This is a genomic window from Actinoplanes sandaracinus, assembly GCF_030009775.1.
Taxonomy (GTDB): Bacteria; Actinomycetota; Actinomycetes; order Mycobacteriales; family Micromonosporaceae; genus Actinoplanes; species Actinoplanes sandaracinus.
Window position 1 is genome coordinate 181,562 of sequence record NZ_JASCTH010000006.1, and the last position, 54,499, is coordinate 236,060.

Consider the following 54,499-nt stretch of genomic DNA (forward strand, 5'->3'; position numbering starts at 1 on the left):
GCCCCCCGCCGGGCGCCGGGGGGGGGCGCGGGCCCGCCGGGCGGGCCCCCCCCGCTCGGGGAGCCACGTGAGGGCGTGGTCCGGCGGGCGGGCCTCGGCGGTGTACAGAAGCAGAGGCTGTGCACAGGATCAGAGGCTGTGTGCAAGATCAGAGGCTGAAGAGGGACTCCAGGTAGACCGCGACGCCGTCCTCGTCGTTGGTGCCGGTCACCTCGTCGGCGACCGCGCGCAGCGCGGGATGGGCGTTGCCGACGGCGACACCACGGCCTGCCCAGCTCAGCAGCGGGATGTCGTTGGGCATGTCGCCGAAGGCGACCACCTGGTCGGCGGTGATGCCCTGGCGTTCGCAGAGCCAGGCCAGGCCGGCCGCCTTGGTCACGCCGGCCGCCGAGATCTCCACGAGAGCGGACGAGGACGAGCGGGTGGCCTCGACCCGGTCGCCGAGTGTGCTGCTGACCAATGCCAGGAAGTCGTCGGGGTCGGCGGTGTCCGAGCGGGCCAGAAGCTTGACGGCCGGCAGCGAGGTCAGCTCTTCGGCCGAGGCGATCACCCGGACCCGGTGGTCGTGCTCCCAGCGGATCAACCAGGTGTCCTCGTGGAGGAAGGCACGGCCGTCCTCGATCTCGACGGCGAGGGAGATGTCGGGCACGGCGTCGCGCAGCCGTTTCGTCACGTCGAGCAGCATCTCGGCGGCGAGTGGCTGGGCGCGCAGCACCTGGTCGTTGTCGGGGTCGTAGATCACCGCGCCGTTCGCGCAGATCGCCGGCAGCGGGGCCGGCAACTGGTCGTAGAGCTGCTGCAGCCAGCGCAGCGGCCGGCCGGTGACGACGACCACCGGCACCGGAATGCGGGCCAGCACATCGAGGGTGCGTGGGCTCAGGGTGCGCTCGCTGGTGATCAGCGTGCCGTCGATGTCTGAGGCGACGAGCCGCCAGGGCCCCTCGGGATCGGCTTGCATCACCTCGACAATAGCCGGTCCAGATAGACGGCGACGCCGTCCTGATCATTGGTCAGCGTCACATCGTCGGCGACCGCCATAAGCGTGGGATGGGCGTTCGCGACGGCGACCCGGCCCCAGCCCGCCCAGGCGAACATCGGCAGGTCGTTGGGCATGTCACCGAAGACCAGGACGTCGGACGGGTCCACTCCGACGGCCTCGGCGACCACCGACAGGCCGGTGCCCTTGTCGACGCCGGCCGGGCAGATCTCCACGTAGTCGAGACCGGCCTGGGTGACCGTCGCCAGGTCGGTCGGCACCACCCGGTGGGCCGCGGCGAGCAACTCGTCGACGCCCAGCTCGAAGGACCGGGCGAATGCCTTGATCACCTCGCCGCCGAGGCACTCGGCGCGGGTGCGGGACTCGACGGTGACGGGGTAGCGCCAGGTCGGGTCGTAGTCACCCCAGAGCGGGGCGTCGTCGTGCTCCAGCGCCTCGAACATGACCGAGAGCGGGCCGGCCACCGACTCCAGGGCGCCGAGCGCCTCGCCCAGCGCAGTGCCGGGCATGCGGGCCTGCCGTAGGTAGCGGGAGTCCGCCAGATCGAGCACCCAGCCGCCCTGCGCCAGCACCAGGAAGTCGGCGACGCGGATGTCGTTGCGGGTCAGAGAGGTGAGACGCGGGCCGCGCCCGGTGGCGGCCACGATCCGGATGCCGGCGGCGCGGACCCGGTCGAGAACCTCATGGGTGTACGCCGAAACGGTGTCGTCAGTGCGAACCAGTGTGCCGTCGAGATCCGTGGCGATCAGCTTGGGAAGCCCGGGCTTCATCGAAACCTCCGTGGGTCGGCTGACCCCCGCGGAGGGCGGAAGGTGAACGCTACACCGCTCGGCTACCAGCTGCCATCACATCTGGTAGCCGAGCGGTTGCGCTTACTTGAAGGGTTCGAGCACGTCGCGCCCGCCGAGGAACGGCTGGAGCGCTTTCGGCACCCGCACCGAGCCGTCCGGCTGCTGGTGGTTCTCCAGGATCGGGATCAGCCACCGGGTCGTCGCGAGCGTCCCGTTCAGCGTCGCGACGGTCTGCGGCTTGCCGTTGTCGTCGCGGTAACGGATGTTGAGCCGGCGGGCCTGGAAGGTCGTCGTGTTCGACGTCGAGGTCACCTCGCGGTAGCGGTTCTGCGACGGCACCCACGCCTCGCAGTCGAACTTGCGGACCGCGCTCGATCCGAGGTCACCGGCGGCCACGTCGATCACCCGGTAAGGAATCTCGACCTTGGCCAGCATCTCCTCCTCCATGGCGAGTAGGCGCTGGTGTTCCTCGGCCGCGTCCTCGGGGCGGCAGAACGAGAACATCTCCACCTTGTCGAACTGGTGGACCCGGAGGATGCCGCGCACGTCCTTGCCGTGCGAGCCGGCTTCCCGGCGGTAACACGACGACCAGCCGGCATAGCGGCGCGGCCCGTCGAGGTCGAGGATCTCGTTCGAGTGGTACGCCGCGAGCGCCACCTCCGAGGTGCCGACCAGATAGAGATCGTCGGCCTCCAGCCGGTAGACCTCGCTGGCGTGGGCGCCCAGATAACCGGTGCCCTCCATCGACTCGGGCCGGACCAGGGTCGGCGTGATCGACGGGATGAAGCCGTGCTCGACCGCCTGCTGGATGGCGAGTTGCAGCATGCCGAGCTGTAGCAGCGCGCCCACGCCGGTGAGGAAGTAGAACCGCGACCCCGAGACCTTCGCGCCGCGTTCGGTGTCGATCGCGCGCAGAGCCTCGCCGATCTCCAGGTGGTCCTTCGGGTTCTCGATCTGCGGGAGGTCGCCGACCTCGCGCAGCACCACGAAGTCGTCCTCACCGCCGGGAGGGGCACCCTCGACCACGTTCGACACGGCCATGTGCGCCCGCTTCAGCGCCTGCTCGGCCTCACCGGCGGCGGCCTCGGCCGCCTTCACCTCAACGGCCAGATCCTTGGTACGCGTCAGCAGCGCCGCACGCTCGTCCCCGGAAGCCTTCGCGACCTCTTTGCCGATGGACCGCTGCTCCGCGCGGACCGCCTCGAACCGCTGGGTGGCGGCTCGGCGCTCGGCGTCGGCACGCAGCAGATCGTCGACGAGGTCGGTGGACTCACCGCGCAGCCGCTGGCTGGCGCGGATCAGGTCGGGGTCTTCACGAAGCAGACGCAGGTCAATCACGGTTGTCGAGCCTACCGGCGTCCGGGTCCGGTCAGCACCCGGATATCCCCCGGTGTCACGATCGGTGGGGCTGGTCCAGCTCGCCGGGCACTGAGGCGAACGGCGTGGTCGGGGTGATGCTCAGGTCGAGCGGGTCCTCGTCCGGCGTCTCGTCCGCCCGGGCGGGCTTGCGCGCCGTCGTGCCGGTGGGCCGCCACAGGGCGATCAGCGCGGCGCTCACCGCGGCCAGCGCGCACCACAGCCCTCGCCCGAGCGCGACCCGCAGGGGAGCCATGTCCAGGGGATAGTGCTGCGGGATCAGGACGCTCACCCGGCTGAGATGCTGAACCAGCGCCAGGACCAGCGCGAGGAGCACGCCGCCCACCGCGAAGCCGGCGAGTCTCGTGAACGGCCGGCCGGCGGGCGGGCCGAACAGGGTCAGCACGACCGCGACCGCCAGCAGCAGCAGCCCGGCCACGTAGCCGCCGCCCGCTCCGCCGAGGTCGATCAGGGTGCCGAGGACGATCCGTTCCTCGCTCAGGTTCTCCGATCCGAGCGTCAGCCCGTCCATCGTGGTGGTCTGCCACTCGGAGACCAGCGAACCGAAAGCCGCCACGGCGCCCAGAGCCGCCGTCAGCACCGGCAGGCGCTGGTCGTCGAGCAGGCCGCGGAGGAACGCCCGCCGGGCCGGCTGACGATCGGGCTCTCCTTCGGCGGCACCGAAGCTGATCACCGACGGGGACTGAGGATCCACGGCCATGGGATCCATGATGGCCCCTCGCCCGGTCGGCGGACCAACGGGCGAGATATCGGATAGCGTTCTGGTCATGCCTATTCGTTCTTCTTCTGCCCGCTGGGAAGGGAACCTCACCGAGGGTTCCGGCACCGTCAAGACCGGCAAGGGTGGCCTTCAGGGCGCCTACTCCTTCAAGTCGCGTTTCGAGGAGGGCGAGGGGACCAACCCCGAGGAACTGATCGCGGCCGCACACGCCGGCTGCTTCTCGATGGCCTTCTCGAAGGGCCTCGCCGACGCGGGCTTCACCCCCACGTCGGTGGAGACCGTGGCGAAGGTCCATCTCGACAAGACCGACGCCGGTTTCGGCGTCTCCCGCATCGACCTGGAGACCGTCGGCGACGTTCCCGGCATCGACGATGCCAAGTTCCAGGAGCTCGCCGAGGGCGCCAAGGAGAACTGCCCGATCTCTCGCCTGCTCAAGCCGGGCGCGGAGATCAGCCTCGTCGCGAAACTGGCCTGACACAGTCCGGTCCGGCGCGGTCCTTTGCCCGGCCGCGCCGGAAACGCGGGCACAATGGGCTCGTGCCGGTCGAGATGAGTCAGGAACGTTTCGAGGAACTGGTCGGCGAGGCCCTCGACGAGGTGCCGGTCGAGCTGATGTCGCTGCTGAACAACGTGGTCTTCCTGGTCGAGGACGCGCCGGCGGACGGCGGCGACGACCTGCTCGGCCTCTACGAGGGCACCGCGCTCACCGAGCGTGGGTGGGACTACGCCGGTGCGCTGCCCGACCGCATCACCATCTATCGGCTGCCCACGCTCAAGTTCTGCGAGAGCGAGGAGGACGTGGTCGACGAGGTCGCGATCACGGTGGTGCACGAGATCGCCCACCATTTCGGGATCGACGACCAGCGGCTGCACGAACTCGGTTGGGGCTGACGGGTTGTCTCCGCGACCTACGCTGGCCTCATGCGCAGCGATCTCTTCTCGGCCGAGAACCTTGAGAAAGAACACAGCCAGCCGGGCCTCCGGCTGCAAAACTCGAAACTCCTCAAAGCCGAGCTGAACGGCGAGTTCATGGCCCGGACCGGCTCGATGGTGGCCTATCAGGGGCAGGTGACCTTCGAGGCGCTCGGCTCCGGCGGCCTCGGCAAGTTCCTCAAGCAGAAGCTGACCGGCGAGGGTGTCCCGCTGATGCGGGTCCGCGGCAACGGCGACGTCTTCCTCGCCGAGAACGCCGCCGACATCCACCTGATCGACCTGGAGCCGGGCGACGCCCTCTCGATCAACGGGGCGAACGTGCTGGCCTTCGACTCCTCGCTGAAGTACGACATCAAGATGGTCGGCGGTGCCGGCATGATGTCCAACGCCGGCCTGTTCAACTGCGTCTTCTCCGGTCACGGGCGGATCGCGGTCACCACCAAGGGCACGCCCGTGGTGCTCAACGTCGACCAGCCCACCTTCGTCGACCCGCAGGCCGCGATCGCCTGGTCGGCCAGTCTGCAGACCGGTTTCCACAAGGCCGAGCAGTTCAACCTCGGCACCCTGCTGGGCCGCACCACGGGTGAGCGTTTCACGATGAGCTTCGCCGGCCAGGGCTTCGTCATCGTGCAGCCGTCCGAGGAGCCGCCGGCCGGCCTGGCCGGCGCCGGCGGCAAGAAGGAGTCCAGCAGCGGTGGCGGCGGCATCCTGAGCGACCTGTTCGACGACTAGGCGCGCCCGCCGGCGGTCACGACCCGGAGCGCAGCCGTGCCAGCCAGGCCGCCGAGTCGGCGAAATCGCCGTCGGACAGGCCCGGCGGCGCCGCCACCGGCGGCTCCGGCTGGAGGCGGTGCTTGGGGTAACTGCCCAGGAAGCGGACCTCGGCGCAGATCCGGCGGAGACCCTGGAGGGCTTCGCCGAGCCGCGGTTCGGCGACGTGGCCGGTGCAGTCCAGGAAGAAGAAGTACGTCCCCAACTGCTCCCCGGTCGGCCGGGACTCGATCCGGGACAGGTTGATGCCGCGCACGGCCAGTTCGGTCAGCACCGCGAGGAGCGCGCCGACCTGGTCGTGCCGGATGGACACGGCCAGCGAGGTGACGTCGTCGCCGGTCGGGGCGGCCGGCGGACCGGGGCGGGTGAGCAGCGCGAAGCGGGTGACGGCCTCAGCCCGGTCGGCCACCTTTTCGGCGAGCACGGCCAGTTTGTTACGGCTCACGCCGATCGGGGCGCACAGGGCCGCGTCATGCTCCCCTGCTGCCGCGCTGATCGCCGCCGCCGCGTTGGAGAGCACGTCGACCACCACCGCGTCCGGCGCGTTCGCCTGCAGCCAGCGGCGGCACTGGGCCGAGGCCTGCGGGTGCGCGGCGATCGAGCGGATGTCCGCGAGCGGGGTCAGGCGGCGAGCGGCGAGCACGAACTCGACCGGCAGCAGCACCTCGCGCGTGATCATCAGAGGGCTTCCGGTGATCAGTTCGTCGAGCGTGACCGAGACCGCGCCACCTACCGAGTTCTCCACCGGGACGAGAGCAGCGTCCGCCTCGCCGGCGCGCACCGCCTCAAGGGCCTCGGGCACACTGCGCGCCGGGGTGCGAACCCCGTGCTCAGCTGCGGGAATGGTGCGCAGGGCCGCTTCGGTGAACGTGCCCTCCGGACCGAGGTACGCGAAGCGGGTGGGCGGCGTTCCGGGCATTTTCCAGAGTCTAGGGGCTGCCGCACCCATCTCGCGAGAGCAAGGCCGGGTGGCACGGGTCTGGTCAGAAACCGCAGGCCAGCGCCCGGATGCCCGCCGGGGCCTCGGCTTTCACCTGGGGATTGCACACGTCGGTGCCGGCAGTGACGAGTGTGAGGGCCGCTCCGACGCCGGTGGCGACCACCGAGAGCGGCTCCGCCCCGGTCATCCCGATCATGGTGAAGCTCCAGGTCCCCGAGCAGTAGGGGCCGTCCACCACGGCCAGGTCGCCCTCCGGGACGGCGGGATCCTTCTTCGCCAGGTCGACGACCTGTGCGCCGGTGGGCTCGCCGGCGCACCGGGCGGCCCGTGAGGGGGTGGGGCTCGGTGACGTGGCGGCCGGCGTGGTCGGGGTGGCCGGTCTGGTGGTCGCGGCCGGCGGCGGGGTTCCGTTGCCCGGCAGGGTCGGCAGCGTCACGGCCGGTGGGGACCAGGCCGTCGTCGGGGCGGCCGAGGGCGCGAGCCCACCGGCGGGCAGGCCGCCGCTGACCCGTGGCAGAGGCGGCCGGGTCGGCAGGCTCTCGGGCGGTGAGCCGCAGGCGGCGCTCAGCAGCAGGGCGCCCACGACCAGTGGAAGGCGGAGCGTGCGGGGGGACACGGCCTCATGGTAGGAGCCGCGAGGTCAGCTGGCGATACGGTGGCCCGCGGCGGCGAGAGTATTGACCGCCTCGGTCAGCCGCACCGTGGGCACCAGCAGGTAATCCGTGTCGTACGTCGAGAAGGTCACGATGTTGACGCGGGCGTCGGCGAGCGGCCCCACCAGCGAGGCGAGCACCCCGGTCATGGCCAGAGTGAGGTCCGCGACGCGGAAGCACCGCCAGGCCGTGTCGACGATCGCGCCCTCGGGCACCCGGTCGTTGGGGCAGATCACCGAGAGCTCGTCGACGCCCCAGGTCACCGAGATGACCGTCTTGTCGTCCGGACCTGCGGTGAGCGAGGAGGGCAGGGATGAGCCGGCGGGAAGCCGACACACCGCGTATTCACCCGGTAACAGGTCTAGATCGAGCATCTTCGCAGACTACGTTGCGGATCTGTAACAACCAATGGTTGCTACCTGCGGTGAACGCCACATCGTAGTGAACAAAAGGGATGTCAGTACCGTACCGGGGACAGGAAGGTCAGGGTTCCGCCCACGCGGTCGCCGGCCATCAGGGGTGTCGAGATCGCGTCGACCGTGAGAGGGGTCTCACCCTCGCCCGGCACGACCCGCATCAGGCCGCGGGCCAGTCGCTCGCTGCGGAGTGCGAGCAGGGGCGGGATGTTGTCCGTCTCCTGCTCCTCCAGGCGGCCGCCACCCGCGGTGAAGTCGATGAGGTGCAGTGCCGTGTTGAGCCGCAGGCCGATGGCCTCGGACGGCTTGCCCAGGCCGAGCATCTCGCTGCACGACGCCGACAACGCGAGTATCAGGCCGTCGGCTCCGATGACCAGGCAGGGCTCGTCCGCCGTCGTGACCGTCATCGTCCAGCGCTCGACGCTGGTGACGAACTCGGCCTCCGAAGGTGTCCGGGCCTGAGGGACGAACGCTCCCGAGAGGGAGAGCTCAACATGCGCCACCGGCTCCTCCTCGCTCCTCGTTGACGTCGAGGCCGACGCGGAAACGTCGGCCTCGACGGCGTCGTCAGGAACGTTACCGGCGGGTCAGCCGCTTGTCAGCGGCCGTCCGTCCGTCGCCGTACGACGAGTAGGCGTGACCGGGCCGATAAGGCGCGTTCGACCAGGTGCCCGGATGGTGGGCGACGGCCGACAGCTTGTTCGCGGTGGCCGGGGAGATCTTCGCCCCGCCGGCGATCAGCAGGCGGTCGAGCTCCTTGTCGGTGGAGACCAGACAGTCCTTCGGCAGGCCGTGAACGCTGATCACGCCGGAACCGACGAAGGTGAGCACGGCGGTCACCGGGACGTTGAGCCCGACGACGGCGGAGATCGCCTTGGCGGCGCGACGGGCGTCACGGCGAGCCTCGGAGATGTACTCCGGGCGCTTCCCGTTGATCTGGACCACATCACCGGCGATGAGGACCCGGGATCGGCCGTGATCGGCGACCGTGATGGCGAAGACGCCACCGGGGCCGATCGCGAGGAATCCGGCGCGGTCGTCGGCCGGGTTGGGCTCGTAGTAGGCCTGCGAGATGTCGGTGCGCGGCCAGTCCACGATGTGCCAGTTGGGCCCGAGGCGGTCGAGGCGTGTGAGAGCGCGTGCTCCGGCGGCCTCGAGGCGGCGTGCGCCCCGCTCGGCGCGACGGCGGCGCGCCCACTCGGCCGGGGTGGGCATCCGCTGCGTGTCCTCCAGGAAGGACGGCGTCGGACGTGTCCGGTCGACGGGTGTGAGAGTTTGAGACGGCATGGGCAGCGCGGGGCGGGCGGGGAAGACAGTCACTGCGACCTCCGGCAAAAGGTCAGATGGGCTCTCTTTTCCAACTACCGTACGTGCTCGTGTCCCTACGGAACAGGCCGACGGGGTGGGAAAGAAAGGGAATGAGTATGGATGAATGCCGCATTCACGACAGCGAGTTCTTTCGGATGGTGCATCCGTACGTCTGAGTGCCGCATTCTCGATCGCACCTTCCCAAGCTATCCCCCGGTCCCGGCCGATGCATGACTGTCCCAAGATCTAGTCACAACGTCACGGCCCGATAGCGCTCGGTACCGGCTAACGTCGGCATGGTGTACGTCGACAGTGAAGTCAGCCGCCTCCGTACCGTACTGCTGCATCGCCCGTCAGGGGAACTCGCAAGACTGACCCCACGCAACAACGACTCGCTTCTCTTCGATGGCATCCCCTGGGTGAGCCGCGCCCAGGAGGAGCACGACGCCTTCGCCGAGGCGCTCCGCAGCCGTGGTGTCGAGGTGCTCTACCTGGGCGATCTGATCACCGAGACGCTGTCCGTGCCGGAGGCGCGGACCGAGCTCACCGCGGGGGTCCTCTCCGACCGCCGCCTCGGTGACTCGCTGCGCGCCACGGTCGCCGGCTACCTGGCCGACCAGGACCCGGCCCGCCTCGCCGAGGTGCTCGTCGCCGGCCTCGCGCATGAGGAGATCAAGTCGGGCGGCGGCGGGCTGGTCTACGAGATGATGGACCGGCACGAGTTCGTCATCGACCCGCTGCCGAACCTGCTGTTCACCCGCGACTCGTCGGTGTGGGTGCGCGACCGGGTCGCGGTCACCAGCCTGGCGATGCGGGCCCGGCGGCGGGAGACCACCCTCACCCACGCCGTCTACCGCCATCATCCGCGCTTCGCCGGCACCGAACTGCTCTTCGACCCGTCCCTGGAGCACGTCGAGGGTGGGGACGTGCTGGTCCTCGCTCCGGAGGTGCTGGCCATCGGCGTCGGCGAGCGGACCACCCCGGCCGGCGCCGAGCGGCTGGCCCAGCGGGTGATCGCGGCCGGCCTCGCACACACCGTGCTGGCCGTGCCGATCGCTCAGGAGCGGGCCACCATGCACCTCGACACCGTCTGCACGATGGTGGACGTCGACGCCGTGGTGATGTACCCGAACCTGGCACACACCCTGCGGGCGTGGACGGTCACCGGCGAGCCCGGGGGCGAGCTACGGGTCCGGGAGCCGCGCCCGTTCCTGGAGGCCGCCGCCGACGCGATGGGCATCGACCGGCTCCGCGTCATCGACACCGGACTGGACCCGGTCACCGCCGAGCGCGAACAGTGGGACGACGGCAACAACACCCTGGCCATCGCCCCGCGGCTCTGTGTCGCCTACGAGCGCAACGTCGAGACCAACGCCCAGCTGGAGAGCGCCGGGATCGAGGTGGTCCGGATCAGCGGCTCGGAACTCGGTTCCGGCCGGGGCGGGCCACGCTGCATGAGTTGCCCCATCCAGCGCGACCCGCTTCGCTGAAGATCAAACCCTTTGCCGGGGGTACGGTCAGCGCAGGGTCAGCTGGCGGCCGATCAGGCCCTGCTTGGCTCGGCGGGCGGCCGCGTCCAAGGGCTCGTCGACGGCCAGGGTGTCGGCGTACCGCTTGGCGAAGTCGGCGAGGGGAGCCTCGAACTCGGCGCCCTCCGGCTCACCCGGCACGTCCCAGACCGGGACCAGCAGGCCGTGCGCACGGAACATGCCGGCGAACTTGGTGCCCTCGCCGAGCAGCAGGTCCCCAGAGGCGGACAGCCGGGAGAGGGCGTTCAGCGCCTTGTCCTCCGGCTCGCCCAGCACCCAGCGGACGTGGCTCTTGTCCGGCGCCACCCGGCACCAGTAGGCGGCCTTGGCGGCGGCCAGCCGCACGGTCGGGTAGATCGAGGCGTTGGCCCGCTCCAGTGACGCCTTCACGGTGGCGTCCTGCATCTGGTCGGCGTCCAGCCAGTACTCGAAACCGTCGTGCATGGTGATCTCGAGTGGGTTGTCGACCAGCAGGTCCTGGAGGCGGAGGCCCTCACCCGGCAGGGACGGCACGGACACCGTGTTGCCCGGCTCGGTGGCCAGGGCGCCCAGGATCGCCACGGCCAGGTCACGGGAGACGTCACCGGACTGGAGGTGCCGCTGGAGGCCGATGAACACCGTGCCGTCCTGGCGGGCCATCGCCGGCCACGCCATCGGCAGCACCGTGGACAGGATCACCGAGCGGTCGCCGTACTCCTCGACGATCTCCGGCTTCAGGGTCAGCGGCGCCGAGGCGGCCGGGACCAGCTCACGGAGGGCGACCCACTCCGGTTCGTCCGCCAGGCCTTCGAACGGGCGGGCGACGAAGATGTCGCGCACCTTCGTCTTCGGTGCGGTTTCGCGGGACTTGCGACGCTTGCTCACGAGGAACCAGCCTAAGCGGTACCTACCGGGAACCGGTGACGTGGGCCACCGAATGTCGGACGGGTCGGTCTCAGGCCCGGGGAAGCCGCACCTCGGCGACCGTGCCGCCACCCTCGCGGGGACGCAGCGAGACCCACCCGTTCTGCCGCTCCACCAGCCGCCTGACCAGGTAGAGGCCGAGGCCGGCGCCGGCCCGGTGATGCCCCGAGTCGGCCTGCCAGTAACGGTCGAAGGCTTGTTCCACGTGCTGCGGGGCGATGCCCACCCCGCGATCGGCGACCCGGAACCGGAGCGTGTCGTCGTCCGTCCCGGCGCAGACCTCGACCGTCGTGTCCGGTTCCGAGTACTTTTCGGCGTTGGTGGCCAGTTCGGTGAGGATGGTGGCGATCGAGTCGCGGTTGCCGTACGCCTTCGGCAGGTCGCCGGGCATGTGCGTCAGCAGCAGCCGCTGACGCAGGTCGCCGGGCAGCGCCGCGACGGCTTCGCGCAGCGCTTCCACCAGATCGAACGGTCCGGCCGGGGAGGCGCCCACCGAGCCGTCCTCCTCGCTGGCTGCGGAGAGCAGCCGGTCCACCAGGCGGGCCAGCTCACCGGCCCGGGTGCCGATCACCCGGACCGCCTCGTGCCGGCCCGGCTCGCCCAGGGCGTCCCAGTGGTTGGTGAGGGTGTCGGCGTACCCCTTGATGACGGTGACCGGAGTGCGCAGCTCGTGGCTGGTCACCGCGACCCAGAGGTCGCGGTCGGCCTGGCGGCGGACCTCGTCGGGGGCCGGTTCGCCGTGCGCGGGCAACCCGGCGCCCAGCCCGTAGAGCTGGCCGGCGAGGGCGGCGAGTAGCTCGAGCACGGCGTGGTGCTCGGGGCCCGGCTCGCCCACGTGGGCGTCGAAGTAGACGTGCAGGGAACCGACGATGGCGCTGCCGTGCTCGCACCGGGCGCCGAGCATGTGCCGCAGGTCGCCGCCCTCGATCAGGCGGGCGAACTCGTCGTTGACCGAGTCGAGCGGCACCAGCAGGGTCCGCCGGTCGAGGAGCCGGTCGCCGGGATGGTCCATCCGCCGGCCGATGGCGGGAGCGCACGCTCCGGTGGCCGCGATGATGCGGCCGTGGTCCTTCGCGTACTCCGCGAAGCCGGCGCCGCGCGCACCGAGCGTCTCCTCGGCGAGCCGGACCACCTGCTGCAGCACGGACAGCCCCGCGTCACCGGAGTTGACGCGGTCGAGGACCGCGACCTGACCCCGGGTCAGGGCCGCATAGTCGGGATGGTCCGGCATGCCTGCGAGTTTGCCTCTCCTGCCGCGTTTTGGGCAGACGAACCTAAGCGGATCCTGAGGTTGACCGGCACCAAGTGGTACACGTCACACCCGCTGGAGCCGGTCGAGCACGAACCCGGGACGGTCGGTGATCACGCCGTCCACCCGGTGCTCCAGCACCAGGTCGAGATCCTCGGCCTCGTTGACCGTCCAGACATACGCCTGATGTCCGGCCGCCTTGATCGCCGGTAACAGCGCCGGCCGGGCCCGGACCAGCTCGATGCCCGGCCCGGCGGTCCGGGCGCCGAACGGCAGCCGGCCACGGCCGACGCCGGGCGGTGTCATCTCCATCAGGTAGACGGTCGGCACGCCGGGCGCCTGCGCCCGGACGCGGCGCAGCGCGAGCGCCGCGAAGGACATCACGGTGACCTGTACGGGGTCGTCCGGTTTCGGATCGGCCAGGCCGAAGTGCCGCAGCATCCGGATGAGCCGGCGCTCCACCTCGGCACCGTAGCGGGACGGGTGCTTCGTCTCGATCAGCAGCCGCACCGGGCGCCCGCGGGAGAGCACCGCGTCCAGCAGCCGCTCCAGGGTGAGCAACCGGGCGAGATCGGGCACCTCGGTGTCGGCCGGATAGCCGGGATGCCAGGACCCGAAGTTGAGGGCGTCCAGCTCGGCCAGGGTCTTGGAACTGACCCGGCCCCGCCCGTTGCTGGTGCGGTCCAGTCTGCTGTCGTGCACGCAGATCAGATGCCCGTCCCGGGTCAGCCGGATGTCGCACTCCAGGCCGTCCGCCCCCTCGTCGAGGGCGCGCAGATAAGCCCCGAGCGTGTGCTCGGGAAGTGCCTCAGCGCCTCCGCGATGGGCGAAGACGAGAGGGCGGTACTCCTCGCTCACGGCACGCTCTCACAACACGCGAGCCGGCTGCCCGTTCTCGGTCACCACGTCTCTGCCCGCGGCGGCCCACGACTGCATGCCGCCGTCGAGGTTGCGCACGTTGTCCCAGCCGTGGTTCATCAGATAGGCGACGACCTGGCCGGATCGTCCGCCGGCCCGGCACACGACCACCACCTCGCCGTCGGCCGGCACCTCGGCGATCCGGGCCGGCACCTCCATCATCGGCAGGTGGTGCGCGCCGGGGGCATGGCCGGCCTCCCACTCGTCGGGCTCGCGCACATCGAGCAGGTAGGCGCCGGGGGCGACTTGATCAGCGGTGACGCTGGGAACCTGGGGTCCGAACACGAGGACCAGTTTAGGGGTCGGGTCCCGGCTATTTTTCGTTGGCCACGACGCCCGGGTTGTCGAGGACGAACTGGTCGAGCCGGTCCTTCTTCACCGCGTCGAACATGGCCTGCGTGGTGTCGTTGAGCGTCTCGCGCCCGCTGGCGTTGCCGGCGAAGGTGCCCCCGTTGGTGCGCAGGAGCACCATGTCGTTGGCCGCGACGTCCTTGAGGCCCAGGACGAAGTCGGCGATCTCGATGTCGCCGACGTCCAGGACCAGGGACTTGCCGGCCGTCTGGACCAGCGAGCTGACCTTGAGCGGGTTGTCCAGGAGGCCGCCCGACGCCGCCTTCTTCGCCATCGCCTTGATCAGCTGCTGCTGGTGACGCTGACGGTCGTAGTCGCCGTTCTTCAGGCCGTAACGCTGCCTCGCGTAGTCGAGAGCCTCCCAGCCCTCCATGTCCTGGCAGCCGACCTTGTGCACCACCGGCTTCTGGGCCTTGCCGCTCTTGCGGGCCTCGGCCAGGTACGTCGGCTCGCCGTCGACGTAGACCATGTGCTTCGAGGTGACCTGCTGGTCGACGCACATCTTGACGCCGCCCAGCTCGTCGATCACGTTCTTGAAGCCGCCGAAGTTGATGATCGCGGCGCCGTCGAAGCTGATGCCGGTCGCGTTCTTCAAGGTCTTGGCGAGCAGTTGGGCGCCGCCGGCCCAGCCGGCGCCGTTCTGTGCGCCCCAGTAGAAGGCCTCGGTCGCCTTCACCGTGCCGCCCGGGTACTTGCTCGGCGCGAACGCCGGAACCTCGACCTCGGTGTCCCGCGGGACGGAGACCAGGTAGGCCTGATCGTGGCTGGCCGGGATGTGCAGGATGATGATGGTGTCGGCGCGCACCTCGTCCGCCGCCCACCGGGCCCGGGCGTCCACGCCCATCAGCAGCAGGTCGATCGGTCCCTGGAGGTCACTGCCGCCGCCCTCTTCGACGGTCTTCTTGGCGTCGCCGGTCAGGTTCGTCACCGCGATCGACTCGGTCGACCGGCTGATCAGCGTCTGCCCGGCGGCCAGGCCGCCCCCGCTGGCGACCAGGAGCACCACACCGAATGACAGGGACAGCTTGGCCCACAGAGGGGACCGGCGCTTGTCCTGCCCGCTTTCGCTGGGCGGGGCCGGCGGGACGGGTGCGGGATCGAACCCGGTCCGCGCCGGCGACTGCCGTTCGGTGGTAACGGTCATGCAGCACTCCATGGATGAGAGCGAGGGGCTGCATCACCTTACGGATACGTCCTGGACAACTGAAGGTCTGTCGCGTTTCGGAATGAAGTCACAGTTCCTTGACAGCCGGCGCTTACTTCTTCACGGGGTTCGCGGCGATCCACTCGGCCATCTTGTCGGCGGCCATGGCCTTGTAGAGGGCCAGCGCCTTCTCCCGGTCGGAGACCACGACCGACTGGCCCTCGATCGTCTCGCTGCCCTTGTTGGGGCTGGTGAGGAAGGTGAGGTTCTCACCGCGGAGGTTGCGGAACTGGACCGCCGCGTCCTTCAGGGAGAAGTTCTCGTCGACCGTGACGGCCTTGGTCACCGAGTCCAGGAAGTCGTTGAGCTTCGCCGGGTTGCTGAGGGTGCCGCTGCTGGCCGCCTTGTCCATCACGGCCTTGAGGAAGTCCTGCTGGTGCTGCATGCGGGCGAAGTCGCCGCGGGGGAACTGCTTGCGCTGCCGGATCCAGTCCAGGGCCTGCGCACCGTCCATGTGCATGGTGCCCTTCTTGAACTCCCGGAACGGCTTGTGGATCGAGGTGGTGTCCTGTTCCACCTTGAGGTCGACGCCGCCGAGCGCGTCGGTGACCTCCTTGAAGCCGCCGAAGTCGATCGCCATGACGTGGTCCAGGCGGACGTCGGTCATGCACTCCACGGTGCGGACCGCGCGCGGGATGCCACCGAAGGCGAACGCTGCGTTGATCTTGGCGCGGCTGCCGGAGCTGCACGGCGCGTTGTCACCGCTCGGGATGCTCACCCAGAGGTCGCGCGGGATCGAGACGAGCTGCGCCGACTGGTGGTCCGCCGGCACGTGCATCAGGATCAGCGTGTCGGCGCGCCACTGGTTCGCCTGGTCCTGCTTGGCGTCCGGGTCACGCGAGTCGGTGCCGATCAGCAGGATGTTGAAGGCGCCCTCGACGGCCTTGCCGGGCCGCTCCGCGGTGATCCCGGAGAAGGCGTTGGTGCGCTTGAGCTCCTTGTCGACCCCGGAGATGTACCCGTACGCCGCTATCCCGGCGACCACGGCGAGCACCAGGACGATCACGCCGATCACGAGGGCGATCCGGCCCCAGCGCGGCTTCGGGCGGCGGCCGCCGTAGGAGCGGCCGGGGCCACGGCCGCCGGGCCCGATCGGGCCACGCGGGCCGAAGTCATCACCACCGCGCGGGGGCCGGCCCGGCCCGGGCACGAATGCTCGTCCGGAGGAGTTACCGCTGGGAGAGGTGGTGGCAGACATGACACCAGATTACGTAATGCCCGCCGGTGAGCCCTGCTGTCGCCGCGCTTCGGCACGAAGGTGGGAGAGTGACCGCGCGGTCACGGGCCGGCGTCGGCGACTACGCCGGCCCGTGCACTGGGAAATGTCAGTGAGCCCCGTGCCCGGTCAGCGACCGGACCTCGAGTTCCGCGTACTTCTCCGGGTCGCTCTCCTTGGTGATGACGGTGCCGAGCCAGCCGAAGAAGAAGCCGAGCGGGATCGAGATGATGCCCGGGTTCGACAGCGGGAACCACTGCCAGTCCTGCGCCGGGAACATCGCGGTGGCCGAGCCGGACACCACCGGCGAGAAGAACACCAGCACCACCGCGCTGATCAGGCCGCCGTAGATGGACCAGAGCGCGCCCGCCGTGTTGAACCGGCGCCAGAACAGGCTGTAGAGGATCGCCGGCAGGTTCGCCGACGCCGCCACCGCGAACGCGAGCGCCACCAGGAAGGCGACGTTCAGGCTCTGCGCGAAGATCGACAGGGCGATCGCGACCGCGCCGATGATCAGGGCGGCGATCCGGGCCACCCGGACCTCGTCCCGCTCGGAGGCGTTGCCCCGCTTGATCACGCTGGCGTAGAAGTCGTGCGCCAGGCTGGACGACGACGCGAGCGTGAGACCGGCGACCACGGCCAGGATGGTGGCGAAGGCGACCGCCGCGATGACGGCCAGCATGATCGCGCCGCCGGTGTTGCCGCCCAGATACTCGATGCCCAGCTCCTGTGCGAGCTGTGGAGCCGCGGTGTTGCCCGCCTTGTCCTGGGCGGTGATGTCCGCACCACCCACCAGGGCCGCCGCGCCGAAGCCCAGGGCCAGGGTGAACAGGTAGAACGTGCCGATGATGCCGATCGCCCAGAGCACGCTCTTACGCGCGATCCGGCTGGTCGGGACGGTGTAGAAGCGGGTCAGGATGTGCGGCAGGCCGGCTGTGCCGAGGACCAGCGCGAGACCCAGCGACAGCAGGTCCATCTTGCTGTAGAACGTCTTCGCCGCGTCACCGGCCGTCTCCACGCCGTAACGCAGACCGGGTTCCAGGAAGGCGTCGCCCTTGCCGGACCGTGTGGCCGCGTCACCGAGCAGCGCCGACAGGTTGAACTTGTAGTGCGCGAGCACCATCAGCACCATGATCAGGGCGCCGCCCATCAGCATGAACGCCTTGACGATCTGGACGTAGGTGGTGCCCTTCATGCCGCCGACCGTCACGTAGACGATCATCAGAGCGCCGACCAGGATGATGGTGGCGACCTTGGCGGTGTCGCCGTCCATGCCCAGGAACTCGGTGCCCGGCTTGATCCCCAGCAGCAGCGAGACCAGCGCGCCGGCGCCGACCATCTGGGCGATCAGGTAGAAGATCGACACGACGATGGTGGAGACGCTCGCCGCGGTCCGGACCGGGCGCTGGCGCATCCGGAACGCCAGCACGTCGGCCATCGTGAAACGGCCCGAGTTGCGCAGGAACTCGGCGACCAGCAGCAGCGCGACCAGCCAGGCGACCAGGAAGCCGATCGAGTAGAGGAAGCCGTCGTAGCCGTACAGGGCGATGATGCCGGCGATGCCGAGGAAGGACGCCGCCGACATGTAGTCGCCGCCGATCGCCATGCCGTTCTGGAAGCCGGAGAACTGCCGGCCGCCGGCGTAGAAGTCGGTGGCGGTCTTGGTCTGCCGGCTGGCCCAGACGGTGATCGCCAAGGTGATCGCCACGAAGACCAGGAACAGCGTGATGGTCAGCGTACGAGAGGTGCTGGTGGACGCCTCGGCGGCGAGGAACTGTGGAGCCATCAGTTCTTGCCCCCGTCAACGGTGGTGGCGGGAACGTCGTCGACCTTGTGCAGGATCTGGTCGGCCAGCGGGTCCAGCTTCTGCGCCGCGTACCGGGAGTAGAACCAGGCGATCAGGAAGGTGGAGACGAACTGCAAAACGCCGAAGATCAGCGCGACGTTGATGTTGCCGATCAGCTTGATGGCCATGAAATCACGCGCGTACGCGGACAGCAGCACGTAGAGCGAGTACCAGACGATGAACGCGACCGTCGTCGGGAAGATGAATCTGCGCAGCCTGTGGCGCAGTTGAGCGAACTCCTCGGAGCGTTGCACTTCGAGGTATCTCTCGGCGGATGCCGGCACGGGGTTTCACCACCTTCGTGAGGGCGAACTTTCCGGCACCGTACGAAGGAGTGAGCCGTGTCACCGGCCGCCGGTCGGGGTCTGCGCTGAGTGGCGGTCTGACTGCGCTGAGCGGCAGTCAGGCCAGTTCGGTGTACCTGCCCCGGTAGTGGATCAGAGGTGTGCCGGCGGTTCCGGTGGTCATCGTCTCGATCACCCCGTCGAGCAGCAGCGCCCACCCGTACGGGCGGTTGCCGTCGAGCCGGCACCCGGCCCAGGTGCCGGCGTGCGCGGGAACCGGGCCGTAGTCGGTCTGCTCCCAGTCGCCGGTCGCGAACAGGCCGCCGGGAGCCGGGAACAGGCCGGCGAACCGGTCGGCGAGCTGCCGGTCGGCGGGCGTCAGCACGGTGACGGCGAACCGGCCGGCCCGGGAGGCCGCCTCCCAGAAGTCGCTCTCCTCATCGATCAGGCCGAGCACCCGGCCGGGATCCCCGTCGGCGATCACCGCGGACGAGACGGTCAGCCCGGCGGGGCCGGGTGCGGTCCACAGGGTCACGGTCGCGGCGAACCGGCCGCGCAGGCGCCGGACCTGGGATTTCTCCGCCTCCGGTGCGGCGAACGGATCGGTGGAGTGAATACGGCCGCCAGGCTCGTCGGAGTGCATGCGACCATTCTCCCGATTACAGATTGTGCACGCGGCTACCCGCTTTGATTGATCAAGAACTATTTTTAGGCGATGGATCAGGTGATGCTCCACCCGGGGGACGTCGTGCGGGTCGGCCCGGAGGCGAGCGTCCAGTTCTCCGGTGAGCGTGCGCTGACGTTCCGGGTGATCCGGGTCGACCCCCGCGTCACCTACGACGGCTGGATCTGGCTTGACGGCTACGTGCTCGGCCCGGCCGGCAACGCCCTGCAGCGCCGCCGCATCTTCGTCCGCCACGCCGGTCTGCACCCGGCCGCGGTCAGTCCCCCGCCGGTAACTCGTACCGAATCTCGAACTGCTGGCCGGCCTTGATCATGACGGTCACCTCGATCGGCCGTTCCCGGTCGGTGTAAGCGGTCCGGAACTGCCGTAACACCGGGATGTCCCCGGGCAGTTGCAGCGCGATGAACTCGGCGACCGTGGCCGGCCGCACCGACACCTGGTCGACCGCGTGCCGCAGCGGATGGCCCAGCGCGGCCAGGACGGTCGGCGATCCGCCGCGCAGCCGCCGGTCACCGGCCAGCGCGGTGCCCCGGGCGATCTCCGCCGGGTAATACGTCCAGACGAGTTCGGCCGGCTCCCCGTCGAGCACGAGCACCTGGTGCCGGAAGACGACCGGCTCGCCGGCCGGGAGTCCGAAGGTGCGGGCCACCTGGGCCGGGGCGGCCGTCTCGCCCACGCCGAGCAGCCGGACCACCGCGTCCCGCCCGGTGGCGCCGAGCCATGGCAGCGGATCGCCGGGTGCGACCGGCGTGGGGTAATGGCTGGCCCGGACCACGGCCGGGCGGCGCCGGGTGGAGACCACCGACTTTCCCTTGTGGCCGGTGACCAGGCCTTCGGCCTTGAGGAGCGCGAGCGCCCGGGTGACTGTCTGGTTGTTGACCGCGTAGCGGCGGGTCAGCTCGGCGGTGCTCGGCAGACGCTGGTCGGGGCCGATGTCGCCGGAGAGGATCAGCGCCCGCAGATCGCCGGCGAGTTGCCGCTGGCGCGAGCGGTGCCCGTCGTCGGGTATCTCGGGGTCGATGGCACTCATAGCCGATCATGCTGCCCCATCGGGACTCGAAAGTGGACGATCGCCGCCGCTGCCACCGGGTTACACATTTTGTGTAATGTCTGCGGGTGGCGACGATGGGAGGCGGACCATCAGCGAGGCGTTGCCCCGGGCCGGGGAGGTGCTCCATGTCGGTGTCGCGGCCAGTGTCCAGTTCGCGGGCGACCGGGCACTGACCTTCCGGGTGATCCGGGTCGACCCGCGCATGACCTATGACGGCTGGCTGTGGATCGACGGCTACGTGCTCGGGCCGACGGGCGAGGCCACCGAACGGCGGGTCATCTTCGTGAAGCGCGACGGCTTGCGCCGCATCCGCTGAGCTGAAGCGGGCCGTCGGGCGGTCCGGGAACTCGGACCGCCCGAACCGATCAGCCCACCCGCTCGATGACGGCCCGCCTGATCAGGAACTTCCCCGGCTCGCGGACCTCTTCGAAGGCCGCGTTGTTGAGCAGCACGCAGCTTCCCGACGTGCTCGCCACCTTGACGGTGATGCTCTTGTTGTTGTCCAGGTTGCGGACCCGCAGGGTGGTGCCGAGCGGGAAGGTGCCGCTGGAGGCGGCCGGGGCGCCGCCCTCGCCGGAGACCGTGACGGTCGAGCCCGCGCAGACGACGTCACCGGCCGCCGCGTTTCCGCCGCCCGCCGCGGGGGGTGCGGTGGTCGCCTGCTGGACCGGCTTGGCCGGGGCCGCCGCCGGGGGCGCGGCGACCGGCGGGGCCGCTGCCGGCGGGGCCGCGACCGCACCTCCGCAGCCCGCCTGCTTCCGCTGCACGTTGATCAGGTCGATCACGGCCTGCCGGTTCGCCACCACGGCCTCGGTCTGCGCGTTGGGGCTGGCCCGCTGGGCGGCGATGAACTCCTGGTTGCGGCCGATCGCGTCATCCATCCCGTCGCAGACGGTGGATGCGCTGCTCAAGCCGGTGCCGACGGCGATACCGCCACCAACCAGCGCGGCCACGGCGAGTCCGATCACGATCTTGCGGTTGCGTCCGGGCTGTACGGGACGTCGGTAGGTTCGTCTCATGCCCACGACTACGGGTGCGCTCCACGCCGTGGCCGGGCGGCTTACCTTAAAGATCCTTAAATCAACTCCGCAGTGATTCCGGGGCGTGCAACCGCAGCATGGTCGCGCCGACGTCCGGCGGCACCCGCTTCCCGGTGAGCAGCGAGACCCCGACCATGACCAGGAAGGACAGCGGCACGGTCCAGGCGGCGGGCTGCCCGACGAACTCGGCGAACGAACTCGGCAGCGGCGGCCCGAGCACGGTCAGCAGCACGGCCGCCATCGCCGCGCCGCCACCGGCGATCAGCCCGGCGATCGCGCCGGCGTCGGTCAGCCCCCGCCACCAGATGCCGAGCACCAGCAGCGGGCAGAAACTCGACGCCGCCACCGCGAAGGCCAGCCCCACCACCCGCGACACGTCCATGTCGGACACATACAGCGCCAGCCCGATCGGCACCAGCGCGGCCAGCACGGTCGCCACCCGGAAGTCGCGGACCGACCCGTTGCGGCCGGGCCGCAGCACATCCGTGAAGATCACCCCGGCCACGCTGGTCAGCAGGCCGGACGAGGTGGACAGGAACGCGGCGAGCGCGCCCGCGGTGACCAGGGCGCCGAGCAGCCGCCCCAGATGGCCGTCGCCGAGGGCGGCCTCCGGCAGCAGCAGCACCACGGCGTCGGTGTTGCCGGTCATCAGCAACTGGGGCGTGTAGATCCGGCCCAGCACCCCGTACAGCGTCGGGAGCAGGTAGAACAGGCCGACCATCGCGAGCACGACGAGTGTCGTCCGGCGGGCCGAGGCGCCGTCCGGGTTGGTATAGAACCGGACGAGGACATGGGGAAGCCCCATGGTTCCCAGGAACGTCGCCAAGATCAGCGAGTAGGTGGCGAACAGCCCTCGTTCGCCCGGCCGCAACCAGGCCGCGCCGAACTCGGCATCCACAGTGCTCACCCGGGGAACCCGATCGCCGGCGGCGAAATGCAGCGTCTCGCCGGCCTCGACCACTCTCGTGCCGTCCAGAACCGCGTCCCGCTCCACCACGACGGTGGTCGCGGCCGGGAAGACCGCACCCGCCGGCGGGGTCACCTCCGGGCGGCCGTCGGCCTGCCACTGCAGGATCAGGAAGATCATCGGTACGGCCAGAGCGGTCAACTTCAGCCAGTACTGGAACGCCTGCACGAAGGTGATCGCCCGCATCCCGCCGAACGCCACGTTCGCCGTGACCACGACACCGACGACCAGCGCGCCCCAGGCGTACGACCCCCCGGTCAGGGTGCTGAACGTGAGGCCCGCCCCCTGCAGCTGCGGCAGCAGGTAGAGACAGCCGATGAACAGCACGAACGCGGTCGCGAGCCGGCGCAGCACGGACGATCTGAGCCGCACCTGGCAGAAGTCCGGCAGAGTGAACGCGCCCGAGCGCCGCAGCGGAGCCGCCACGAACAGCAGCAGGGCCAGATAGCCGGCGGCGAACCCGACCGGGTACCAGAGGACGTCGACGCCGTAGCGGAGGACCAGTCCGGCGACACCGAGGAAGGACGCGGCCGACAGGTACTCGCCACTGATCGCGGCCGCGTTCCAGGACGGGCTCACCGAACGGGAGGCGACCAGGAAGTCCGATGTGGTCCGGGCGAAACGCAGGCCGTACGCCCCGATCGCCACGGTCAGCAGCAGGACCAGGACCAGGCCCGGCACCAGGTATGGGTTCACCGCTCCGGCCTGCGGATCAGGGCGGCGAAGTCCTGCTCGTTGCGCTCGGCCCAGCGCACGTAGGCGGCGCCCACCCCGACCAGGAACGGGAACGACAGCAGCCCGAGCAGCAGCCACGGCAGGTGGACACCGAAGACCTTGACCGCGCCGACGGCCGGGGCCGCGGCGAACAGCAGCGGCAGGGTCCCGAGGCCGGCGACCACCACCAGGGAGAGCCGCAGCGCGAGCGCCAACTGGGCCCGGACCAGGCCCTTGACCAGCGCCTCACCGACCGGGGTCTGCTCGGTGAGGTCGGCGCTGCCATGGTCGGAGGTGCCGCTGCGGGCGTCGGCCAGCACGACCCGGACGCGCGGGCGCGGAGGCGGATCGTCGACGGCCATGTCCGGCAGTCTGTCCGCCCCTGCCCGAATGTCAATACCGGTGGATCAGCTCCCCGCACCCGGCCGGATGATTCGCGGGATACTTCGCGATCAGGTCACGGGCCGTCTCGCGGGCCAGGTTCCAGCCCCGCCAGTCGTCGGCCGGCATCGACTCGCCGATCGCCGTCAGCAGGCAGTTGCGGCGTTCCGGGTCGTCCAGCCCGGCGATCGCCGGTGCGGCGTCCGGCGAGAGGTCCGCGAGGTAGCCCAGGTCGATCCGGTCGGTCCGCTGGACGTGGTTCTCCGCGATCAGGCCGTCCGGATTCGCCCCGGCCAGCCCGAGCAGGGTCAGCACACCGGCCGCGATCGCCACCCGGGGCAGCCAGGGTGCCCGGATCCGGATGCCGGCCACCAGCACCATCACCAGGACGATCCCGAACCAGGCCTCGCAGCAGGCCACCAGCAGCCGCAGACGGGTCAGGCCGTAGGCGTCGGTGTAGACGTCCATCCGGTGCAGCGCCGAGGCGACGATCACCAGGGTCAGGGTGGCCAGCGCACCGAGCACCACGCGCAGCAGGATCCGGTCGGTCTGTCCGGTCCGCGGCGCCCACCGGGCCGCGCCGGCCAGCACCACCAGGGTCAGGCCGGTGACCGCGCAGAGCTCGAAGAAGCCGCTGCGGGCGTACTGGGCGTAGGCGAGCCCATCGGTCTCCACCACGTGCTGATCGCCACCGAAGAGGACGGGCAGCTGGACCGTCACGAACGCGGCGAAGAGGAGCACCAGCAGGCCGAGCGGGACCGCCCACTCCACGCGGCCGACCTTACGGCCCTCGGTGCGGTCCAGTCTCCCGGTCGCAGGCGGGGCGGCACGCAGGAACGCGGCGGCGGTGAGCAGTGGGGCGGTGACCGCCGAGACGAACACCCAGCGGCCGATCGTGACGACGTCGAGGTCGGGAACGGCCGCCTCGAAGATCCGGGCGAAGGCGGCGTCGGCCGAGACGAACAGCGCGCCGAAGACGGTGAGCAGCAAGACCGACACCGCGATGGTGGCCAGCACCCGGACCGGGGCGCCGTTGTGGCCCCGGCCGCGCAGCCGGGCCGCCCCACGAGCCAGCCAGAGTGCGCCGCGCGTCGCGGCCGCCGGGGCCAGAACGTGCGTGACGGCGATCGAACGCAGCGAGCGGCCGGACGACAGCGCCAGCGCGGTGGTGAGCGTGGCGGTCAGCAGGCAGAGCGCGAAGAGCCAGCCCGCCGCCCGGAAGGTGCCGGTCGCGAGGAGCGCGACGGTGGCCGCGGCCCACAGGAACCTGTCCCGGGTGCCGACGTCCACGGGCCGCTCGACCAGCGCCGGAACCGCGTCGGGAGAGCGGACCGTCCGGGCCACGACCAGGGCCGCGGTGCCGGCCAGCGCGGTGACGAACCAGCCCAGACCGGCCCGGTCCAGGGGGATGCTGAGAGCGGCGATCAGGGTGGCGGCGAAGACGGCGATCACCGTTGCCGGCGACGCCGGCCGCCCCGGGCCGGGCCAGAGCCGGACCCAGGGACTGAGCGCGGGCCACGGGCCGTGCAGATTCGCCGGCTGCTTGGACGCCAAGGAGGTCGGTGCTGTCGACAAAGGAGTCACCTCAGACCGCTGAGAGGGGAAGTCTTACCTGGATGTGGCACCCGCGCCGGTCGTCCGGCTCGACCACCGCGATGGAGCCCCGGTGCAGCTGCACCACCCAGCGGGCGATCGCGAGGCCCAGCCCGGTGCCGCCGCCGGTGGCGCGCTCGCCCCGGGTGAAACGCTCGAAGACTCGCTCCCGCTCCGCGGCCGGGATGCCGTCGCCCTGATCCATGACGGTCACCACCACGTGGTCGTCGTGGCGTTCGGCGCGGACCGTGACGACGCCGCCGCGCGGGCTGTGCCGGGCCGCGTTGTCCAGCAGGTTCGCGAACACCTGATGCAGGCGTTCCCGGTCGCCGGGCACCACCAGGTGCGGCGCCGCCACCTCGAACCGCACGTCATGGCCGCTGCCGCCGGCGTTCACCGTCGCCTCCCGCACCACCCGGTCCAGGAAGACCGGCACGTCGATCGGGTCGCGGCGCATCGGCACCACCCCGGCGTCCAGCCGGGACAGGTCGAGCAGGTCGGTGACCAGGCGGCTGAGCCGTTCGGTCTGGGTCAGGGCGGTCCGCATCGTCTCCGGTTCGGCCGCGGCCACCCCGTCGACGATGTTCTCCAGCAGGCCACGCAGCGCGGTGATCGGCGTACGCAATTCGTGCGAGACGTTCGCGATCAGCTCCCGTCGCTGCCGGTCGGAAGCCGCCAGGTCGGCCGCCATCTGGTTGAACGCCGTCGCGAGCTCGCCCACCTCGTCCTGGGACCGGGTACGGATGCGACGGGTGTAGTCGCCGCGGGCCATCTCCCGGGCGGCGACCGTCATCTCCCGCAGCGGCACGGTCGCGCCGTGCGCCATCACCTGCAGGGTGACCAGGCCGAGCGCCGCGGCGATGGCGATCCACAGCACGTCGACCCGGTAGAAGTCGATCCTCCACAGGAACACCAGCAGACCGACGCCGCCGGCGAACCCGAGAGCCAGCGACAGCTTCGCCTTGATCGAGCGGACCGGGTCGAGCGGCCGGGGCAGCCACGCGAACAGCGGCGCCACCAGATTGTGGATCCGCGTCATCAGCCAGGCGCTCACCGGTCCACCTCGAGGGCGTACCCGACGCCGTGAACCGTGCGGATCAGGTCCGCACCCAGCTTGCGCCGCAGCCCTTTGATGTGGCTGTCCACCGTCCGGGTCCCCGAGGTGTCCGCCCAGCCCCACACGTCGGCCAGCAGCCGCTCCCGGGGAAGTACCGTCCGGGGCCGCCCGGCCAGGTGCACCAGCAGGTCGAACTCGGTCGGCGTCAGGTGCACCTCCACGCCGTCGCGCAGCACCCGCCGCTCCGCCTGGTTGATCTCCAGGGAGCCGAGCCGCAACGCGGGCGCTGGCGGCGGGGCGGCGGCCTTCTCCGCCCGTCGCAGCAGGGCGTGCACGCGGGCCGCCAGCACCCGCATCGAGAACGGTTTGACCATGTAGTCGTCCGCCCCGACCGCGAGCCCGACCAGCTGGTCCGTCTCGTCGTCGCGGGCGGTCAACATCAGCACCGGCACCGGTCGTTCCGCCTGGATCCGGCGGCACACCTCCAGGCCGTCGAAGCCGGGCAGCATCACGTCGAGGACCATCAGGTCCGGCGGGTTCTGCCGGACCGCCGCGACCGCGCCCGGCCCGTCCCCGACCACCTGCACGAGGAAACCCTCGGCACGCAGACGGGCTGCCACCGCGTCAGCGATGGCCCGCTCGTCCTCGACGACGAGAATCCGCCGTTCGATCGTCTCCACGCTCCTGGCACCTCTCCGTCGACCCCTGGTCGCCGGCCGGTGCGCCCCCGTGACTCACCGGCCGGTGGCCAGGAGCTTATTGACCGCCTGCGTAGAGGCGGCGGTGGAGTTGTGAACAACCTGTGGAGGTGATCCTCTGCCCATACGAGCACCCGTGACCGGGAGCGGTCCCGGGGTTGGCAGGAAATGGGGAGAGCCCTGTGGATAACTCTGTGGAGAAGCCGTCAGGGCTGTGGATAAACGTGTGGATTCAACGAATCCAGTCGTGCTTGACGGCCCGGATCAGGCGATCCTTCAGCTCACGGGTGTGCCGTCGGCTGACCGGCAACTCCACCCCGTCGACCGCCACCACATAGCCCGAGCCGGTCAGCCGAAGCTCGGTGACCAGGCGCAACTGCACCAGATAGGAGCGGTGGATCCGGACGAAACCGGCGTTGGCCCAGCGCTCGGCGAGGGTGGAGAGTGAAACCCGGACCAGATGGGAGGCGTCCCCGGTGTGCAGCCGGGCGTAATCACCCTGCGCCTCCACCCACCGCACCGAGGAACGCGGCAGCATCCTCGTCGTGCCGGCCAGCTCCACCGGAATGGCCGGCTCGTCCGCCGGAACCGCCGGCGCCGGCGCCGCGCGCAGACCCGCCACCCGGCGCAGCGACTCACCCAGCCGCTCGGCCCGCACCGGCTTGCGCACGTAGTCGGTCACACCCAGGTCGAACGCGTCCACCGCGCCGTCGTCGTAGGCCGTCACGAAGACGATCGCCGGCGGCTGCGCGAACCGCCGCAGGATCCGGGCCAGTTCCATCCCGTCCAGGCCGGGCATCCGGATGTCCAGGAAGACCGCGTCCACCTCGGTGTCCCGGAGCACCCGCAACGCCTCGGTCGCGTCGCCGGCCCGGTGCACATGCGCCACCCGGTCATCGGCGTTCAGCAGGTAGGCCAGCTCATCGAGGGCCGGAGGCTCGTCGTCGACGGCCAGAACGACGAGACTCATGCCCGTACCTGGGGATGGAACTTCGGCACCCGCATGCTCACTTTCGTCCCCGACCCGAGAGCGGTCTCCACCACCAGGCCGTTGTGGTCGCCGAAGACCGATCGCAGCCGCTCGTCCACATTCACCAGGCCGACGTGCTGCCCGTCGTCGGAGTCCGATCCGTCCCGCGCGAACACCGCCGGATCCATGCCCACCCCGTCGTCCTCGACCGTGATGTGACACTCGGCTCCGGCGTCACGGGCCTCGATGCTCACCCTACCGACGCCCGGCTTACGGGACAGGCCGTGCCGGACCGCGTTCTCCACCAGCGGCTGCAGGCACAGGAACGGCAGGCCGACCGGCAGCACCTCGGGCGCGATCTGCAGCCTGACCTGCAGCCGGTCGCCGAACCGGGCCCGCTCGATGGTCAGATAGCGGTCGATCGAGCGCAACTCCTCGGCAAGCGTCGTGAACTCGCCGTGTGCCCGGAACGAGTAGCGGGTGAACTCGGCGAACTCCAGAATCAGCTCGCGGGCCCGCTCCGGGTCGGTGCGCACGAACGAGGCGATCGCGGTCAGCGCGTTGTAGATGAAATGCGGGCTGATCTGGGCACGCAGCGCGCGCACCTCGGCCCGGGCCAGCCGCTCCCGCGACGAGTCCAGCTCGGCCAGCGCCAACTGCGATCCGGCCCAGCGCGCCGCCTCCAGCGTCGCCTGCACCAGACCCGGCGCCGGCTGGCCGTCGGCCACCGCGACCAGCGCGGCCTCAGCCGCACCCCCGGGCCCGGTCAGCGGCGCGACCACCGCGCCGCGCACCACACAGTCCACCCGGTCACAACCCAGATCAGAGGCGTTGAGTACGACCGAACGCTGCGTCTTCACGGTGCGCCTGGCCGCCGCGACGAGTTCGTCCTCGTGGTGGGCGCCCCGGCCGTCGTACGCCAGGCAGCGGTCCCCGTCGACGATCGCCAGCCCGACCGCCCCGACCAGCACCCGCAGATGCCGGACCGCCTTCCCGGCCGTCGCCGGGGTCAGGCCCGCCCGCAGCGGCTCGGCCGCGAGAGCGGCAGTGTGCAGCACGTCGTAGGTGGCTCGCTGCATCGCCGTGGCGATCCCGCGCCGGGCCCGCAGCCGCAGAACCGCCACCACAGCCGCCGCCAGCGCGGCGAGCACAGCGACCACCGCCACCGCACTGCCCACCTGACCGGCCACCCCGCGATCCTTACGGGTGCGCCACGTCGCGTCCAGCCCTAGTAGGCGCCCTTGCGTTTGAGGACCACCCAGATGGTGCGCCAGAGGATGCTCAGGTCATAGGTGAGCGACCAGTTGTCGACGTAGTAGAGGTCGAGCCGGACCGCCTCGTCCCAGGACAGTTCGGACCGTCCGCTCACCTGCCACAGACCCGTCATGCCGGGCCGCACCAGCAGGCGCCGGCGGACGTCACCGAGGTAGTCGCCGTCGTCCGCGGGCAGCGGGCGGGGACCGACCAGGGACATCTCGCCCTTGAGCACGTTGATCAGCTGGGGCAGTTCGTCCATCGAGGTGGCGCGCAGCTTCGCCCCGAACGAGAAGATCCGGGGGTCCTGCTTCATCTTGAAGAGCATGCCGTCGGTCTCGTTGAGCTCCGCCAGCGTGGCCTTGCGTTCCTCGGCGTCCACGTACATGGTCCGGAACTTCCAGACCTTGAAGGTGCGCCCGTCGTGGCCCACCCGGGTCTGCCGGAAGAACACCGGGCCGGGGTCGGACAGCCGGATACCGGCCGCGATGAACAGCAAGACCGGGCTGATCATCAGCAGGCCGAGGCCGGCGGCGACCCGGTCCATCAGGTTCTTGGCCAGCCAGCCGGGGCCGGAGAGGGTCGGTTCCTCGACGTGCAGCAGCGGCAGGCCCTCGATCGGGCGGATGTGCACGCGCGGCCCGGCGATGTCGGTCAGCTGCGGCGCGACCACCAGGTCCACGCCGGTGCCCTCCAACTGCCAGGCCAGGCGGCGCAGCTCACCGGGCTCGGCGCTGGCCGAGCCGCAGACCGCGATCGTGTCGGCGCCGACCTCGCGGACCAGGGAGAGCACGTCGCGGCCGGCGTACACCGGAACCGGGGTCTCGATGCCGCGGGCGGCGGCGTAGCCGTCGGTGAGGTGGATGGCGACCGGGATGAGGCCGGCGGCCGGGCTGCGGGTGACCGCGGTGTAGACCTCCAGCGCCTCCGGCAGCGTGCCCACCAGTACCATCCGGTGTGCGCCGTGGCCGGTGTGACGCCGGGTCAGGTGCAGGATCTGCCGGGCGGCGGCCCGGCCCATCAGCAGCAGGACGAGGGCGCTCAGCGACACCGTGGCGACCGTCCCGCGGGACAGATCCGCCTTGGTGGCGAACGCGAGCAGCGAGACGGCGGCGACTACGGTGACCGAGGTCCGCAGGACCCGCTTGAACTCTTCGCTGCCCAGGCCGAGGTAGCGGCGGTCGTAGGTGCCGTTGGCCCAGAGCAGGACCAGCCAGCCGAGCGGCAGCACGAAATAGGCGAAGAAATTGAACAGGTCCGTGCCGTCGAGGGAACCCCAGGTCCGGTTCTGGAAGCCGGCCTGCGACTTCTCCAACGAGCTCGCGATGTAGCTGGCGCCGAGCGTGGAGAGCATGTCGAGCACGATGAGCATGAGCGTGTACGGCCGGTGCCAGCGGGACACTCTGCGGTTCGGCCGGCCCCAAGCGTTTCGGGGCACCCCGTTGCTCGGTGGCTGCTCCTGCCACTCGAAGCTGTCGTACCGCACGGGTTCGCTCCGGCTGCTGTTGGTGGTTGGGCGATGCAGGCTAGTGGTCACTCCGCCTACGTCCTCCCGCATCCGGAAAAAGATTACGCACCGCCACGACCTTGGTGTCGTCGGAGGGTCCGCCGATACCCGTTCGCGTCATAACGGTTGCCAGGGACCGGGCCACTATACCGATGGATCGGCCGCAGAGAAGGTGACGTGACGGCGGCAATCGAGATGTATACGCACAGTCATCGCTCGGTGGCAGGTTATCGGACCAGCTTGGACAGCCGGCGGTCCGCGAGCGGTTTCCCTCCGGTTTGGCAGGTCGCGCAGTACTGCAGGCTCTTGTCCGCGAACGACACTTCGCGGACCGTGTCGCCGCAGACCGGGCAGGGCAGGCCGGTGCGGGCGTGCACCCGCATCCCGGCGCGTTTCTCACCCTTGAGCTCGGCCGCTCTCTGCCCGACCGAACGCTCGACCGCGTCCGTCTCGATCGTCCGCATCGCTTCGTACAGCGCGGTGATCTGCTCGTCGGTGAGTTTTCCGGTGAGAGCGAAAGGGGACAGTCGCGCCGCGTGCAGGATCTCGTCGGAGTAGGCGTTCCCGATTCCGGCGAGCACCTCCTGATCGACGAGGACCCCCTTGATCTGTCCTTTGCGCCCGCGGATCCGGGTGGCGAACTCCTCCGGGGACACGGCCAGCGCGTCCGGGCCGAGGCGCGCCACACCGGGCACCTCGGACGGGTCGCGCACCAGGTAGGCGGCGAGGGACTTCTGCGTGCCGGCCTCGGTCAGGTCAAACCCGGAGCCGTCGTCGAGCCGCACTCGCACCGCGATCGGGCCGCTGCCCGGCTTCAGCGGGGCCGGCGACTTGAACGCGTCCCGGTAGTGCAGCCACCCGGCCCGCGCCAGGTGCACGATCAGCCGCAGGTCGTCGCCGAGACCGACGTCGAGGAACTTGCCGTGCCGCCCGGCGCCCGTCACGGGCAGGCCGGCGACGGCGGCGGGCGCCGGATCATAGGTCTTCAGCGCGCTGAAGGAGGCGACTTCGAAGCGTTCCACGGTGCGGCCGACGGCGCGCTCACGCAGGTAGGCCGCGAGCGCCTCGACCTCGGGGAGTTCGGGCACCTTCCCACGGTAGCGTTTTCCACCGCCGGCGAGGAGAGAGCGCGGTTCGCGACCATTAGGCTCCGACCATGAAGGTGGTGGTGGCTCACAACCGGTACCGCGAGGCGATCCCCTCCGGCGAGAACGTGATCGTCGATACGGAGATCGGCCAGCTGCGGGCGGCGGGCGTCGAGGTCGAGGCTTTCCAGCGCAGTTCCGACTCGATCGCCTCCCTGTCGGCGGCGGGCAAGGCGCTGCTGCCGATCTCCCCGGTCTACGGCGCGCCGGCCCAGCGCGACCTGGCCCGGCTGCTCACCGGGTTCCGGCCGGACGCGCTGCACCTGCACAACCCGTACCCCCTGCTCTCGCCGTGGGTGATCCGGACCGCGCACGCGCACGGCGTTCCGGTGGTGCAGACCGTGCACAACTACCGGCAGGTCTGCTCGTCCGGGCTGTACTTCCGCGACGGCCACAACTGTCACGACTGCCGGGGCAAGCTGGTGGGCTGGCCGGCGGTGAAGAACCGCTGCTACCGGGGCTCCGCCGCGCAGAGCGCGATCATGGCGACCACGCTGGCCGTGCACCGGCCGACCTGGCGCTCGGTCGACCGGTACATCGCGCTCACCGACAAGATCGCCGCGCACCTCGCGGACTACGGCATCCCCGCCGACCGCATCGTCGTCAAGCCGAACGGGCTGCCCGACCCGGGCGCTCCCGCCCCGCTCGGTGACGGTTTCCTCTACGGCGCCCGGCTCTCCCCGGAGAAGGGCCTCGGCCTGCTGCTCGACGCGTGGCGACGGCATCCCGACGGCAGCCTCGGCCCGCTGCGCATCGCCGGCGACGGCGAGCTGCGACCGCTCGCCGAGCAGGCGGCCCTCGAACGTTCCGACATCACCTACCTCGGCCCGCTGGACCGGGCCGGCATGATCGCCGCCCGCCAGGTCTCAGCCGTGGTCGTCGCCGTCCCCACCTGGGAAGACGTCCTGCCTACGGTGATCCTCGAGGCGATGTCGTCCGGGCGTGCGGTTCTCGGCACCGCGGTCGGCGGCATCCCCTACATGGTCGGCACCGGCGCGGACGCGGCCGGCTGGCTCGCTGCGCCGGATCCGGCCGCCCTCGCCGCCGCGCTCCCGCTCGCCCGCGCGGGCGCGGCCGCCGCGGCCTCCGCCGCGCGATCCCGCTACCAGCGGCATTTCCATCCCGACGTGCTCACACCCCGGCTGATCTCCGTCTACGCCGACATGTCCCGCCACGCCCACCGATAACCCCAGCGGCGTACGCCGTGAGCCGCCCCCGCAGCCCCGACCACGCCCAACAAGCCCCCCGAGCCGTAGCCGGGGTGTGTTGCGGGGCCGCAGTGGTGCGGCTGGGCGACGGCTGGCCGGCGGGACGGGCTGGGCGGAACGGGGCTGGGCTGGGCTCGGCTGGGCGGGGTCACCGCCGAAACGGCTCGCCGTGACTCACATGCCGGTTGTGGGGGGCTTGAGCGCCGCCCGGCCGGCGAAGGCGATGCTCGCGGCGAGGAAACCCCCGTTGACCAGCGTGAACAGGGCGACGAACCACACCGCCCACTGCGGGGCGACGGTGAGGACGACACCCGCCAGGGCGACCACGGCGCCGTAGTCGCGGACCAGCTTGACCACTCGCACCGGCAGGGACGAACTGGTGACCATGCTCGCCGCCTGGCTGCCGGTCTGCATCACCGAGGTGACCAGGTTGACCATCCAGGTGGCGGCGAAGGCGGCCAGCAGCCACGCCGGGGTGGCCGGTTCCTGGGCCTTGGCGGTCGCGGCCAGTGCCGCGACCAGGGAGGACTGCACGGCGACGTCGCAGAGCACGTCGAGGCGGGCGCCGGCCGGACTGGCCTGGCCGGTGACCCGGGCGAGCTGGCCGTCGGAGCAGTCGAAGGCGTACGCCAGCTGCCAGCCGATCAAGGCGAGCAGCCCGACCGGCGCCGCCCACAGGCTGCCGTCGGCGACCGGGCCGGCGGCGGCGATCACGACGAACGAGACCAGGCAGCCGAGTCCCAGGTTGAAGATGGTGAGCACGGTCGGGGACAGGTGCCGTTTGTGGGCGCTGACCGCGATCCGGGCGCCGATCCGCTGGCTGATGCCCTCGCTGAACAGGCCACCGCCCCGGTTGACCGCGTAGTAGTCGGCGGCGGTGGGCGTACCGCGGAAGGGTGTGCCGGAATCGGAGGAGGGACCGCCGGCCGCCGGCGGCGGGGAACCGGCCGCGTGGCCGGGCGAGGCTTGGCCGGAGGCAGGGATGCCGGATGCCTGGCCGGATGCCGGGTGGTCGATGCGGGTGACGCTGACCGGAGGCGGAGCCGCCCCGGACCGCGCCGCCGGTGGCCGGCCGCCCTCGGTGGCGGAGCGGCCGGAGCCGGAGGCCGGGTCAGATTTTCGCGAGAACATCGTCGTATTCGGCCAGCTTCTGCCGGATCTGCTCCGGCGTCAGGGCAAGGTGTTCCAGGATGGTGTAGCGGTCCGGCCGGGTCCGCGGCGCGAACTCGACGACCTGCACGAACTGCTCGACCTTCAACCCGACATCGGACGGGGTACGGGGCAGCTGGTGCCGGGCCAGGCAGTCGGACATCTGCTTGAGCCGTCGCTCGTCACCGCGCAGGAACGTGCAGAAGAGCGCGCCCATGCCGGCCAGTTCGCCGTGTGATGCGGTGCCGGGGAACAGTGCGTCGGTGGCGTGCATGATCTCGTGGCAGCCGCCGCTGCACGGGATGCTGGTGCCCGCGACGGCCATCGCCAGCCCGCTGGAGATCAGGGCGTCGGCGAGGGTGGTGACGAACGCGTCGTCGGTCATGTCGCCCGGCATGGCCAGGACTGCCTCGGCGCCCATCCGGGACAGTGACGCCGCGAGGCCGTCCACCGTCTCGCCGCGGATCTGCCGGCCCAGTTCCCAGTCGGCGAGCGCGCTGATGTTGCTGACCACATCACCGATGCCGGCGCGGTTGACCCGCTCCGGGCCGCTTTCGACGAAGTCCAGGTCGACGATGACGCCGAACGGGATGTGCACTCCGTAGGAGCCTTTGATCCCGTCGTTGACCAGGCTTGCCACCGGGGAGGCGATGCCGTCGTTGGCCAGGCTGGTCGCCACCGACACCATCGGCAGGCCCCAGCGGCTGGCCGCGTACTTCGCCGTGTCGACGGTCTTGCCGCCGCCGATGCCGACGACCGCGTCGTAGTGACCGCTGCGGAGTTTCGCCGCCAGGTCGAGGGCGGCGTCCAGGGTGCCACCGCTGGTGACGAAGACCTCGGCGGAGTTGAGAGAGGGGCGGATCAGATCGACGATCTGTTCGCCCAGCCCGGGTCCGACCACGACGGCGACGTCGCCGCCGGCCGAGATGCGGCCGTCCGCGAGGATCTTGCCGAGGTCGGCGACCGCGCCCCGCCGCACCTCGATGTGCAGCGGGGTCTGGACGCTACGGGCTAGTAGCGGCATGCGATCTCCCGGGCCTTCGCCAGGTCCTCGTGGTTGTCGACCTCGACCCAGGACACGTCGCCGATCGGCGCGCCGCGGACCTCGCCGCCGCGGTTCGCGAACTCCTGGAAGCCGTCCTCGTAGAACTGGTTGGGGTCCCGCTCGAACGTCGTCTTCAGCGCGTCGGCCAGCTTGCCGGCCGCGGACGCCTCGATGATGTTGGCGCCGATGTACTCGCCGTACGCCTCGGCCGGGTCCATCAGCTTCGTGATTTTGGTCAGCTGGCCATCTTCATTGAAGACGGTCTTCATCTCCTCGTCAGCCAGCTTCTTAACAGTGTCGAGAGCGAGGAGGATGCTCGGGCCGCGCTTGGCCAGCAGGGTGTGTTCCACGCTGACCGGGTGGACGGTGTCGCCGTTCACCATGAGGGCGCCCTGGGCGAAGTGGTCCCGGGCGAGCCACAGGGAGTAGGCGTTGTTCCACTCCTCGGCCTTGTCGTTGTGCACCAGGGAGATGTTCACGCCGTACTTCTGCTGGAAACCCTCGACGCGCTCCTCCACCTCGACGGCGCGGTAGCCGACGACGATGGTCACCTCGGTCAGGCCCGCGGCCGCGAGGTTGCGGAGCGAGATGTCCATGATCGTGGTCTCCCCGTCCACGGGGACAAGCGCCTTCGGGAGCGTGTCCGTGTACGGGCGCAGCCGGCGCCCGGCCCCGGCGGCGAGTACCAGTCCGATCATGGGGTGGTTCCTTCCAGCGATGTGAGGGGTGCCCAGCGAGGATAGCGGCATGTGTCCCACCCGTAGGACTCGCGAGGGGCACACGGAAAATGGTATAGACCCGGCTTCTAAGCTGTGGGGCATGACCGCTGAGCAGCTGATCTCCTTTGCCCGTGGCGCTCCGTCGCTGGACATCGTCGACGTCGAGGGGCTGAAGGCCGCCGCCGCGCGCGCCTTCGACGCCGACCCTGCCGGGGTGACCGCGTACGGCACCTCCGTCGGTTATCTCCCGCTGCGGAAGTGGATCGCCGACAAGCACGACGTCTCCGCCGACCAGGTCATCGTGACGAACGGCTCGCTCCAGGCCGACGCCTTCCTCTTCGGCCACCTGGTCAAGCCGGGCGACGACGTGGTGGTGGAGAAGCCGACGTACGACCGGACGCTGCTCAACCTGCAGAACCTGGGCGCCAAGGTGCACCAGGTCACGGTCCAGCCGGACGGCGTCGACGTCGACGAGCTGCGTGCGCTCCTCGAGTCGGGGGTGCGGCCGAAGCTGGCCCACATCATCCCCAACTACCAGAACCCGGCCGGTGTCACACTCTCGGAGGCCAAGCGCCGGGCTCTGCTCGCCCTGGCCGCCGAGTACGAGTTCCTCATCTTCGAGGACGACCCGTACGTGGACATCCGGTTCCGTGGCGAGCCGCTGCCGTCGATGCTCTCGCTGGACTCCGACAACCTGGTCGTGCACGCCTCCAGCTTCACCAAGACGGTGTGCCCCGGCGTCCGTGTCGGTTACCTGGTCGGCCCGGCCGCGCTGATCGACGCGATCGCGAAGAAGGCGACCAACCTGTACATCTCCCCCGGCATGGTGTCCGAGGCGATCGTCCACCAGTTCTGTGTCTCCGGCGACATCGAGAAGTCGGTGCGGACGGTCAGTGCCGCGCTGGGTGAGCGCGCCCGGGTTCTGGCCGAGTCGATCCGCAAGTACATCCCCGGCGCCACCTTCACCGAGCCGGACGGCGGCTACTTCCTCTGGGTGGATCTGCCGTCCGACGTCGATGTGGACAAGCTCTTCCCGGCCGCGATGAAGAAGGGTGTCGCGGTCGTCAAGGGCAGTGACTTCCTGCTGGAGGGCGGCAAGAGCTCGCTGCGCCTGGCGTTCTCCGCGGTCACCGTCGACCAGATCGACGAGGGCGTGCGACGGATCGCCGAGGCGATCGAAGAGGTACGCGGCTGACCCCATGCGCCGGGTGGGTGGTCACCCACCCGGCGCGGGTACCCTCGGTTGGTTTGTCGTCGGCGGGGGAGGTTGGCATGACGGAACGCTCGTGGACCAGAGGCCGGCCTCTGGGAAAGGTGTGGGCGGACCGGATGCGAGGTCTCCTCAACACCGGCGATCATCCGGGCCAGCAGGGCTTCGCTCGCACCGGCGCCAGTGCGGTGGTGGACTGCGGTGTCTACGCCGACGGCAAGCGCATGCCGGGTGACTTCACCCCGGATCAGGCGCTCGAGGAGGCGCGCGGCCGGGAGGGTGCCTTCGTCTGGCTGGGCCTGCACCAGCCGTCGGAGCCGGAGATGACGGCGATCGCCCGCACCTACGGCCTGCACGAGCTCGCGGTGGAGGACGCGGTCAAGGCCGAGCAGCGGCCCAAGCTGGAGCAGTTCAACGCGGTCCACTTCCTGGTGCTGCGCACCGCGCGATACGTGCCGCATCAGGAGCTGACCGAGAGTTCCCAGGTGGTCGAGACCGGCCAGATGATGATCTTCATCGGGGAACAGTTCGTCATCACGGTCCGGCACGGCGACGCCTCCGAGCTGGCGCCGGTCCGCGCCGACCTGGAGACGCAGCGGGGCGCGCTGCTGGAGCAGGGACCGTGGGCGGTGGCGTACGCGGTCACCGACCGGGTGGTCGACCACTATCTCGATGTGGCCGACGACTTCGAGGCCGACCTGGACACCATCGAGGAGGGTGTGTTCTCCCGCGAGCGCAGCGCCCCGATTCAGCAGGTCTACCAGCTCAAACGGGAGCTGGTGGAGTTCCGCCGGGCGGTGGTCCCGCTGCAGCGGCCGCTCGCGGCGATCACGTCGAGTCAGGGCGTGGTGCCCAAGGAGATCCGGCGCTACTTCCGCGACGTCCAGGACCATCTGACGCGTACGGTCGAGCAGGTCTCCTCCTACGACGACCTGCTCAACTCGATCCTGCAGGCACGGCTGGCGCAGGTGACCGTCGACCAGAACAACGACATGCGCAAGATCGCCTCATGGGCGGCCATCGCCACGGTCTGGACCGCGTTCGCCGGCGTCTACGGGATGAACTTCAAGTACATGCCGGAGACCCAGTGGAAGTACGGGTACCCGGCCCTGGTCGCCCTGTTGGTGCTGATCACCGTGTTGCTCTACCGGGCTCTGCGACGCAACGGGTGGCTCTGACCCCCACCACAGAGAAGCGGGGCTCTAGAGTGTCGGGGTGCCGTCGCGTCAGGATGAGCTGCACTCCTATCAATACTCGGTGCAGCGTGTGGTGGCGGCGCTGGTGTCACACGACCCGGACCCGCATCGTTCGCCGCTGCGCCGCGCCGGTGTCACAGCCCTGGTCGGCCTGCTGGTCGCCGCTCTCACGGTCGGCGGTTTCGCGGTGTACGGCGTCTTCACCGGCCACAGCATGGCCGAGGCGAACGACCCGAACTCGGTGCTGGTGGAGAAGAAGACCGGCGCGCGGTACGTCTATCTGGAGTCGGACGGCAAGCTGCATCCGGTTCTCAACTACACGTCCGGTCTGCTGCTGGCCGGTGGGACGGCGCCCGCGCTGAAGAACGTTCCGGCCGAGAAACTGGCCCGGATGCCGCTGGGGGAGCCGCTCGGCATCCCGGAGGCGCCGGACTCCCTGCCGGCGGCCAAGAGCCTGCTCGCCGGGGCCTGGTCGGTGTGCAGCGACACGGCGGGCGGCCGGCCGCGCAGCACGCTGCTGGTCGGGAGCACACCGTCCGGCGGGGCGGCGCTCTCCGGTGGCCTGCTGGTGCGGGATCCGTCCGGGCGTACCCATCTGGTCAACGGTTCGCAGCGGCATCTGTTGCCCGCCGCCGACGTCGACACGATCCAGCGTGCCCTCGGCTGGTACGGCACCCGTCCCTGGGTCGTCTCGACCGCCTGGATCGACGCGGTCCCGGCGGGCGCCGACCTGGCCCCGCCCACGATCCCGAACCTGCGGAAGACCTCGGTGATCGCCGGTCGCCGGGTCGGTCAGGTGCTCACCGGCGACGGCAAGAGTTTCGCGGTCGTCCTCAGCGACGGGATCGCCCCGCTCACCGAGTTGCAGGCCAAGCTTCTGGCCGGCGCGACCGCGACGCCGATCAGCGCCGGCATCGACCTCATCGGGCTTCCGGGGTCGAAGAGCGGGCTCAGCGGCTCGGCCGAGGGCCTGCCCGCGAGTGTCCCCGCGCTGGCGGAGGCGCCGGCGAGCGCCTGCGTGACGCTGCCGGGCGACGGCATCAAGATCAACCCCACCATCCCCGCCGGTGTGGCTCCGCCCGGCGCGGCCCACGTCGACCTGGTGCACGTGGCACGGGGTAAGGGCGCCGTGGTGGAGGCCACCGCGTCACCGGACGCGCCGGCGGACAGCGGCACGGTGAGTCTCGTCACCGACTCCGGCCGACAGCACGCCTTGGCGAGCCGCGACCTGCTGGGCCGGCTGGGGTACGCGAGCGTGCGCCCCACGCGCATTCCGGCACAGCTGGTCGCGTACTTGCCTGCCGGGCCGGCCCTGGATCCTGTCCGGGCCGGCCGGCGTTGACGGATTACCGGGGTTCCTGCTTGCTCTGCTCGCTCATGGTGCCGTTGGACGTGGTGTAGACGGTCGGCTCGATCGGCTCGAAGGCCGCGTCGTCGGCTCCGGTGCGGGCAGTGGGCTCGTACTCGTCCCACTGCGCGTCACGGCGACGGCGAGCGATGTAGGCGGCGCCCACCCCGACCGCGGTGCCGATCAGCGCGTAACCGGCGAGCTTGCTCGCCCGGCCCTTCTTGCGCCCGGCCGACTTCTCGGCCTTCTTCTGCAGCTTGCCGGCCATCTTCTTCTCGGCCTTGGCCTGCTGCTTGATCTCCTTGCGGGTGGCCTTCTTGGCCGTCTTGCCGGCCTGCCGGACGTTCTCCGACGCGGTCACCAGCGCGGCGAGCGCGCTGTCCCAGCTCTGTGAGGCGGCGTCCCGGGCCGCGGTCGCGGCCGGCTGGACCCGGTCCTTGGCGGCGTTGATCCTGGGTGTGACGGTCGCGCTGGTCTCGGTTGCGGCGATCGAGGCCGCGCGCTTGAGATGATCAACGCTCTGGCCGAGCTCGTTGCGCATGCGCGCTTTCCGGCTCCGACGACGAATCGTTGCGAACACCAGTGCCCACCTCCTGTGGTCTTCTTCAGGCCATGTTGCCTTCTCGGGTACCCCCGCGCGGCCGGATCCATCACATGGGGGAGGATCCGAATTGCACGAGAACAGCCCATCACGCAGACGGGAGTACCCGTGGCAGAGAACCTTTACGCCACCCTGCACACCAATCACGGCACGATCCGGGTGCAGCTCTTCCCGGATCACGCTCCGGCGACGGTCCGGAACTTCGTGGAGCTGGCCGAGGGCACGAAGCCGTACACCGACCCGCGCACCGGTCAGCCGGGCAGCGGGCCGTACTACGACGGCACCATCTCGCACCGGGTCATCCCCGGTTTCATGGTCCAGATGGGTGACCCGACCGGCACCGGCCGTGGTGGCCCGGGCTTCCAGTTCGCCGACGAGTTTCACCCGGAGCTCTTCTTCGACCGCCCGTACCTGCTCGCCATGGCGAACGCCGGGCCGGGCACCAACGGCTCGCAGTTCTTCATCACGGTCGGCCCGACGCCGCACCTGAACCGCCGTCACACGATCTTCGGCCAGGTCGCGGACGAGCAGTCGGCGAAGGTCGTCGACTCGATCGCGAACACCCCGACCGGTCCGGGCGACCGTCCCCGCGAGGACGTCGTCATTCAGCGCGTGGAGATCGAACGCGCCTGACCTCTCAAGGTACCTTTGGTGCCATGAGTGAGGCTCCGTCGACGGCTCCGGTGTGCTATCGGCACCCGTCGAGGGAGACGCTGCTCTCCTGCAGCCGGTGTGATCGTCCGATCTGCACCAGCTGCATGAACGACGCAGTCGTCGGCCACCACTGTCCGGACTGTGTCAAAGAGGGCCGCCGCAGTCAGCGGCCGGCGCGCACCGCCTTCGGCGGGAGCCGCGCCGGCCGGCTCGGCTACGTCTGTCAGGCGATCATCGCGGTCAACGTGCTGTTCCTGATCGCCTCGGCGATCCTCGGCGGCCCACAGGCGATCGCCGGCGGTGGCGGCTGGTTCGGCCTGCTCGGCATCGGCACCCCGGTCACCCAGTGGGGTGCGGTGCTGGGCTATGCGGGCTACGGCGGCGAAATCCACGGCGTGGCCTCCGGCGAGTGGTACCGACTGGTCACCGCGATGTTCATCAACTACGGCGCGGTGCACCTGCTGCTCAACATGTCGCTGGTGGCCACGATGGGCCGCTATCTGGAGCGGCAGCTCGGGCCGGCCCGTTTCCTCGCGCTCTATCTGCTTGCCGGCTTCGGCGGAAACGTCGCGGCCTACGTCTTCCAGCCACCGTTCGGGCAGTCGGCGGGCGCCTCGACGGCTACCTTCGGCCTGATCATCGCGGTCATCGTGATCAACAGGCGGATGGCGCTCGACGTCGGCCCGGTGATGCCGCTGCTGATCACCAACCTGCTTTTCACCTTCACCGTGCCGGGCATTTCGGTGGCCGGTCACCTCGGCGGCTTGGCGGTGGGCGCGGCGGCCGCCGCCGTGCTGGCCTACGCCAAGATGCCACGGCGCGCACTCAAACAGGTGATCGGCCTGGTGGCGGTGCTGCTGCTGATCCTCGCCGCGGTGGTGCTGCGGACGATGGCGTTGCTCAACATCTACGGCTGACTGTGACTTCAGCTGACCGTGCGCAGGTCGGCCAGGGCGAGCGCCACGTCCTCCGGTATCGCGCCGAGCTGGTTCGCGCTCAGCAGATAGACGGCGTCGCCCGCGTCGATCTCCAGCAGTTCGCTGCGCAGGCCGCGGCGGGTGCCGGTCTCCACCCGTACCGTCTCGATCTGGGACCAGGGCAGACGGCGGCGGCGAGCGAAACCGGCGAGCACGGTGACGCCATCGGCGTCCGCCGCCAGGCGGACCGGGATGAGCAGGTCGCGCAACGCCCAGGCGACGATGCCGGCGGTGACGACGGCGGCGAGCGCCCAGCGGGACAGGTCGTCCGGGGCGAACCCGGCGACCAGCACCGGAAGGGCGGCCGCGCCGATCAGTTTCGCCACCGGGAGAACCGGCCTGACTCGCCACTGCATCTCATCACTATCGCAGAATGGCCGGCCCCACTATCACACCGCCGTTGTAATCCGATATTCAGTCGTCGACGCCCGCCTCTTCCTTCGTTTATCCCCCGTTAACACAGCATGGACGTGTTCTTGAGTACGTTCCACCCCGCGGCCGAGGCAGCCGCGGCCCTCCCGGTCGCGAACCGGCACCTCCCGATCTTTCGTAACTGCGTGGACCCCGACGATCCCGCGGTCCTGGTGGCCCGCTGCGTCCGGCCGGGGGCGCCACTCTCCGGGGACTGGATCCTGCTGCTGACCGGGCGCCGTCTGGTCGTCACCCAGGAGACCCGGCCACTGCACCGGCTGCGGCTTCACCTCAACGCCAACCTGCGCCTCCTGAGCAATGTGACCTGGCGTCTGGACCTGTCCAAACCGGGCATCGAGCTCGCTCTCAACGCGATGGACGGGGTGCGCGAGCGGTTCCGGATGCGCCTGGGCGACTCGGAGACGGTGTGGCGGGTCGAGTCGCTGCTGCGCGAGGGCTTCTTCGCCCCCCGAACGGTCTACGCCTGAGCCCCGCTCAACCCAGGAACTCACTGATCGAGCGGCGCAGGCCGGCCGGATCCAGGCCGTGGGCGCGGGCGTGGTCACGCCAGTGGCCGTACCGGCGGACCTCGGTGCGGCCGGCGCCCAGATGCAGGGACCGGTGCGGAAGCCCGTTCAACGCCTCGCTGACCAGCCGGGCCGAGGTTCCCGCGAGGTACGGCTCCACGACGATCACCTCGGCTTCCGCCAGAACCCGCAGCCCGTCGGTGTCCAGGGGCCGCGGGGTGTTCGTGTAGGCCACCGTCACGTCCATGCCCTCGGTGGCCTCCAGGACCGGGTCGAGCATCGGTCCCACCGCGACGACCAGCGGACCGCCCCGGCGCAACACCCGCAGGTTCGCGCCGTCGAGGTGGGCCCTGCGGTTCTCCTGCACGGAGAGACGCACGTAGACCCGGTCGTCGTGCCGGGCCGCGTCGCGCAGCAGGCCGGGCACCTCGTCACGGTGGCCGGGCACGTGCACGGTCCAGCCGTCGAGGGTGTCCAGCAGCGCCACGTCACCCGGTGACTGGTGGGTGTAGCCCTCGGCCGCTGCGTCGTAGGATCCGCCGATGCTGACCAGCACCGCGCCCACGTCCTGGTGCGCGAAGTCCAGCTTGATCTGCTCATAGGCCCGGTCGATCAGGAACGGCGCGTACGAGTGCAGGTAGGGACGCATCCCGGTGAGTGCCAACCCGCCGCCGACGCCGGCCATCAACTGTTCCCGGATCCCGACGTTGAGCACCCGGTCCGGGTGCCGACGGTGCGCCTCGGTGAACGAGCTGGCCGAGATGTCGGCGAGCACCAGCGCGGTACGCGGGTCCTCGTCCAGCAGCGCGGTGGTGGTCGCGACGAACGCCTCTCGCATGGTTCAGCTCTCCTTCGACTCGACGGTGGCGACGACCAGGTGCGGCCGTCCGGTGACGCGCAGGGCCCGCTCGATCTCGTCGTGGTCGTGCCCGTTCACCACGGACACGCTCCAGTTCGGGAACCGTGCCGGGATGTCGCCGGGCCACCCGTGGGTGGCCGACCGGTTGTCGATGACGATCGCGGTGAGCGGCAGGCGGATCGCGGCCGCGTAGGCGATCGCCTCGTGGTTCGAGCCCTCGTCCAGTTCCGCGTCGCCGAGCAGCACGAACGTCCGTGCCGTGGTGAGGCCCTGGGCGCGCAGGCCGAGCGCGGTGCCGACGGCCAGGCCCAGCCCGTGCCCCAGCGATCCGGTGCCGACCTCGACGCCGGGGATCAGCACCCGGTCCGGGTGGTGCCCGAGCGGGCTGTCCCATCCGCCGAGGTCGTCGAGCCACTCGACGGGGATGAAACCCTTGGCGGCGAGGACCGCGTAGTAGGCGGCCGGCCCGTGGCCCTTGGAGAGCAGGAACCGGTCGCGGTCGGGCTCCTCGGCGGTCTCCGGCGTGATCCGTAGCACACGGTCGTAGAGGACCCAAAGAACGTCCAGTGTGGAGTGGGCGCTCGGCGCGTGTTTCTCGTCACCGGTGATTCGCCTGAGCAGGTCATGTACGGGATGTCTGGGTGTCGCGATCACGGTCATGTGCCTAGGCTGCAACTTGAAGTGCACTTCAACTCAAGGAGCATGATGGAGACGCTCACCATCGGCGAACTCTCCGCACGGAGCGGGGTCGCGCCGTCGGCGCTGCGCTTCTACGAGCGGGAGGGCTTGATCCACGCCTCGCGCACCAGCGGCAACCAGCGGAGATACGACCGGGCCGAGCTCCGCCGGGTGGCCTTTATCAAGATCGCGCAGCAGGTCGGGGTGTCCCTCGACGAGATTCGTGAGGCCCTCGCCTCCCTCCCGGAGAACCGCACGCCCACCAAAGCCGACTGGTCCCGGCTCTCCGCCCGCTGGCGTTACCGCCTGCAGGAGCGGATCGGCGTCCTGGAGCGGCTGCGCGATCAGCTGTCCGGCTGCATCGGCTGCGGCTGCCTTTCCCTGCAGCGGTGCAAACTGGTCAACCCGAGCGACCGGCTCGCCGCCGTCGGCGCCGGCCCGCAACGCATCCTCAACCCACCGATGGACTGACCGAGCCCGCGGGCAGGAAGCCAGGGGCACGCGACCGCGTGCCCCGGCTGCGGATCCGAGGGCTCACCAGGGCGGTGAGTACCAAGGGTTGACCATTCCGCCGTTCATCGTCCCGACCTGGGTGGTGCCGCCGCCTCCGCTGGAGCCGCCGCCGTTCGACGACGATCCGCCGTTCGACGGTGCGTTACCGCGGTTCTTGGCCTTCAGATCGTGGATGTACTGGACGAGGATCGGATCCCTCGTGCGTTCCTTGCAGTTGCTGGTCTGTCCCCGCTCCACCATGTACGCGTTGTGCACCCGCTGTTCCTCGGTGAGCTCATCGCAATAGGGCCGGGTGTCGTACTCATAGATCTGGTCGAGGATCTTGCCCTTGACGTAATCCGGGACCTTGTTCTTGGCCATCTTCACGCCGCCGTCCCAGACCTCCTTCGAGGTGGGAAGGACGTAGTCGGTCCAGGGGATCTGGACCCCTCCCGCAGTCGGCAGACTCGGCTGTCGGATCTGAGGCGTGGGCGTCTGAGGCAGGCTGATCTCGGGCGCCTCCGGAATCACCTGGCCGACATCGGAGATGCTGGTCGGCCCGGGGACGCCGCCACCGCCTCCGGTATTCCCCTTGAAGGGATCCAACTGGGATAGATCCGTGTCCAAGGGGTCGGAAACATTGACGTCGGGCGTGTTGTCCTCGATGAACTGCTGACCCTGGTCGACGACCTTTTTGCAGAATGGGCAGGGGTCGCCGCTGTCCGCTGCCGCAGCCGGTCCCGGCCCTGATGTCACGCCGGCTGCGAGGCCTATGCCGAGTATTGTCAGCCTGGCCATCCTGTTCATGTTCGTTCCTCCCATCCAGTAGTGAATTTCTCCCACGAGAGCGAACCACGCCGGCATTCAGCGCGAACCGTGTTTCGACGGAAGTCGGCCGTTCGGCCAGGTCGTTCGGCGTTCGCGACCGACTCCTCGACTTACTCAAGAGCCTGCGGCGCCGTTGGCCAGGCGAAACGCTGTATCTGATCCTGGACAACTTCGCGGCGCACAAGCAGCCGAGCGTCTGGGCTTGGTGCGCCGCGAACGCCGTCGAGCTCGTCTTTCTGCCGACCTACAGTTCCGGGCTGAACTGGATCGAAGCGGAGTTCGCCGCCCTGCGCTACTTCGCGCTCAACGGCACCGATCACCAGTAACACGCCGAGCAGGACGCCGCGATCGGTGACTACATCCGCTGGCGCAACCAGCGAGCCCGACCGAAACCGGATACGCGACCAACTCCAAGATCCGCCACCCGGATTACCCCTTCAAGGCCGCATGACGAGGCACTAGTCGTGTCCTGCGGATTAATCTGATCAACCTGAGTTCAAATGCCTGGTCTGGGCCATGACGGGTCGATGTAGAAGGAGAGGATATGATCATCCGAATCTTGCCGAGGTCGTATCCCGACCCCAAGACTGGGAGTGGTGTCAGTTCCAGCCCAAATCGACGAACCGCCCTCATGCGCGAACGGTTACGGGTAACCTAACACTCGCGAATTCTTGATCTCTGTGTTGAATCGGGGAAAGGCTTTGAAAGTGAACCGTAAAGCTCTTGCGGCTGCCGCAGGACTCGTGTTTTCGACGATCCCCGGCATGCCTTCCCATGCTGGACCGCAGGTCATCTCTCAGCCCGGACCTATCGAAGAATATTCCGGGGTTACCCCCTTGCCGTGCGCAACAGGCACAGCATCCATTCTTCAGCCGGGCCCGAAGGTCAACTTAATCGTAACGAATGAGTCATCATCGGGTATCTTCCTGAGGTACCGCACCACAAGCGGTGAAATAAAAATCTCGAAAATGAGTTTGATCAGGTCCGGTGAAAGCGGCAGTGCCACGCCGGACAGGGGGCGGATCTATGAGATTCACACAGTTAACGATCGCTGCCTTGCGTCGTTCATGATAAATTCCAAAGCGGAGATTGCAACCGTTGTCTATAGATGATTCACAGAATAAACGCCATTTTGGGTACGGCGCTAGATTGCCGCGGGGTCAAATGCGCCTCCCTCTATCGGTCAATGCTGTAGTCCATCGGTGCTTTGCTCTAGTGCCTCGTCTTCGAACGTTGGCCGTGTAATTTATCGGTTCTGATCGGGTGTCGGGCAGGCTCTTCCTCTCGCTGTCTGTGTCCGCCCAAGGCCAGCCCGCGGCGGACATCGCGTACCTGCTTCGCGGCGAACAGGCCCGCCGCACCGTCAGCCGCGTACCGGCGCAGCCACAGATCCACCGTCGGCCGCGACACCCCGGCCAGCACGGCGATGTCCTTCTTCATCCGGCCCTCGGCATGCCACAACACGATCCGCGCCCGCGTCCCGACCGCCGCCGACACCTCCGAACTCGTCGTCAGCGCCCGCAGCTCAGCATCCTGGTCAGCCGTCAACTCCACCCAGGCAGCCAACCGCACCAACATCCCGTGAAGGCAACAGAATCACGGTGCGCTAGCGGAGATCGATGAGCAGGGTGAACGCTGAGGGCTCGTGGTCGCACTATGGTCGCGACGAATGAGATCAAGCGATGTCCAGTGATCACGAGTGAGACCGAGCGGTGACCTGCGATGATCGCCGCTGACCTTCGTTTACCGAGGTCAGCGGCGGTTATCGCTGTTCATCCATGTGCGGAGGGCGTGGGATTCGAACCCACGATGAGTTTCCCCATACCGGTTTTCAAGACCGGCGCCATCGGCCACTAGGCGAGCCCTCCCGTAGTGCCGCTCCAGTCTGCCATCCGCCGCTGGTTCTTGTCGTACCGGTGGGGCAGAGTCGGCCGCATGCACGCGATCGTGATCGAGGACAAGCATCTGGTGTGGGCCGAGGTTCCGGACCCGGAGCCCGCCGAGGGCGAGGTGATCGTCGACGTCACGGCCTCGGCGGTCAACCGGGCCGATGTGTTGCAACGGCAGGGTCTCTATCCGCCGCCGTCGGGGGCCTCCGACTATCCGGGGCTGGAGTGCTCCGGAGTGATCAGCGCGGTCGGGCCGGGCGTCACCGGGCACCACGTGGGTGAGCGGGTGTGCGCGCTGCTCGCCGGCGGCGGCTACGCGGAGCGGGTGGCCGTGCCGGCGGGCCAACTGCTGCCGGTGCCCGCCGGGCTGTCGCTGGTCGAGGTGGCGTCGTTGCCCGAGGTGGCCTGCACGGTGTGGTCCAACGTGGTCGACCGGGACAGGCTGCGTCCCGGTGAGACGCTGCTGGTGCACGGCGGCGGCAGCGGGATCGGCACGTTCGCGATCCAGTTGGGTGCGGCGCTGGGTGCGCGGGTCCTGGTCACCGCCCGGGCGGAGAAGCACGAGCGGCTGCGCGCGCTCGGCGCCGATCTGGCGATCGACTATCAGACCCAGGATTTCGTACGGGTGGTGCGGGATCACACCGGCGGGCGGGGCGCCGATGTGGTGCTCGACATCATCGGCGCGAAGTACCTGGCGCGCAATGTCGAGGCGCTGGCGGTCGAGGGCCGGATCACGGTGATCGGCATGCAGGGCGGCCGGGCCGCCGAGCTGGATCTGAGCCGGTTGATGGCGAAGCGGGGCCGGGTGTCGTCGACCTCGTTGCGGGCGCGGCCGGCGGCGGACAAGGCGCGGATCGTGGCGGGTGTCCGTGACCAGGTGTGGCCGCTGGTGGCGGCCGGCCTGGTGAAGCCGGTCATTCACAGCACCTTCGCGCTGGCGGAGGCGGCGGAGGCACACCGGCTGATGGAGTCGGGTGACCATTTCGGGAAGATCCTGCTGCAGCGGTGATCACTCGTTCGGGGTGAGCTCACTCGTTCGGGGGGATCGCAACGAAGTTATATGCCCGATAAAGTCGGATATGCGGCGAGTCGCGACGGTGTCCGGGCTCGGCGATCCCAGCATGGACGGACAGCGCGTCCGCTCCGGGCGCGCGGTGCATCCGACCGCTGGGGGACCCCGTGACGTACGCACCGCACCGTTCCGCACCCGCCCGGGAGATCCCGCCGCCGGCCGACGGCCCTGATCCCGGCGCTTCCCGATGGCGGGTGCGGGTCTGGGTCGCCGGTGGGGTGCTCGTCTCCGCCGCCCTGGTCACGTTCGGCGTGTGGGCGGTGACCACCACCCCGGCAACGGTCGTGGTGAGCGGCGCCGACTCCGACGGTTCGCCGGCCGGCGACTTCGCCTTCGACGTGACCGGATTGCGCTGCGGGGTGTCGGCGGTCGGCCCGAGCGACCTGGAGCAGCGCGCCGCCGGGCAGTTCTGCCTGCTCGACCTGAGAGTGACGAACAACGGTGGCGAACCGGAGTTGCTCGACAGCGGCGCACAGCGGATCCATGACACCAACGGCGTAGCCTACGCCGTCGCCGATTCGGCCGCGGTGTTTCTGAACGATGGCGATCCGACCCTGCTCGACGAGATCGAGCCGGGTGAGACGGTCACCGGCGTACTTCCCTTCGATTTGCCTTTGGATGCTCGCCCGGGTGAGGCGACCCTGCGCGACGGCATGTCCGCCCCAGGCGTGCGGGTGAAGTTGCCGGATCCCCGCTGAACGGAGCGTTTATCGGTTCGTGATCGGGGATCAATTATGTGAATCACCCCCCGGCGGATTCGATGATGTGTTGGCATGGTCCACGGAAATAAGCACGGTTGTCCGGGTTCCCATTGCTCACCTTCGACGGCGGCATAAACGCGGCAGGAAGCATCGGCCGCGTTTGGATGGGATTCGCGTGAGTGCCCCGGGCCTATTTCGGAGGCAACACTGCACGGTTCGTCCACCCGCCGGGTGCTGACTGCGGGCGCGCTTGCGCTGGCTGTCATCACGCCGGCCCTAGAGCAGGCCGAGCACGGTACGGAGGCGGTCACGACGCCCCTGGCCATGCCGGTCACACCGGACCTCGCGGACCACCCGCTGGCTCCGGCGATCCAGATGCGCCGGCTCGCCGAGCCGGCGCCGCTGATCGTCTCGGACCCGCTGCGGAACCGCCTTCGGGAGATCAGGTTCGACGCCGGGATAGACGCGGCTCCGCTGCGAGAGGTTCTGCGGAACCGGATGGCGGGCGCCGAGCGTGCCTCCCGCGCCCAGCCACGTCGTGCGGCCGCGACGAGGCAAGTCGCCAGGGGACGGCCGATAGCGCCTGTCGTGCACCGTCCCGGCGTCCTGGCCCGTCAGGTGGCCCGCGTCGCCGAGCGGCCGCTCATCCGCGAGGCGCGCGCCACGCGACCGGCCCGGGCCCAGGTGATACGCCCGGCCCGCAAGCGGGCCGTCGTGCAGGTGAAGCGGGTCACCGCCGCGCGCCGCGGTGTGACGCACAGAAGCGCCCGCAGCACCGTCGTGCGGCGTCTCCAGGCGTCGGGGGGTACCCAGGGCATGCACGCGGTCATCGCGTTCGCCAGGGCGCAACTGGGCAAGCGTTACGTGCGTGGCGGTGAGGGTCCGTACGGTTTCGACTGCTCCGGGTTCACCAAGCGTGCGTATGCCAGGGCCGGGGTGGCACTGCCGCACTCGTCCGGCGCGCAGGCTCGCCGTGCCCGGTCCGTGTCGCGGTCCCAGGCCCGTCCCGGTGACCTGGTCGTCGGTCCCGGTCACGTCGGCATCTACATGGGCAGGGGGATGATGATCGACGCCGGGAACCACCGCACCGGGGTCGTCTACCGGAAGCTCTACCGCGGGCTGTCGGTCTCCCGCCTGAACTGAAGAGGTCCGGACAGCAGTCAGCACCCGCCGATCCGACGGGTGCCGACTCGCTGACCGCCCTGTCCGTTAGGGCGGCCGATCACAACCAGGCGCGGGGATCTCTGCCGCTCACACCCGGTCGGATGTCTGACAGAAGCATTACCGATGAAGGGCCGAAGCATGCGCACCACCTGTGCGTTTACCCCATCGAGTGACAGCAGCCGGCAATGCGGACGAAAGACGCCGGACCCATCGGACGAGTAATGTCGGCCCATCGTGGGAAGACCTGATCAGTTACTCACCACGCCGCCGGAGGCCCACCATGAGTCTTGACCGTGCCCTGGCTCCCGATCCGTTCGATGTTCTGCCGCCGGTCCCGGCCTTCACGGTGACCAGCACTGACGTGACGGACGGCCAGCCCCTCGACGAACTCTTCGCGCACACCAGTGTGGGCGGGAAGAATTTGTCGCCGCAGCTGTCCTGGTCCGGCTTCCCGGCCGAGACACGCGGTTTCGTGGTCACCTGTTTCGACCCCGACGCACCGACCGGGAGCGGCTTCTGGCACTGGGTGCTGGTGAACCTGCCGGTCTCGGTCACATCCCTGGAGCGCGGGGTGGACCCGCTGCCGGAGGGCGCGTTCTGTGTGCGCAACGACTACGGCGAGCGCAACTACGGTGGCTCGGCGCCGCCGCCCGGCGACCGCCCCCACCGGTATGTGTTCGCCGTGCACGCGATCGACGTGGACCGCCTCGAGGTGACGCCGGACGCCTCACCGGCGTACGTCGGCTTCAACCTCGCCTTCCACACTCTGGCCCGGGCCACGGTCCGCCCGACCTTCCAGGTCCGCGGCTGACGCCGAACACGAACGAGGCCGCCGGCTATGCCGGCGGCCTATAAGTCGCGTTACTGCAGTAAGTCCCGTTACCGCATGATCAGCGGGGCACGCGCCCCACGCAGAAGACCGACTGGCCGAACGGCGGCCGGACGACACGCTCGGCGGCCTTGGTCACCGGGAGCACCAGGCTGTCGTAGATCTTCACCATCGGCCCCTCTTTCGGAGCCAGCTTGAAGATGCTGGTGGCGGTGTAGTAACCGATCAGGCCCAACGCGTTGGCGTAGTGCAGCTTCTCGATCTCCAGGCCGGCCTCGGTGAAGGCGGCGCCCAGCGTCTTCTTCGTGTAGCGCCGGATGTGCCCGGTGGCGATGTCCACCTGGCTCATCGCGAACATGAACGCCGGCACGATGATGATGACCTTGCCGCCGGGGCGGACCAGTTCCTTCATGCTTCGCAGCGCGCCCACGTGGTCCTCGATGTGCTCCAGGACGTTGTAGGAGACCGCGGCGCTGTACTCCGCCTTCGCATCCTGCGCGGGAAGCAGCATCTGCCTCACGTCGATGGTCGGGTACTCCGCCATGCGCTCCTTGAGCAGGATCAGACGGTCCGGGTCAGCCTCAGTCGCCGTGAATTTCGGCAGGTGCTCCGACCACTCGATCGCGTAGTCACCGAGGCCGCTGCCGATCTCGATGGGGTTGTCCCCGAGGTGCGGGAGCGCGAGCTCGACGAACCACCGGCGGTGGTTCACGGCCGTAGCGAGGCCTTCGAGCACTTCGGACTGGATCCGCTGGTCTCCAGTGATGTCTGCCATGGGTGACGTTCCCTCATCTTGCCGATCTGAGTGACAGCGGGACCGCTGAAGTTAACCATCTGGCGCGCCTAACCGAAAGTTGACTGCTGGCCCTCTCTGATTTTTTTTCCTGATTGAGACGTAGGACGTCCAGGCACTCGCGTGGGTTACCCCGCCGGAAGACGACTGAGAGGCGCGACGCAGGACACGCGGAAAACACCCGTACATATCGGCTCTATCACGCCTGGGGCGCACACCGCTGGCTTCTAGGAAACCTCGGTTAGGCTCGCCGATGCTATGACGATTACGGGTTATGACTCGACAGGCCAGTCGACCGGCGAGAACGTTCTGCCGCCGCGCCAAGTGACCGCCGACGACGACCTGGACGCGGAGCTGATAGCTCTGGAGGCGAGCGTCACAGTGGCCGCTCCGGTCATTGTGTCGCCGGCCGTTGAAACCGTCGAAGAGCAGGTCGTGCGCCCTTTCTGGCGCCGCCTGGTCACCTGGCGGGACGTCGTTGCGATCACCAGCCTGCTCGCGGTAGCGATCTACCTGACCGCGCCGATGTGGCTGAATCTCGATCATGAACTGCGTGATGATCCGCAGGATCAGGCTTTCTTCGAGTGGATGCTGGCGCACGGTGCGCGAGTGCTCACGGATGGCATCTATCCGTTCTTCTCGGACCGCATGAATTACCCCGACGGGGTGAACATGATGGCCAACACCTCGGTGCTGGCCGTTTCCTTGCCACTGACGCCGGTCACTCTTCTGTTCGGCCCACATGTGGCGTTCAATGTATTCCTCACCGGCGCATTGGCGTTAACCGGCGCTTCGTGGTACCTCGTGCTCTCCCGCCGCTTCGTGGCCTCCCGGGCGGCGGCTTGGGTGGGAGCGCTCTTCTGCACCTTCGCACCGAGCATGGTCTCGCACGCCGGTGGCCATCCGAACATCGTCTCGCAGTTCCTCGTCCCCTTGATCATCTGGCGCACCCTGGAACTGCGCGCCCGTGGCCGTGCCGTGCGCAACGGGCTGATCCTGTCCGGCCTGCTGGTCTGGCAGGCGTTCATCAATCTCGAGGTCCTCTTCATGACCGCGGTGGGCCTCGGCTTCTTCTGCGCGCTCACCGCGGTGGCCCGCCGCCGGAGCCACCCGGGCGAGGCGTGGAGGTTCCTGCGAGCGCTCGGCGTCACCGCGGCCGTCACCCTGGCCGCGCTCGCCTACCCACTCAGCGTCCAGTTCTTCGGTCCGCAGAGCTACCAGGGCCTCTCCGAGTACGTCCGTGCCTTCGGCGCCGACCTGGCCTCGTTCGCCGCCTACTCCCAGCACTCGGTGGCCGGGGACGCCGCCGTCGCCGGCCGGCTGGCGCAGAACCCGGCGGAGGAGAACGCGTTCTTCGGCTGGGGACTGGTCTTCCTCTTCGCCGGCCTGCTGCTCTGGATGTGGCGGTCGGCGGCGGTGCGCACCCTCGGCGCGATCGCGATCCTCTTCGCGGCCCTGTCGCTCGGCCCGAGCGTCGTGCTCAACGGTGTCGACACCGGCGTCCCCGGCCTCTGGGCCGCGCTGCACAGCATCCCGGTCCTGGACTCCGCGGTGCCCACCCGCTGGGCCATGGCGATCGCCCCGATCGTCGGCATCGTCCTCGCCCTCGGCTGCCAGCGTGCGGCCGACCTGATCCGCACCCAGCCGGCCTCCCGGGGCCCGGTCCGGGTCGCGATGATCACCGCGGTGGCGATGGCGCTGATCCCGCTGATCCCGAAGCCGCTGGCCACGGTCCCGATGGACCCGGTTCCCGCCTTCGTCACCTCCGGGACCTGGCGTGCCTACGTCGACGACGAGCACACCATGGTCGCGCTGCCGCTGCCGGACAGCGCCTACCCGGACCCGCTGCGCTGGACCGCCTCGACCGGCCAGGACCTGCGCATCGCCGGGGCGTACGCGCTGCTGCCCGCGCAGAACCCGCAGGACCCGGCCGACCGGACCGCGATGTTCTCGCCGCCGTGGCGCCCGACCAGCGGTCTGATGACCTCGATCAAGCAGGGCAACCCGATCCCGGAGATCACCGACACCCGCCGTGAGATGACCCTCGCCGACCTTCGCTACTGGAAGGCGGCCGTGGTGGTGCTGACCCCGCAGACCCGTGACATCGAGATGCTCCGCACGATGTCCGACCTGCTCGGTTTCCGCCCCACCTGGACCGGCGGCGCCTGGGTCTGGGATGTGCGCCCGCTTGTCGACAACCCCGACGCCGTCCTCGCCGGCGGCGAGCCGTTCTGACGAAGGCCTGACCGGAAGGACGGGATCCGCCCGAAAGCGGCGGCTGGGCCCGGTGTGCGCCGGACGTCGCCGGGTGGCCCCGGTGCTCCTCCTGGCCGTACGACTAGGAGGTCTTGATGCAGCAGCCCCGGCAGACCTTGGGCCGCGGCAGGGTGAAGGCCAGGCAGCAGGTCTTGCGGCGCACGTCGAGCTTGCCGTGCTGGCTGGGATAGACCTCGATCAGGTCGCGCACCCCGAGCGCCCCGAGGAGCTTGTCGATGGTCTCGGCGGAGGAGCCAGGCACCGCGTCCGCGGACCGCAGGACGCCGTGGGCGACGCCCGAGGCGAGCGAGCCGAGCAGCGTGCGCTTGCCGAGGCGGACCCGGCCGTGGATGGCGTCGAGCAGCGGGTCGAGGTGTTCGTCCAGGACGCTGCGGCGGAACTCGGCCAGCAGCGCCGCCTCGTC

The 54,499-nt window shown here is 69.7% G+C and carries 61 protein-coding genes and 1 tRNA gene (1 of these 62 only partly in view); 21 read left to right on the forward strand and 41 right to left on the reverse strand.

What is annotated here, in order from left to right; genetic code table 11:
- Nucleotides 1-148: 148 nt before the first annotated feature.
- The 4 genes from QLQ12_RS11180 to QLQ12_RS11195 form a co-directional block, all read right to left on the reverse strand.
- A complete protein-coding gene (locus tag QLQ12_RS11180; RefSeq protein ID WP_282759192.1) occupies nt 149-958 on the reverse strand; it encodes a Cof-type HAD-IIB family hydrolase in 810 nt (269 codons plus the stop codon).
- Entirely contained in the window at nt 958-1,767 is an 810-nt protein-coding gene (locus tag QLQ12_RS11185; protein ID WP_282759193.1) for an HAD family hydrolase, read from the reverse strand. The genes QLQ12_RS11180 and QLQ12_RS11185 overlap by 1 nt, the downstream gene beginning before the upstream one ends.
- Before the next feature lie 102 nt (nt 1,768-1,869).
- Complete coding sequence (serS, locus tag QLQ12_RS11190; protein ID WP_282759194.1) at nt 1,870-3,126, reverse strand: serine--tRNA ligase; 1,257 nt, start codon at nt 3,124-3,126, stop codon at nt 1,870-1,872.
- A gap of 55 nt (nt 3,127-3,181) precedes the next feature.
- Entirely contained in the window at nt 3,182-3,865 is a 684-nt protein-coding gene (locus QLQ12_RS11195) for a hypothetical protein (protein WP_282759196.1), read from the reverse strand.
- A gap of 67 nt (nt 3,866-3,932) precedes the next feature.
- Between QLQ12_RS11195 and QLQ12_RS11200 the strand changes: the two genes are divergently transcribed.
- The 3 genes from QLQ12_RS11200 to QLQ12_RS11210 all read left to right on the forward strand — a co-directional run bounded on the left by QLQ12_RS11200 (nt 3,933) and on the right by QLQ12_RS11210 (nt 5,551).
- A complete protein-coding gene (locus tag QLQ12_RS11200) occupies nt 3,933-4,361 on the forward strand; it encodes an OsmC family protein (RefSeq protein ID WP_282759198.1) in 429 nt (142 codons plus the stop codon).
- Between the two features lie 74 nt (nt 4,362-4,435).
- Nucleotides 4,436-4,777 (forward strand): metallopeptidase family protein, encoded by a 342-nt coding sequence (locus tag QLQ12_RS11205; protein ID WP_282759400.1) that lies wholly within the window; start codon nt 4,436-4,438, stop codon nt 4,775-4,777.
- A gap of 30 nt (nt 4,778-4,807) precedes the next feature.
- Nucleotides 4,808-5,551, forward strand: a complete 744-nt coding sequence (locus tag QLQ12_RS11210; protein WP_282759199.1) for an AIM24 family protein — start codon at nt 4,808-4,810, stop codon at nt 5,549-5,551.
- A 16-nt stretch (nt 5,552-5,567) separates the two neighbouring features.
- Here QLQ12_RS11210 and pheA read toward each other — a convergent pair whose 3' ends face one another.
- From pheA to QLQ12_RS11235, 5 genes are all read right to left on the reverse strand, one after another.
- Nucleotides 5,568-6,509, reverse strand: a complete 942-nt coding sequence (gene pheA / locus QLQ12_RS11215; RefSeq protein WP_282759201.1) for a prephenate dehydratase — start codon at nt 6,507-6,509, stop codon at nt 5,568-5,570.
- Nucleotides 6,510-6,573: 64 nt separating this feature from the next.
- Nucleotides 6,574-7,146: a hypothetical protein gene (locus tag QLQ12_RS11220; protein WP_282759203.1), complete on the reverse strand. Its 573-nt coding sequence runs from the start codon at nt 7,144-7,146 to the stop codon at nt 6,574-6,576.
- Between the two features lie 24 nt (nt 7,147-7,170).
- Complete coding sequence (locus QLQ12_RS11225; RefSeq protein WP_282759205.1) at nt 7,171-7,557, reverse strand: ACT domain-containing protein; 387 nt, start codon at nt 7,555-7,557, stop codon at nt 7,171-7,173.
- Nucleotides 7,558-7,640: 83 nt separating this feature from the next.
- On the reverse strand, nt 7,641-8,102 hold the full coding sequence (locus QLQ12_RS11230; protein ID WP_282759206.1) for a hypothetical protein: 462 nt from the start codon (nt 8,100-8,102) through the stop codon (nt 7,641-7,643).
- A 73-nt stretch (nt 8,103-8,175) separates the two neighbouring features.
- A complete protein-coding gene (locus QLQ12_RS11235; RefSeq protein ID WP_282759207.1) occupies nt 8,176-8,919 on the reverse strand; it encodes a hypothetical protein in 744 nt (247 codons plus the stop codon).
- A 284-nt stretch (nt 8,920-9,203) separates the two neighbouring features.
- Between QLQ12_RS11235 and QLQ12_RS11240 the strand changes: the two genes are divergently transcribed.
- Nucleotides 9,204-10,397 carry an arginine deiminase gene (locus tag QLQ12_RS11240; RefSeq protein WP_282759209.1) on the forward strand — a complete coding sequence of 398 codons (1,194 nt, stop codon included), beginning with the start codon at nt 9,204-9,206 and terminating at the stop codon, nt 10,395-10,397.
- A gap of 27 nt (nt 10,398-10,424) precedes the next feature.
- Here QLQ12_RS11240 and QLQ12_RS11245 read toward each other — a convergent pair whose 3' ends face one another.
- The 9 genes from QLQ12_RS11245 to QLQ12_RS11285 all read right to left on the reverse strand — a co-directional run bounded on the left by QLQ12_RS11245 (nt 10,425) and on the right by QLQ12_RS11285 (nt 19,050).
- Complete coding sequence (locus tag QLQ12_RS11245) at nt 10,425-11,300, reverse strand: DUF5926 family protein (RefSeq protein WP_282759210.1); 876 nt, start codon at nt 11,298-11,300, stop codon at nt 10,425-10,427.
- A gap of 70 nt (nt 11,301-11,370) precedes the next feature.
- Nucleotides 11,371-12,570, reverse strand: coding sequence for a sensor histidine kinase (locus QLQ12_RS11250; RefSeq protein ID WP_282759212.1), 1,200 nt, complete (start codon nt 12,568-12,570; stop codon nt 11,371-11,373).
- 84 nt (nt 12,571-12,654) lie between these two features.
- Nucleotides 12,655-13,446, reverse strand: a complete 792-nt coding sequence (locus QLQ12_RS11255; RefSeq protein ID WP_282759213.1) for a glycerophosphodiester phosphodiesterase — start codon at nt 13,444-13,446, stop codon at nt 12,655-12,657.
- A 9-nt stretch (nt 13,447-13,455) separates the two neighbouring features.
- A complete protein-coding gene (locus QLQ12_RS11260) occupies nt 13,456-13,791 on the reverse strand; it encodes a rhodanese-like domain-containing protein (protein ID WP_282759215.1) in 336 nt (111 codons plus the stop codon).
- A gap of 28 nt (nt 13,792-13,819) precedes the next feature.
- A complete protein-coding gene (locus tag QLQ12_RS11265) occupies nt 13,820-15,001 on the reverse strand; it encodes an LCP family protein (protein WP_282759217.1) in 1,182 nt (393 codons plus the stop codon).
- 112 nt (nt 15,002-15,113) lie between these two features.
- The gene (locus tag QLQ12_RS11270; protein WP_282759219.1) at nt 15,114-16,259 is read right to left on the reverse strand and encodes an LCP family protein; all 1,146 of its coding nucleotides are present in this window, start codon (nt 16,257-16,259) and stop codon (nt 15,114-15,116) included.
- Between the two features lie 127 nt (nt 16,260-16,386).
- Nucleotides 16,387-18,063, reverse strand: coding sequence for a solute symporter family protein (locus tag QLQ12_RS11275; protein ID WP_282759221.1), 1,677 nt, complete (start codon nt 18,061-18,063; stop codon nt 16,387-16,389).
- On the reverse strand, nt 18,063-18,407 hold the full coding sequence (locus QLQ12_RS11280; protein ID WP_282759223.1) for a DUF485 domain-containing protein: 345 nt from the start codon (nt 18,405-18,407) through the stop codon (nt 18,063-18,065). The genes QLQ12_RS11275 and QLQ12_RS11280 overlap by 1 nt, the downstream gene beginning before the upstream one ends.
- A 118-nt stretch (nt 18,408-18,525) precedes the next feature.
- A complete protein-coding gene (locus tag QLQ12_RS11285; protein ID WP_282759225.1) occupies nt 18,526-19,050 on the reverse strand; it encodes a flavin reductase family protein in 525 nt (174 codons plus the stop codon).
- Nucleotides 19,051-19,122: 72 nt separating this feature from the next.
- On the opposite strand from QLQ12_RS11285, the gene QLQ12_RS11290 reads away from it, so the two are divergent.
- Entirely contained in the window at nt 19,123-19,401 is a 279-nt protein-coding gene (locus tag QLQ12_RS11290; RefSeq protein ID WP_282759227.1) for a hypothetical protein, read from the forward strand.
- On the opposite strand, the gene QLQ12_RS11295 is transcribed toward QLQ12_RS11290, so the two are convergent.
- Nucleotides 19,349-20,122 (reverse strand): GntR family transcriptional regulator, encoded by a 774-nt coding sequence (locus tag QLQ12_RS11295; protein ID WP_282759228.1) that lies wholly within the window; start codon nt 20,120-20,122, stop codon nt 19,349-19,351. The genes QLQ12_RS11290 and QLQ12_RS11295 overlap by 53 nt on opposite strands.
- 76 nt (nt 20,123-20,198) lie before the next feature.
- Here QLQ12_RS11295 and QLQ12_RS11300 point away from each other — a divergent pair, with 76 nt between their 5' ends.
- Nucleotides 20,199-20,459, forward strand: coding sequence for a hypothetical protein (locus QLQ12_RS11300; RefSeq protein WP_282759229.1), 261 nt, complete (start codon nt 20,199-20,201; stop codon nt 20,457-20,459).
- A 49-nt stretch (nt 20,460-20,508) separates the two neighbouring features.
- On the opposite strand, the gene QLQ12_RS11305 is transcribed toward QLQ12_RS11300, so the two are convergent.
- The 10 genes from QLQ12_RS11305 to QLQ12_RS11350 form a co-directional block, all read right to left on the reverse strand.
- On the reverse strand, nt 20,509-21,162 hold the full coding sequence (locus QLQ12_RS11305; protein ID WP_282759231.1) for an RlpA-like double-psi beta-barrel domain-containing protein: 654 nt from the start codon (nt 21,160-21,162) through the stop codon (nt 20,509-20,511).
- 61 nt (nt 21,163-21,223) lie between these two features.
- Nucleotides 21,224-22,846 (reverse strand): sodium/solute symporter, encoded by a 1,623-nt coding sequence (locus QLQ12_RS11310; RefSeq protein ID WP_282759233.1) that lies wholly within the window; start codon nt 22,844-22,846, stop codon nt 21,224-21,226.
- Nucleotides 22,843-23,226 (reverse strand): DUF485 domain-containing protein, encoded by a 384-nt coding sequence (locus tag QLQ12_RS11315; protein WP_282759235.1) that lies wholly within the window; start codon nt 23,224-23,226, stop codon nt 22,843-22,845. The genes QLQ12_RS11310 and QLQ12_RS11315 overlap by 4 nt, the downstream gene beginning before the upstream one ends.
- A gap of 31 nt (nt 23,227-23,257) precedes the next feature.
- Nucleotides 23,258-24,820, reverse strand: a complete 1,563-nt coding sequence (locus tag QLQ12_RS11320) for a DUF4153 domain-containing protein (RefSeq protein ID WP_282759236.1) — start codon at nt 24,818-24,820, stop codon at nt 23,258-23,260.
- A 10-nt stretch (nt 24,821-24,830) separates the two neighbouring features.
- Entirely contained in the window at nt 24,831-25,877 is a 1,047-nt protein-coding gene (locus QLQ12_RS11325; RefSeq protein WP_282759401.1) for a HAMP domain-containing sensor histidine kinase, read from the reverse strand.
- An 11-nt stretch (nt 25,878-25,888) separates the two neighbouring features.
- Entirely contained in the window at nt 25,889-26,575 is a 687-nt protein-coding gene (locus QLQ12_RS11330; RefSeq protein WP_282759237.1) for a response regulator transcription factor, read from the reverse strand.
- Nucleotides 26,576-26,825: 250 nt separating this feature from the next.
- Nucleotides 26,826-27,563 carry a LytR/AlgR family response regulator transcription factor gene (locus QLQ12_RS11335; RefSeq protein ID WP_282759239.1) on the reverse strand — a complete coding sequence of 246 codons (738 nt, stop codon included), beginning with the start codon at nt 27,561-27,563 and terminating at the stop codon, nt 26,826-26,828.
- Nucleotides 27,560-28,753, reverse strand: a complete 1,194-nt coding sequence (locus QLQ12_RS11340; protein ID WP_282759241.1) for a sensor histidine kinase — start codon at nt 28,751-28,753, stop codon at nt 27,560-27,562. The genes QLQ12_RS11335 and QLQ12_RS11340 overlap by 4 nt, the downstream gene beginning before the upstream one ends.
- A 38-nt stretch (nt 28,754-28,791) precedes the next feature.
- Nucleotides 28,792-30,375: a sugar transferase gene (locus QLQ12_RS11345; RefSeq protein WP_282759242.1), complete on the reverse strand. Its 1,584-nt coding sequence runs from the start codon at nt 30,373-30,375 to the stop codon at nt 28,792-28,794.
- Between the two features lie 176 nt (nt 30,376-30,551).
- Nucleotides 30,552-31,412, reverse strand: coding sequence for an Fpg/Nei family DNA glycosylase (locus QLQ12_RS11350; protein ID WP_282759244.1), 861 nt, complete (start codon nt 31,410-31,412; stop codon nt 30,552-30,554).
- 68 nt (nt 31,413-31,480) lie between these two features.
- Between QLQ12_RS11350 and QLQ12_RS11355 the strand changes: the two genes are divergently transcribed.
- Nucleotides 31,481-32,656 carry a glycosyltransferase gene (locus QLQ12_RS11355; RefSeq protein WP_282759245.1) on the forward strand — a complete coding sequence of 392 codons (1,176 nt, stop codon included), beginning with the start codon at nt 31,481-31,483 and terminating at the stop codon, nt 32,654-32,656.
- A 195-nt stretch (nt 32,657-32,851) separates the two neighbouring features.
- On the opposite strand, the gene QLQ12_RS11360 is transcribed toward QLQ12_RS11355, so the two are convergent.
- From QLQ12_RS11360 to QLQ12_RS11370, 3 genes are all read right to left on the reverse strand, one after another.
- Complete coding sequence (locus QLQ12_RS11360) at nt 32,852-33,517, reverse strand: CDP-alcohol phosphatidyltransferase family protein (RefSeq protein WP_328518273.1); 666 nt, start codon at nt 33,515-33,517, stop codon at nt 32,852-32,854.
- 271 nt (nt 33,518-33,788) lie between these two features.
- On the reverse strand, nt 33,789-34,850 hold the full coding sequence (locus tag QLQ12_RS11365; RefSeq protein ID WP_282759246.1) for an iron-containing alcohol dehydrogenase family protein: 1,062 nt from the start codon (nt 34,848-34,850) through the stop codon (nt 33,789-33,791).
- Nucleotides 34,838-35,569, reverse strand: a complete 732-nt coding sequence (locus tag QLQ12_RS11370) for a phosphocholine cytidylyltransferase family protein (protein ID WP_282759248.1) — start codon at nt 35,567-35,569, stop codon at nt 34,838-34,840. Before QLQ12_RS11370 ends, QLQ12_RS11365 begins: the two co-directional genes overlap by 13 nt.
- Before the next feature lie 121 nt (nt 35,570-35,690).
- On the opposite strand from QLQ12_RS11370, the gene QLQ12_RS11375 reads away from it, so the two are divergent.
- From QLQ12_RS11375 to eccB, 3 genes are read left to right on the forward strand one after another with little or no spacing between them, the layout of a single operon-like run.
- On the forward strand, nt 35,691-36,785 hold the full coding sequence (locus QLQ12_RS11375; RefSeq protein ID WP_282759249.1) for an aminotransferase-like domain-containing protein: 1,095 nt from the start codon (nt 35,691-35,693) through the stop codon (nt 36,783-36,785).
- Between the two features lie 17 nt (nt 36,786-36,802).
- Nucleotides 36,803-37,978: a magnesium and cobalt transport protein CorA gene (locus QLQ12_RS11380; RefSeq protein WP_407651459.1), complete on the forward strand. Its 1,176-nt coding sequence runs from the start codon at nt 36,803-36,805 to the stop codon at nt 37,976-37,978.
- A 37-nt stretch (nt 37,979-38,015) separates the two neighbouring features.
- Nucleotides 38,016-39,338, forward strand: coding sequence for a type VII secretion protein EccB (eccB, locus tag QLQ12_RS11385; RefSeq protein ID WP_282759252.1), 1,323 nt, complete (start codon nt 38,016-38,018; stop codon nt 39,336-39,338).
- A gap of 4 nt (nt 39,339-39,342) precedes the next feature.
- Here eccB and QLQ12_RS11390 read toward each other — a convergent pair whose 3' ends face one another.
- Nucleotides 39,343-39,885, reverse strand: coding sequence for a hypothetical protein (locus tag QLQ12_RS11390; RefSeq protein ID WP_282759253.1), 543 nt, complete (start codon nt 39,883-39,885; stop codon nt 39,343-39,345).
- 168 nt (nt 39,886-40,053) lie between these two features.
- Between QLQ12_RS11390 and QLQ12_RS11395 the strand changes: the two genes are divergently transcribed.
- A complete protein-coding gene (locus QLQ12_RS11395) occupies nt 40,054-40,578 on the forward strand; it encodes a peptidylprolyl isomerase (protein ID WP_282759254.1) in 525 nt (174 codons plus the stop codon).
- Nucleotides 40,579-40,601: 23 nt separating this feature from the next.
- Nucleotides 40,602-41,516, forward strand: a complete 915-nt coding sequence (locus QLQ12_RS11400) for a rhomboid family intramembrane serine protease (RefSeq protein ID WP_282759256.1) — start codon at nt 40,602-40,604, stop codon at nt 41,514-41,516.
- 8 nt (nt 41,517-41,524) lie between these two features.
- Here the strand turns inward: QLQ12_RS11400 and QLQ12_RS11405 are convergent, their stop codons facing one another.
- On the reverse strand, nt 41,525-41,932 hold the full coding sequence (locus QLQ12_RS11405; protein ID WP_282759258.1) for a PH domain-containing protein: 408 nt from the start codon (nt 41,930-41,932) through the stop codon (nt 41,525-41,527).
- A gap of 114 nt (nt 41,933-42,046) precedes the next feature.
- Here QLQ12_RS11405 and QLQ12_RS11410 point away from each other — a divergent pair, with 114 nt between their 5' ends.
- Entirely contained in the window at nt 42,047-42,475 is a 429-nt protein-coding gene (locus QLQ12_RS11410; RefSeq protein WP_282759259.1) for a hypothetical protein, read from the forward strand.
- Between the two features lie 7 nt (nt 42,476-42,482).
- Here QLQ12_RS11410 and QLQ12_RS11415 read toward each other — a convergent pair whose 3' ends face one another.
- Together QLQ12_RS11415 and QLQ12_RS11420 are read right to left on the reverse strand one after the other, a co-directional pair.
- Nucleotides 42,483-43,352, reverse strand: coding sequence for a transketolase family protein (locus QLQ12_RS11415; protein WP_282759260.1), 870 nt, complete (start codon nt 43,350-43,352; stop codon nt 42,483-42,485).
- A gap of 3 nt (nt 43,353-43,355) precedes the next feature.
- Nucleotides 43,356-44,033 carry a thiamine pyrophosphate-dependent enzyme gene (locus QLQ12_RS11420; protein WP_282759261.1) on the reverse strand — a complete coding sequence of 226 codons (678 nt, stop codon included), beginning with the start codon at nt 44,031-44,033 and terminating at the stop codon, nt 43,356-43,358.
- Between the two features lie 42 nt (nt 44,034-44,075).
- Here QLQ12_RS11420 and soxR point away from each other — a divergent pair, with 42 nt between their 5' ends.
- The gene (gene soxR, locus QLQ12_RS11425; RefSeq protein ID WP_282759262.1) at nt 44,076-44,522 is read left to right on the forward strand and encodes a redox-sensitive transcriptional activator SoxR; all 447 of its coding nucleotides are present in this window, start codon (nt 44,076-44,078) and stop codon (nt 44,520-44,522) included.
- 63 nt (nt 44,523-44,585) lie between these two features.
- Here soxR and QLQ12_RS11430 read toward each other — a convergent pair whose 3' ends face one another.
- Nucleotides 44,586-45,350 (reverse strand): hypothetical protein, encoded by a 765-nt coding sequence (locus tag QLQ12_RS11430; protein ID WP_282759411.1) that lies wholly within the window; start codon nt 45,348-45,350, stop codon nt 44,586-44,588.
- Here QLQ12_RS11430 and QLQ12_RS11435 point away from each other — a divergent pair.
- Both QLQ12_RS11435 and QLQ12_RS11440 read left to right on the forward strand, forming a co-directional pair.
- A complete protein-coding gene (locus QLQ12_RS11435; RefSeq protein ID WP_282759263.1) occupies nt 45,293-45,697 on the forward strand; it encodes a transposase in 405 nt (134 codons plus the stop codon). The genes QLQ12_RS11430 and QLQ12_RS11435 overlap by 58 nt on opposite strands.
- A gap of 381 nt (nt 45,698-46,078) precedes the next feature.
- On the forward strand, nt 46,079-46,483 hold the full coding sequence (locus QLQ12_RS11440; protein ID WP_282759264.1) for a hypothetical protein: 405 nt from the start codon (nt 46,079-46,081) through the stop codon (nt 46,481-46,483).
- 100 nt (nt 46,484-46,583) lie between these two features.
- Here QLQ12_RS11440 and QLQ12_RS11445 read toward each other — a convergent pair whose 3' ends face one another.
- Both QLQ12_RS11445 and QLQ12_RS11450 read right to left on the reverse strand, forming a co-directional pair.
- Nucleotides 46,584-46,949 carry a helix-turn-helix domain-containing protein gene (locus QLQ12_RS11445; RefSeq protein ID WP_282759265.1) on the reverse strand — a complete coding sequence of 122 codons (366 nt, stop codon included), beginning with the start codon at nt 46,947-46,949 and terminating at the stop codon, nt 46,584-46,586.
- Nucleotides 46,950-47,154: 205 nt separating this feature from the next.
- Nucleotides 47,155-47,239 (reverse strand) — tRNA-Ser (locus QLQ12_RS11450).
- A gap of 67 nt (nt 47,240-47,306) precedes the next feature.
- Between QLQ12_RS11450 and QLQ12_RS11455 the strand changes: the two genes are divergently transcribed.
- From QLQ12_RS11455 to QLQ12_RS11470, 4 genes are all read left to right on the forward strand, one after another.
- Nucleotides 47,307-48,269 carry an NAD(P)H-quinone oxidoreductase gene (locus QLQ12_RS11455; RefSeq protein ID WP_282759266.1) on the forward strand — a complete coding sequence of 321 codons (963 nt, stop codon included), beginning with the start codon at nt 47,307-47,309 and terminating at the stop codon, nt 48,267-48,269.
- Between the two features lie 170 nt (nt 48,270-48,439).
- Nucleotides 48,440-49,030, forward strand: a complete 591-nt coding sequence (locus QLQ12_RS11460; protein ID WP_282759267.1) for a DUF4352 domain-containing protein — start codon at nt 48,440-48,442, stop codon at nt 49,028-49,030.
- Nucleotides 49,031-49,264: 234 nt separating this feature from the next.
- Complete coding sequence (locus QLQ12_RS11465; protein WP_282759268.1) at nt 49,265-50,176, forward strand: C40 family peptidase; 912 nt, start codon at nt 49,265-49,267, stop codon at nt 50,174-50,176.
- A 301-nt stretch (nt 50,177-50,477) separates the two neighbouring features.
- Nucleotides 50,478-51,008 carry a YbhB/YbcL family Raf kinase inhibitor-like protein gene (locus QLQ12_RS11470; RefSeq protein ID WP_282759269.1) on the forward strand — a complete coding sequence of 177 codons (531 nt, stop codon included), beginning with the start codon at nt 50,478-50,480 and terminating at the stop codon, nt 51,006-51,008.
- A 79-nt stretch (nt 51,009-51,087) separates the two neighbouring features.
- Here QLQ12_RS11470 and QLQ12_RS11475 read toward each other — a convergent pair whose 3' ends face one another.
- Nucleotides 51,088-51,801, reverse strand: a complete 714-nt coding sequence (locus QLQ12_RS11475; RefSeq protein ID WP_282759271.1) for a class I SAM-dependent methyltransferase — start codon at nt 51,799-51,801, stop codon at nt 51,088-51,090.
- A gap of 276 nt (nt 51,802-52,077) precedes the next feature.
- Between QLQ12_RS11475 and QLQ12_RS11480 the strand changes: the two genes are divergently transcribed.
- Nucleotides 52,078-54,054 carry a hypothetical protein gene (locus tag QLQ12_RS11480; RefSeq protein WP_282759273.1) on the forward strand — a complete coding sequence of 659 codons (1,977 nt, stop codon included), beginning with the start codon at nt 52,078-52,080 and terminating at the stop codon, nt 54,052-54,054.
- Nucleotides 54,055-54,157: 103 nt separating this feature from the next.
- On the opposite strand, the gene QLQ12_RS11485 is transcribed toward QLQ12_RS11480, so the two are convergent.
- A protein-coding gene (locus tag QLQ12_RS11485) for a hypothetical protein (protein ID WP_282759402.1) crosses the window boundary here: on the reverse strand, nt 54,158-54,499 show its end. The gene runs 441 nt beyond the window's last position; only the last 342 of its 783 coding nucleotides appear in the window; its start codon lies beyond the right edge, outside the window — the gene reads right to left on this strand; it ends in the stop codon at nt 54,158-54,160.

Coding starts and splice junctions, on each gene's coding strand:
- QLQ12_RS11415 (WP_282759260.1), bottom strand. CDS start 43,352: ATGCGAGAGGCGTTCGTCGCGACCACCACCGCGCTGCTGGACGAGGAC.
- QLQ12_RS11475 (WP_282759271.1), bottom strand. CDS start 51,801: ATGGCAGACATCACTGGAGACCAGCGGATCCAGTCCGAAGTGCTCGAA.
- QLQ12_RS11435 (WP_282759263.1), top strand. CDS start 45,293: ATGTCACGCCGGCTGCGAGGCCTATGCCGAGTATTGTCAGCCTGGCCA.
- QLQ12_RS11375 (WP_282759249.1), top strand. CDS start 35,691: ATGACCGCTGAGCAGCTGATCTCCTTTGCCCGTGGCGCTCCGTCGCTG.
- QLQ12_RS11205 (WP_282759400.1), top strand. CDS start 4,436: ATGAGTCAGGAACGTTTCGAGGAACTGGTCGGCGAGGCCCTCGACGAG.
- QLQ12_RS11470 (WP_282759269.1), top strand. CDS start 50,478: ATGAGTCTTGACCGTGCCCTGGCTCCCGATCCGTTCGATGTTCTGCCG.
- QLQ12_RS11225 (WP_282759205.1), bottom strand. CDS start 7,557: ATGCTCGATCTAGACCTGTTACCGGGTGAATACGCGGTGTGTCGGCTT.
- QLQ12_RS11290 (WP_282759227.1), top strand. CDS start 19,123: ATGGATCAGGTGATGCTCCACCCGGGGGACGTCGTGCGGGTCGGCCCG.
- QLQ12_RS11370 (WP_282759248.1), bottom strand. CDS start 35,569: ATGATCGGACTGGTACTCGCCGCCGGGGCCGGGCGCCGGCTGCGCCCG.
- QLQ12_RS11180 (WP_282759192.1), bottom strand. CDS start 958: ATGCAAGCCGATCCCGAGGGGCCCTGGCGGCTCGTCGCCTCAGACATC.
- QLQ12_RS11335 (WP_282759239.1), bottom strand. CDS start 27,563: ATGAGTCTCGTCGTTCTGGCCGTCGACGACGAGCCTCCGGCCCTCGAT.
- QLQ12_RS11305 (WP_282759231.1), bottom strand. CDS start 21,162: ATGAGACGAACCTACCGACGTCCCGTACAGCCCGGACGCAACCGCAAG.
- QLQ12_RS11400 (WP_282759256.1), top strand. CDS start 40,602: ATGAGTGAGGCTCCGTCGACGGCTCCGGTGTGCTATCGGCACCCGTCG.
- QLQ12_RS11295 (WP_282759228.1), bottom strand. CDS start 20,122: ATGAGTGCCATCGACCCCGAGATACCCGACGACGGGCACCGCTCGCGC.
- QLQ12_RS11420 (WP_282759261.1), bottom strand. CDS start 44,033: ATGACCGTGATCGCGACACCCAGACATCCCGTACATGACCTGCTCAGG.
- QLQ12_RS11195 (WP_282759196.1), bottom strand. CDS start 3,865: ATGGCCGTGGATCCTCAGTCCCCGTCGGTGATCAGCTTCGGTGCCGCC.
- QLQ12_RS11405 (WP_282759258.1), bottom strand. CDS start 41,932: ATGCAGTGGCGAGTCAGGCCGGTTCTCCCGGTGGCGAAACTGATCGGC.
- QLQ12_RS11200 (WP_282759198.1), top strand. CDS start 3,933: ATGCCTATTCGTTCTTCTTCTGCCCGCTGGGAAGGGAACCTCACCGAG.
- QLQ12_RS11185 (WP_282759193.1), bottom strand. CDS start 1,767: ATGAAGCCCGGGCTTCCCAAGCTGATCGCCACGGATCTCGACGGCACA.
- QLQ12_RS11480 (WP_282759273.1), top strand. CDS start 52,078: ATGACGATTACGGGTTATGACTCGACAGGCCAGTCGACCGGCGAGAAC.
- QLQ12_RS11285 (WP_282759225.1), bottom strand. CDS start 19,050: ATGCACTCCGACGAGCCTGGCGGCCGTATTCACTCCACCGATCCGTTC.
- QLQ12_RS11430 (WP_282759411.1), bottom strand. CDS start 45,350: ATGAACAGGATGGCCAGGCTGACAATACTCGGCATAGGCCTCGCAGCC.
- QLQ12_RS11315 (WP_282759235.1), bottom strand. CDS start 23,226: ATGGCCGTCGACGATCCGCCTCCGCGCCCGCGCGTCCGGGTCGTGCTG.
- QLQ12_RS11390 (WP_282759253.1), bottom strand. CDS start 39,885: ATGCGCAACGAGCTCGGCCAGAGCGTTGATCATCTCAAGCGCGCGGCC.
- QLQ12_RS11275 (WP_282759221.1), bottom strand. CDS start 18,063: ATGGCTCCACAGTTCCTCGCCGCCGAGGCGTCCACCAGCACCTCTCGT.
- QLQ12_RS11300 (WP_282759229.1), top strand. CDS start 20,199: ATGTCTGCGGGTGGCGACGATGGGAGGCGGACCATCAGCGAGGCGTTG.
- QLQ12_RS11365 (WP_282759246.1), bottom strand. CDS start 34,850: ATGCCGCTACTAGCCCGTAGCGTCCAGACCCCGCTGCACATCGAGGTG.
- pheA (WP_282759201.1), bottom strand. CDS start 6,509: ATGCCCGGAACGCCGCCCACCCGCTTCGCGTACCTCGGTCCGGAGGGC.
- QLQ12_RS11345 (WP_282759242.1), bottom strand. CDS start 30,375: ATGCGGGAGGACGTAGGCGGAGTGACCACTAGCCTGCATCGCCCAACC.
- soxR (WP_282759262.1), top strand. CDS start 44,076: ATGATGGAGACGCTCACCATCGGCGAACTCTCCGCACGGAGCGGGGTC.
- QLQ12_RS11455 (WP_282759266.1), top strand. CDS start 47,307: ATGCACGCGATCGTGATCGAGGACAAGCATCTGGTGTGGGCCGAGGTT.
- QLQ12_RS11325 (WP_282759401.1), bottom strand. CDS start 25,877: ATGACGCGGATCCACAATCTGGTGGCGCCGCTGTTCGCGTGGCTGCCC.
- QLQ12_RS11270 (WP_282759219.1), bottom strand. CDS start 16,259: ATGTCTGCCACCACCTCTCCCAGCGGTAACTCCTCCGGACGAGCATTC.
- QLQ12_RS11445 (WP_282759265.1), bottom strand. CDS start 46,949: ATGTTGGTGCGGTTGGCTGCCTGGGTGGAGTTGACGGCTGACCAGGAT.
- QLQ12_RS11240 (WP_282759209.1), top strand. CDS start 9,204: ATGGTGTACGTCGACAGTGAAGTCAGCCGCCTCCGTACCGTACTGCTG.
- QLQ12_RS11265 (WP_282759217.1), bottom strand. CDS start 15,001: ATGACCGTTACCACCGAACGGCAGTCGCCGGCGCGGACCGGGTTCGAT.
- QLQ12_RS11355 (WP_282759245.1), top strand. CDS start 31,481: ATGAAGGTGGTGGTGGCTCACAACCGGTACCGCGAGGCGATCCCCTCC.
- QLQ12_RS11210 (WP_282759199.1), top strand. CDS start 4,808: ATGCGCAGCGATCTCTTCTCGGCCGAGAACCTTGAGAAAGAACACAGC.
- QLQ12_RS11250 (WP_282759212.1), bottom strand. CDS start 12,570: ATGCCGGACCATCCCGACTATGCGGCCCTGACCCGGGGTCAGGTCGCG.